Below are 46,654 nucleotides of genomic sequence, written 5' to 3'. Positions count from 1 at the left end.
CGACAAAGCCGGTATCGACCAGCCCGTCGAAGATGGAACCGCCCCGGCGCAGGTCGCCCCACTCCTTCAGTGCCCAGTAGATGACCGGGATCGCGAAGCGCCCGGCAGCGAACCACGCCGCTACGTCCAGCGGCGCGAGGCTGGCCCCCAGCAGGGCATGCCCAACGGCGATCAGCATCACGTAATACGCTGGCTCATCGGGCTTGGACGGCTGGACGATCTCGCACCAGATGGAACGAAGCGCGGCCCTCACTGGACCGCCCCGAGGAACTGCGCCAGCGCGGCCTCGATCGCACCCACGTCCGATGCACCCTCGATCGCGACCACCGCCCCCAGCCGGAGGGTTTCGAGCTGGGCGGCGGTAAGGCGGAGCATGGCGGCCATGTTGACGTAGACCTGCGCCACCTGATCCGCGTCATCGGCGGTGATGCCGATCTCGGCAGCGACCAGCGGATAATCGGCGATTTCCGGGGCCTCTGCCGCCAGCCAGTCCACTGCCTCGCGCTCTTTCAGCAGGTAAAGCATTTCCTGCCCCGGAATGACGGTGATGAAGCGCGCCCGGATCGCACCCGAGACGGCATTCACCTGCTGGATTGCCTCGGACCGCAGCGCCTCCAATTCCGCCGCCAGATCAGCAGGCGTGCGGGGGTCGATCCATTCCTCTGACGTGTAATCGAAAATGGCCCAGTCGCCGGGTTTCGCTGGGTATTCGACAAAGGAGCCATCCCGCCAGTAAACGCCCTGCGTGATTTGCTCGTCTGACACCGGGAAGGAGATGGTATTTCCAACGCCCTGCATATGCGCAACGTCAGATGGGCACTTTCCGCTTTGCAGGATTTCCCCGCGTTGGTCCACCACGACATATCGCGTGTTTTCAGCCATTTGCGCTCACCTCTTGAATTGCGTGACAGAGATGAACCGTTCGGAGAACGTGCTGCTAAACTCTGGCGTGCCACCACCACCGCCAGAATAGAAAGCTTGGAACTGTATCTGATAATTGGTCAGCCCAGAACCTGCGTCGTCGTCAACTGCAATTCTGACTGCATGGCCGCCTCCTGAACCCCATTGTTTTATCAGGGTGCTGTTTCTGTATAGATACATGATCATGGTTGCGTTGGGGGCCGCGGTAGTGAATGCCGAAATGAGTATCTGGGACGAGTGGCCAACCGAACGATTGATGGTGGCACTCACACCAAATAGCCGCCCGCTTCCGCTGCTGAACGTAACCCTGTCGGGAATTTCGCCGTAGGCGCTCACCGTGACCGCGTTCCCACGTATTTGCAGCGTATCAACGGAAAGATCTGCAATCGCGCCATTCGCGGCAGTGATCGAATTGGCTGCCATCGCATCGGCGGTTACCTGCTTGGCCTTGATGTGCCGCGCCTCGATCGCGTCCGTGTCGATCTTCACCGCCGTCACCGCGTTGGCGAGCAGCTTGTCGGTCGTCACCGCCCCCGCCGCGATCTTCGATGCGATGACCGCCGTTGCAGCAAGGGCATCGGTGGTGACGGCCCCGGCGCTGATCTTGTCCGCCGTGACCGCGCCGTTTTCAATCAGAACTGCGCCGTTCACGCGGCGGGCGGACATTTGGTTCATGAAGACGCCGCCAGACTGGCCGGAAGTGGAGCGGCGCACGTATCCGAATGACACATAGGCCGCGCCTTCGGGGACAGTGAACGTGTGGTCGAGCGGTTGCGGCGAGACGCTGCCGTAAACCTTGTCCGGCGACGATGAAGCCGTTGGACCGCCCACACTTGGCGTGGAATACCAATAGGCAATCAGTGCCATCGTGGCATATGGCGTCGTGCCAGTCGCCCTGACGACCGCAGACACATACCATTGTTCGCCAGGATTGACCGGGATAGGCGTGCTCGGCTGAACGCGGACGCCAGTTCCGGCAGTGATCGTATCTGCAATCACCACCGCCGTGGGGCGTTGCATGTTCGAAGGTGTGGGTTGCCTGCTGATGCCCGAGGTGGTTCCGAGGAGGTTCCAATATCCAGAGTTTTCGGCGCTATAGTCCGGGTCGAGGATAAGGTTGGTGAAATCCATCACCAGCAACTGCTTCGCCGTAATCGCATTGGCCGCGATCTGATCCGCGCCCACGGCCCCGGCTTGGATTTTGCCGACCGTGACCGAGTTAGCCGCCAGCTTCTCCGTCGTGACTGCGAGCGCGTCCAGCTTGGCCGTCGTCACCGCGCCCGACGCGATCTTGTCGGCTTCAACCGCACCGGCGGCCAGCTTCGCCGTCTCCACGGACCCGGCTTGGATCTTGACCGCCGTGACAGCGTTCGACGCGATCTTGTCTGCAATGACCGATCCTGCGGCCAACTTTTCCGTCTCGATTGCGCCCGCCGCGACCTTCGCCGTCGTCACCGCGCCATCGGTGATCTGCGTGCCCGTGATCTGCCCCGTCAGCTTTGCCGCCGCCACCGCCGCAATCTGGTCGTTCGTCAGCTGCCCCGTAACCTTCGACGCCGCCAGTCCCTCAATCTGCGCGCTGGTGATCGTGCCGGTAATGTCCGCTGACGGCACCGCAGCGGTCCAGCCCGTGCCGGTGTTGCGATACAGCTTGTTGTCGGTCGTCAGGAAGACCAGCCGCCCCTTGGTGTGCGGTGCGCCCGGCAGCGCGTCCAGCACTTCCGCCGGGCGGATGCCCTGCGCGAACTTTGCGATGGTGATGGCCCCATCGGGGATGCCCGCATAGATCGTCGTGACCCACTGCCCCGCCGCCGCGTCCCAGCGATACAGCACGCCCTCCGGCAGCTTCATCACGATCTGGTTCGGACGGCCCGTCGCGGGCAGCGTCGTGACAGCTTCGATCCCGGCCTGCGCGGCAATGTCGCGCATTTCGTCGAAAACCTCTTGGGCAATGTCGCGCTCGCCGAGACCGACATTCGGCGCAACGACCGCCAGCCAGACACTCCAGATATTGTCGAACGCCTTGCCCACCATCCGCGCGCGGACCTGATAGGCCTCGTTCGGCAGAATCCCCTCAGCGATGACCAGCCGCCCCGCCATCACATCGGTGATGCTGCCGCGCAGGAGAGGATCGGTCGCGCCCGAAAGCCGGACCTCCCATTCCAGACCATCCACGTCCTGTAGATCGTCGGTGTCCCATGTCAGCAGCAGCGCCGGGCGCCGCGCGACGCCGTCGGCATCGGTGATGATCAACGGGGAAACCGCGAAATCCCCCACCTCGACCACCACCGGCCCGGTCCAGATCGGCGGCTTCGGCGCATAGGGCAGCTGGAACCCCGGCTCCCAGTCGTAATCCGCCGGATCGCGCTCGCGCAGGCTGGCCGTCACAAGCTGGGTGACAGGATCAGTCGTGGTCTGCACGACCTCGAAGATTTTGTCCTCGTAGCCGTTCCGCTCGCTCGACCATGCCAGCGCGTCCAGCGGCTCCAGAACGCCATAATCCGGCGGCAGGGTCACGACATGGCGGCGGAAGCGGCGCTCTTCCTCCACATAGGCCCGCGCGAGGCGCTGGTTCTGCGCCTGATACGGGGCAGCGGGCAGCGACAGGTTGGCGATCAGCTCGCGCCCCTGATCCTGCGCCGCATAGTCCGCGCGCACATGGATCGGGGCCTCCACGGCCTGCCAGCCGCTCGCCGGATCGGGAAAGCTGATGCTCGCGCCGTTATAGGTCTTGTCGAGGCCGGGGAACTGCTCGTGCGTCTGCTCCTGGCTGATGATGATGTCGTCATCGGTCAGCCACGCCACCGGCACGCCGGGCGCGCCGACGCGGATCTTCCACGTCCCGCCCATCTCGGTCAGCTGGATCGACGCGGCGCTGCATAGTTCCTCGATCACCGAGGCCGGTTCATCCGCGACGGAAATCTCGTAGCTGGTGCGCCACGCCTTCTCCGACCCGCCCCCTGCCAGCGCAACCGACGCGTCACAGGCGTTCATGCCCGCGAACCACGACGATGTCGGCAGTTGCTCCGCCCGCGCGCGCCCGCCATAGACCCGCCCGCCGGGCAGAGAGATGCCTCTCAGAAGGTTGTAGATTTGAACGGCGGTGTTCTCGGTCCGCTCATAGGTCGCGGGCTGGCCCCACCGATGCGCGCCACTGCCGCCCGCCGTGCTGTCCTTGCGCGGGTCGTAGAGCGGGATGCCGTCCACGATGAACTGCACCTGCGGAAAGCCCGAGAACAGCGGCTGCTCCAGCTGGAACGTCACGATGGCATAGCTGATGCCCGCACCGATCATGCTGGACGTCCACGGGCGCTCCGGGTGGTTCCGGTATCGGTTCACCAGCCGCCCATCCGCCACCGTCTGCGTGCCGTCGACGAACCGCACCCAGCAGGCAATCGTATCGCTGCCGTCGATCCGAACCTCGCGCCCGTATTCGCGCCGCTTGCCCGCCGCGTCGTTCGCGCCGCCGAAGTTGGTGGAGCCGTCCCACGGGATTTCCGTGCCGAGGATTTCCGTCGTGCGCCCGTCGATCAGCAGCCCTGCGAGCCCCTGCCCCGGCGCGCCGCCAAGGTGGATGACGTATTGCAGATACGGGTTCGGTGTTTTGTGGCCGGACCGGGAATGGGTATAGGGCGGCGCGACAGCCGCCCCCGCCGTCGCATATCGCCCGAGGATGAAGCCGTCAGGGTTGATGTCGCCGCGCGCGGTGCTGCTGGACCGAATGCCGGGGTTCTTCTGCCCTTGCGGCTTCACCAGCGCCTGGGACAGAGCCGACAGAGCCACGGACGTCAGCAGCCGCCCGGTGATGCCGGTCGTCAGAAACGATCCGAGGCCCGCGAGGGAAACGCCGCCCGTGAAGGCTGCGAAGCCGATGGCTGCCGCGCCGACGAGAACCTTTGCCACCTTCGACATCAGCGCACCTCGAACACGCGCAGCGCCTGCGCCATATCGACCACGCCGAAGCCGCGCTCGGTCAGCACCTGCACGTGATCGCCAGCGCAGATGCCCAGCGCCAGCCCATCCTCGCCCTCGACCACGGCGATATCACCCGGCATGGCATCCGCGATGCTTGCCCGCTCCGGCAGATGCGCAGCGATCAGGGCGACATGGTCGTCATAACCCAGCTTGCGGACCTGCCGCAGCCCGCCCGCATAGGTGCGATAGCGTCCGGCCAGCCCTTCGCTGATGTCGCGCCCCGTCGCGGCCAGCACCCAACCCGTCGCGAAGGTCGCGCAGTCATGCTGCCCGAGCTTGAACGGCATGCGCGCGGTGGAGCGGATGTAATCGTGCAGTCTCATTTCGCTCCCCACGGATCGCCCTTCGACCCGCTGATCTTCGCGTATTGCAAGAAGGCGTCATTCGGCGCGCGGGCGCGCAGGCTCTCGTCCGACCGCTTGATCGCCAGCGGGCGCGTCAGAAGCGCGGCGTTGGACAGCACGCGCATGCCCACCGTCGCCTCGCCTCCGATCTGCGGGGTGGTTATGGTCACGGCATCGACTTCACCGTCCACGACCATCTCCGGCGCGGCCAGCAGCGCCCCTGTCTCGGTCGAAAACTCGGCCCGATGGATCTCGCACGGGGCCAGACGGACCTCATAGCCTCGGATCGCCAACTCAACCTCCGGCGCGATGCCGGAAAGGCTGATCTGATGCTGCCGAACTTCCATGCCGACGCCCTGCACGATCTGATCCAGCGCCAGCAGCCCGCCCGCGCCGTAATAGAGTCGGGACGCCCCGCCAACCGTGAACTCGCGGTGATCGTCGCCGGTCCAGAAGCCGATGGGAGACGCGGCCCCCGTCTCCCGGTCTTTTGCGCGCACCCAGACGAGGTGATGCGAGATGATGCCCGCGCGCTCTGCACGAGCGGCGGCGATTGCTGCGGGAATGGCGCGCATGGTTACCGGAGGGTCTGCTGGATATCGAAGGAGATGCCGGTGATCAGGTCGCCGGGCTGCGCGGTCCCGGCGTTCACGCTGCCGGGCACGATCAGCGCCTTGAACCACGGCTGCACCACGCGCACCGCCGCGCCCACAGCGGCACCGGGGCGGATGTTCGGCGTAACCTCCAGCAGTCCGCCGTTGTTCGCGACGACGCGGTGGAAGGCGTATCGGATCGGGTTCGTGCCATAGGTGAAGGACAGCCCGTCGCCCGGCTCCAGCGTGCCGCCGCTCAGACGCATCTCGCGGCTGTTGGTGCTGATCGCCGCAATGGTCAGGCCGGTCGTGGCACCCGCAGCCGGCCGGTCCACCGGATACGGCGTGACCAGCAGCGTCCGCCCCGGCTCGCGCAGAACGTTCAGCCGCGCCCGAACCGCCTCTGCCTGCCGCGCGGTCATGGGCGTCAGGTTCACCGACCCCTGCCACAGCCGCGCGCCAAGGCCCGCCGTCAGGACCGATCCGCCCGCCGTGCGCCCGCTGACCTGCATTGCCTCGCCCAGATCGAGCGAGCACGACGACACGGGCAGACCAGCGAAGAAGTCGGCGGCGAGGGGAAACACCAGCGCCATCAGCGGAACCTCGGGTTTTGGTTGATCTGCTGGAGGCGCTGCGGCATCGCCTGATCGTAGGACGATACCACCGCCGAGGCCGTGGCCGCCGAACGGCGATCTACGAATGCGGTGAGGTTGCCGGACTGCGGGTCAATGCCGACCGTCACATGCACGTTCTCACCGCCGCTGGCATTGTCGGCCATGCGCTTGCTGATGTCGTGGGGGATGATCTGGGTTCCGCTCGGCAGGTTCATCAACTCGCCGCCGCGCTCGTTCACCCACGACCAGCCGCCGCGCCAGTTGTTCGTGCCGTTGGCGTTGCTGCCGATGCCAAACAGGCCACCGATGAACCCGCCAAGGCCGCCCCCCTTGCCTCTCGACCAGAGGGCATCGAACGCTGAACTGGCGGCCATCTCAGCGAGGCTGGACAAGACGCTGCTCAGCACGTCGCGGAACTCCCCGCCCCGCGCGGTCAGGTCGGCGAATGCGCGTCCGAGGGTGTCCTTCATCTGATCGCCAGCGACGTTGATTTCTTCAACCGTCTGCCTCAAAGGCTCCATAGCTGTTGCGGCGCGTCCTCCACCGGACGCAGCAGAGTTGCCCACGCCAGCCAACGCAGCGTTCAGACTGTCAGCCGCCGCAGCGGCCCCTCCGGTCGAAACAGCGGCCTCATCCACTGCCCCTTTCAGCGCGTCCACTGCGGCTTTGGTCCGTGTCATTCCGTCATAGACAGTAGCGGCCGCCCCGAATGATTCCGCAGCCCATTGCTGAACGCTCGCCGAGGCACCCCGCAGCGATTGAGAAATGGGGTTCGCCGCATTCAGCTGAAAATCCGCGCCGATACCGCTCAGCATCGAGTTGAACGGCCCCAGCATCGAGTTGATGAGGTTATCCCACTGGTCGAAAATCCACCGGAAGGCGTCGATAAATGATCCGGCGATTGCCCACGCCGCGCCCTTCAATATGTGAACCAGCGCCTGCCCGCCCTGCCCGATCTCAGCCCAGACGGAGTTCACGACGTCGCCGAGAAGGTTCATCGCATTGCCGAAGCCGCCCGCGCGCTGCGTGAGCAACATGAACTGGTGGACCATTTCTCCCGCGCCGACGACCAGAACGCCGATCCCAGTCCTGGCGATTGCCGTTCGCAACAGCGTCAGTGCGGCAGTGAAACCCCCGGTTGCGGCAGTAGCCGCGATGGTTGCCGCCCGATATGTGACCCAGCCGGCAGCCGCAGTCGCCGCATAGGTTGCCACCCGGCGCAGGTTGTCGGCCAGCAACAAGATCGCCTGCGCCACCCGGCCCGATGCGCCCGCCCCTTGATCCATCTGCCCGATAAACACCACGAAGCTATCGCGCAGCCGCCCGAGGGCTTGGCTGATCGTTGGCATCGTGCGACCGAAGGTTTCCTCCAGTTCGTCTGTCTGCGACAGGATCGCGTCGAAGAACTGTTTGGAGGTCAGGTTTCCGGCCAGCATGATCTGGCGCAGCTTCGCGACTGATCCGCCCGCCTCGTCGATGCCTTTGGCCGCCGCAAGGGCGATCGGATAAGCGCCCTCGACGATCGAGTTGAACTCCTCGGCCCGGACGATCCCGCCGCCCATGGCCTGCGAAAGCTGGAACAGCGCGCCAGCGGCTTCCTGCGACGATCCGCCGGCCTGAGCCAGCGCAAGGCCGATGTTCTCGGTGAAGCGGAACACGTCGCGCTGGTTGACGCCCAGCTCGTTCGCCGAGATTGCCATGCGCTGATACAGCTTGACCGTGGCATCCAGCGGCGCGCGGGTGCGGCCCGCGATGGCGTTCAATTCCTCCATTGTTCGGTTGACCGCCGCCTGATCGCCTTCCAGTGCCCGCAATGCGTTCTGCATCTGCGTGAACTGGTCAGCCGCAGCCGCCAAAGCGCCGACGCTGAACGCGCCGGCCATCGATGCGGCAAGCCCCCGGATCGTGGCCGCAAAGCCGTCCGCCTGCTTGGAGGCGTTCCTCAGACCGCCTTGGAAGGCCGCACTGTCAAGGCCCAAGGCAACCCGAAGGTTGCCGATCACGCTGCTTGCCATGTTTTACCTTGAGTTGAAGCCTCACATTGCGAATATCCCGCTGATTCCTATTTCGGATCAGTGGATGCGAGGAGATTTGCAATGAAGTGGTTGATGATTGCCGGGGCCTTTTTAGTCCCGTCTATGGCGTTCGCCCAAGAGGCTTGCTCAAACGGGAAGGACGATATTCTGCTGGTGACCGACTACTCGTCTGCTCTGGCAGACGGTTCGTTCATGAAGGAACTGCGGTTGGGTGTTTCTGTCGCCAACGTGTCGGATAGGTCTATCCGAATGGTGGATGGCAGCATCGTTTTTCAAGACGTTCTAGGCAGGGATATCCTTCGGATCGCCTTCAATCCTGACATGAAGATCGATGCCGGGGGCACTGTCGAACAAACAGGTATATACAGCAATCTGCGTCTAGCGGACGTTGCGAAAGAAGATGTCGTCATCTCTACATGTATCCGGGGGCTGGTATATGACGATGGCGAAGTGGAGAAGTTCAGGTGACTTCCGTAACCATCCTTCGAGCGGCGGGGCAGGCCTTGCTTCTTTCTGCCTCCTGCGCTTTCGCTCAATCCTCTGAGGCGGTTAGCCCAGAGTTTGAGACTGCCGGAATGCAGTTGGCCATCTCTGCGATGTGCCGCGCTCAATTTGGCGATAACGAACTATTTGATATCGCATTCCGCAACTTCGAAGAAGAAGCGAGGCGATTGGACGACCCCCCGAGCGATGAGCAAATCAAGCAGGCTCGCCACGAAATGGAAACCGCCGAGGCGACTGAGCCAAATCCTTTCGCAAAAGGCATATGCGCAAAACTGCGGGAGCACCTTATCCCGTTGGAGACGGCCCCCTGAGGGACCGTCCTATCTTTAAGCCGCCAGCGCCTGTGCTTCATTCCAAAGCGCGGGTGCCTGACTGTGATCCGGCAGTCCATGCTCTCCTCGGCACGTATTAGCGATGACCTTGCGGACAAAGTCGGCAGCGTTTTGCGCGGGCATCTCGATGATGTCGTCCGCGATTCGCCACATGCGGTCGTGCTGCGGCGTCCATTCGAAATCGTCCATGCCGCGCGCCTCATCGGAATTGATGAAAGCGTATAGGGCTGACCATTCACGAAACATCGCGGCGATCGGCGTTTCGGCTTGTTCCGCCGCGATGGCGGGTGTTGCGCCGACTAGCAAGGCGGCGAAGCCAGCGGCAGGTGCCGAGCGAAGAAGGTTGCGGCGGTTCATTTTGGCGCTCCCTCTTTCGAAAAGACGGCCGCCAGACGCGCAAGGCCTTTAGCCGTGACCATCATCTGCGGCTTCGTCACGTTCTCGCCTACTCGTTCGTCGAAGTAAGTGCGCGGCTTGTGGGTCAGGTAGCCCGCGTTTCGCTTATCAACGTAGGCTTGCAATTGGCCGACACCGTTCTGCCGAAACGCCCAGCCACGGGTTTCGAGCCAGCGAATGAACTTGCGCTCCGGCACCTCCAGAACCTTCGCCGCCTCGCGCACCGTCATCGACCCTTCCGAAGCGTCGAGGACGTCGAACGCATCAGCTTTCGGAGCCATCACTTCGACCTTCGCCTCAGCGATCTGGGTTCGCTGGGTGTAGCTCGCCAGAAGGGGCATCAGTTGAGCCGGGTCGTTCAGATCAATCGCGACCGGCTGCGATTGCGCCTTAAGGATTGCCTCCATCTTGTTGAAGGCTTCGAGGAAGCGGATCTTCCACTCCATCGCCTTCTCTCCGGTGAACCCCATAACGAGCATCGAATATCCGTCGCGGGTCATCTCGTAGTGGGAAGTGCTCTCGCCAGTTAAGTCATTGTTTTTGAACGACGCAAAATTGCGCTGACCCCAGACCGGTTCTTTTTCCACCATATCTCGGATGGCGCGCAGAACGTCTGCATGACGTTTTCCGAACCGCTCAGCGATGATTTTCGAGGTCGTCCGCAACGCTGGCGTCACGAGGTCATTGAAATGTTGAGGGTTGAGTGGCATATTCACAGCCAGATACCTTTCTTAGACGGTTGGGTTTCATTAAAGGCCATTGGGGTTGCAGCCCCGGTGGCCTTTCTCGTTTCAGGCCTTGACGTGGTCATCTTCCATCGCCTTCGCCAGAATGCGGTTGATGACATAGTTCTGCGACCTGTCTTCCCGCTTCGCTTTCATCTTGATCCAGTCCTGAAGGTCTTCGGTCATCCGAAGCCCGAACGGAACGCGCTGCAAGCTCACTTCACTTCTCCTTCCACATAGTATCACCGTAACTCCACATTACCGTGATGCGATTGCACGTCAAGCAGAAACATTACAGTAATGCGGTCAGCGAAGGGGATTCTCATGGCAACTGTTGGACGCGGCGCAGATCAATACACCGTCCGTTTCCCAGATGGCCTCAGGGATAAGATCAAGAACGCCGCAGACACCAACAACCGCAGCATGAATGCCGAAATAGTCGCGCGTCTTGAGGCTTCCTTTGACGCGGGGATCGCCGACCCGGCTGACGTCGTTCGCATCATGAAGATGATCGCAGATCATACGGAGGCGGTTAAGGCAGTCTCAGAAAAGATCGATCAACTCAGACGCGACCGCTAACGCTCCTCCCGCTTGCCATAAATCGTCCCTCTGGCCTGCCATTCGGCAAGCGTGACCCTGGGCAGCGTCTCGCGGACAAGGCCGAGGGCGATGCCCACGTCCATTTTCTCGCCCGGCTGCCGGAGAAGGTCTTTCAGCTTCGGAAGCTTCTTGATGCGCGTCAGCCCCGCCGTGAGATAGGCGGTGGTCGTGGCCTGCTGCTGGTCGCGCCTGATGCGGGCCTGTGCGCCTCGCATGTGGATCTGGAAAAGCCGGAGCGTCAGCGACCAGAACGAGGCAGGATCGAACCCAGCCTCGATATAGGCCTCCAGCATGGCCGGGATGGTCAGGCCGCCCGCTTGGCCCCGGCCGTGCCCTTTCCCCCGGCATCCTTCTCCGGCTCCGGCGCAGCGGCTGCCATCAGACGGCCCACGACGGTGGGATCCTCCGACAAGATGTCGCCCGCGACCGCCACGCTGGCGTCGGGGTGGTGCCGCTTCATTGCCGCGTGGATGATGGCCCGCATGACCTTCAGGCTGGCGACGCCGCCCTCGGCGTTCTCGAACGCCTTCATCGGGTCGATGCCCGTGGCGTCCTCGAACTCGATCATCGCGTTCATGTCCATGCGCAGAGTGTAGGTTTCCCCATCCGCCTGCGCCGTGACTTCGCCCATGAAACGGTTCGCCATCAGACCTCCACAGCCTCCGACAGACGAAAGGTGGCCGTCGCCGTCATCTTGTCGCTGACCGGGGCTGTGCGCCCGTAGCCGCTCAGATAGCCAGAGAACACCTCCGGCGTCGGCGTCTCTTCGATGGGCGCGGGCAGCGTGATCTCGATCAGCACCTGCTCGCCGGTGGCCTTGATCGCCAGCAGCAGCGCATCGGTGGTCGATCCGGGGATGTGGTTCAGCGGGATCGAAACCTCGCCGCCGTCGATCAGCCCAGCGATGAACTGCTTGCGCCGACCGGGCGACTTCATGTGCGTCACCTCGATCTCATCGACCTGCTCATCCGGCATTTCGATGTCGCCCACCAAGGCCAGTTCGGTCCAGGTGGGGGTTGCACCACGACCGATCCGGACCGTGGAGCCGTAGCCGATCATACCGTCAGCCATGATGCTTACCTCTCGTAGTTGATCATGAAATCCAGCGAGGCGCGATGCAGGGGCGTCGTGTCGCTGGTGTCGTAGCTGTCCCTGACGCTGTCGAGGAACACGCCTTGGAAGCGCCCGCCGCGGTAGCCGTTCAGCCCCGTGCGGATGGCGTTGGAAATCTCTTTTGCGCGGGCATAGGTGTCCGCATAGGTGTCGATCTGGACCCGCGCCACCGACAGCCCGTCCGGGCCGCGCATGTGGGGCGCTTCGACATCGCTGATGGTGTTCAGCACGACGCCGATCAGGGCCTTGGCGGGCTGCTTACCCCAGTTCACCGGGACATCGACCAGAGCCAGAACCAGCACGCGGAGGTCAGTTTCCATTCTTCGCCGCCCTCTTGGCCGCGCGGGCCACTGCCTTGTCGATCTCGGCCCGCAGCATCGGCGCGATCCGATCGACGGTGGCCTTCGCTTCGGTTTCCCATGCAGGGCGCATGAAGGGGTCCGGCGCGTGGTTGCGCGTGCCGAACTCCTGAAACACCCCGTAGAACGACCCGCTGCCGACAGTCGGCCCCATGAAAAGCTGCACCGGCGGATTGACCCCGCTGGCCCGCGCTTCCCGGCGCGCATCCCGCATCGCCGCGACCGACGCGCCCTTATCGCCGCCCGTCGCGCGCATGGTCCGCGAATAAGCCGCTGCCCCAACCTCACCCACGGTCCGCGTGCTGATCTTGATGCCTTCCGAAAGATCGCCCGTCCGGATAGGTGCCAGCGCCTCGGCCTTCGCCCGCATGGGTTCCGCCGCCTTCGTCAACGCCCGCCGCATCACCGCCGTCTGCGTTGATCGCTTGGCGATCTGATCGAGAGACGCTTGAAGCTCCTTCAGCCCCTCGACCTTCATCTTCATTGGTCGCTCCGGGCGCTGGCCGTGATCTCTAGCCAATCTCGCCGGCCGATTTCCTTGATGCCGACTATGTGGAACGTCTCACCTTCGCTGATCAGTCTGTCCCTCGTTGTCACACCGCGTGTCAGGCTATCGCTGCGCACGGTGAACCGTGTGCGAAGCTCGGATATGTTGGCCTGTGCGTGGTATTTCTCGCTATCGCTGACGTCCTGCCGTTTGGCCCAGCGAGGAGAACCAACATCGGACCATGTTTCGACCTCGGCGTATCCGTCGTCGTTTGTGGTCACCACCTGAAACTGCACGCGACGGTCAAGTTCTCCAGCTGATAGAGGGGTGTGAAAACTAGGCAAGGGTCAGCATCCTCAACGGATAGAGCAGAGACTTCACCGGCGCGGGCAGTCCAGTTTCGAATGCGCCCTCTACGTCGTTATCGGGGCCGCGCAGCAGGTGGCCGACAAGCATGACAGTCGCAATCCTGACCTGATACGGCACATCGTCGTCCGCCGCTTCAGTCGGCAGCTTGATATACTCTGCAATAGCCTCGCTAGCAGCGATGACCAGCTGATCGAGGATCAGGTTCTGGTCATCGCTGTCGATGCGCAGCATTTGCTTGACCTGATAGATGTCGGTGAACTGCCGCATTTCAGGCCCCCTTGGGCTTGAGGTCACGACCATCGCGGCCTTTCTTGACTGCCATCCGCCACCCCTTGCCAGTGTCGGGCCGCCCTTCAGGGCCGTCTTCCTGCGCAATCCAGAGCGATCCGCCGTAGCTGACGGCATCGCCCTTCAGGTATTCTCCGTCGGCACGATGAACGCCCATGTCGGTGATACCCGGCAGCCGCACCGTTTTGACCAGGTCCCCGCGCACGAACTTTGCGACTACACGGCCATGGGCGTCAGTGTCGAATTCCATATCTTCGAAGCCAAGTCCGTCCCGGCCATTTGCACCGTCGGCACCCTTCGCTCCGTCAGAGCCATCGCGACCATTCATTCCGTCCTTGCCGACGACAACGCCAAGCGCTTTGGTGTCGCCGTTCGACATGGTAAGGACAAGGCCACCCTCGCGATCGATCATCGCGCCTGCGAGGCCGATGCCGTCCGACCCTTTCTCGCCGTCCTTACCATCAGCCCCGTCGCGCCCATCAGCGCCCGGCGCCCCATCCTGACCATCGCGTCCATCGGCACCCTTCTCGCCCGCGTCGCCGCGTGCGCCATCAGCGCCGTCTTTGCCGTCAATCCCATCGCGGCCATGGGCACCCTCTTTCCCCGGAGAGCCATCTGCGCCGTCCCTCCCGTCGGTGCCGTCCTTGCCATCCTTTGGCACAGGCATGTCGGCCAGCGCCTTCTCCAGCGCGTCAATGCGGGCCAGCAAAGGTGTGGTAGCTGCCTTGACGATGCCCGCCAATTCCTGCCCGAACGTCTCCGCGTTGATCATGCTGCCTCCAGCGCCTTCCGAAGGGAAAGCAGGGTTTCGGCGAAGAACGCACGCTCAGCGGTCGCTTCTTGCTCGGGATTGGGTTCAGGGGCCTCCGCAATCGGCGGCGCGGGGGGGGCGACAGACTGCGCGATCAGAAGCTTGTCGCGCGCGGCGATCGCCTCGATGCTGTGGTCCTGCTGCTGGAGGTAGATGGTATTGCCGCCTTCGACCGGCGCGGCGTCCAACTTCCGCCGCCGCTCATCCAGCGTCAGGACAGATTTAGATTTTTCCAACACGTCCATCTGCGTCAGGCTGTCCATGCGCAATAGGCCGTCGATGTCGAAGTCCACGCCGATGGTTGTGCCGTCGAAACCGAGAGCGGCATCGAGGCAGCTTTCCGCGTCCTCGATCAGTCCCTGCAAGGCTTGGCTGTAATACTCGACATTTAGCGACTGGAGGTTGTTAGCGGTCGGCATCGCGCCCAGCCCGACCTTGTAGAGCGGAACACCGTATGTCGTTGCAACCGTCTCCGCTGTCCACTTCAGCTGCTCAACAAGCTGGCTATCGACGGCGGTCACTGCAATCGGCTGGAACGTCAGCCCATCGCCGAGGACGGCGACCTTACCAGCGTTCTGGCCACTATACCCCTTCTGGAATTCTTCCTTGAGGCGGGTAGCTGTATCCTTCGTGATCTCCCCCGGTGCAGTAAGGACACCGCCGGGTCGAGACTGGTTCGAGAAGAACACCGAAGCATTCTCGCTGATCCTCTGCGACTGCGTCCCGCTCAGGGCGTTGGCCCACAGGGGCGAAATCCCCACCAGAGGGTGGAAAAGGCAGTTCCATCGGTCGTGAATGATCTCAGACGCAGGTACGACCACATCGGCTGAAATGCTGGACAGGTTGTCCACCGACAGGTTGTAGAAGACCTCACCCGCGTCGCTCACCAGAACCTGCACCAGCGTCGGGTCCAGCACATAGAGGCCTGTCACCACGCCGCGACCATCCCTCTGCTTCAGAACGTAGGTGTTGCCGCGGGCCAGCTTCGACAGGAACCATGCTTCGAAGAACTGATTGCGGGTCTGGAAGCCGTTCGGTTTGCGCAGGACGACGCTTCGCGGGTCAGCGCTTTCGACCTCGGACCAAACGTGCGCCGCCTTTCGCATCAGCCGAACGCGCAGTTTGGATATGTCGCGGGAGATCATCGACTGGCAGCGGAAAATATAGGGGTTGGCGTAGAGCGCATCGCGATCCAGCACGACATTCCGCTGCCATGCACCCGCAAAACTCTCGTATATTGCGCCCCATCCTCCTCGCCCGGAGGGGACGGACGATACGCCCTTCGTGCGAGGCGCGAGCGCGCGGCCGATACCGGCGATCAAGGAGTTAGCCATTGGTTACCCCTCGGCTGAGAATGGCCGCAAAGAACATCAGGAATGCCGCGCCGCAAATCAGCGCCCAGCCGAGACCGAACAGCAGATAGACACCGCCAGAGGCAGCGCCGGCGCTCGCAAGGGCAAGGGCGATAACAATGGCGGCGATGGCGGGCATCAGTCTTCTTTCGCCTCAGCGATCTTCGATTTCAGCGTCTCGACATCCCAGCCGTGGAACGGCTTCTTGCCCACGACGTCGGCATATTCCGCGCGCACCAGTTCCAGCTCATCGGCCGCCTGAGCCTCGTCCAGAACGCGGGCCTTGCCGATACCGACCAGAACGCGAACGTCGGTCGGACGCGCTGCGAACTCCGTGCCCGTGGCCATCGAGCGATTGTTGTAGCGCAGCGGCTTGGTGGTCATCATCTTCATGGGAACCTCCTTCGGATTGGCGGGGCACCAGAAGCGCCCCGCCCGATTTGATCAGCCCTGAGAAGCCGCCGGAGCGCCCCATGCGACGCCGGTCAAGTAGGCGACAGCATCGGCGCGACGACGCGCCCAGCCAACTTCGCGCTCGGCACGGAACGCCACGCTGTTGGTTTGGAACATCGACACGACCGAGGTGCCCGTGGGCGTGGTCGAGTTCATCGTCGGCGCGTTGTCCATCTGGAGCGACGCCTCGCGCGACATATCGACCGTAATGCCGCCCTCGTCCGCCAGATAGATATCGCTGGCGTTGACCAGCGCGACGATGCCAGCCGGAACGTGCTGCGACACGATCACCGGCAGGCCTTGGAGGGTGCCGCCGGTCATCGAGACACCGGGGAATTCGAACTGGCCCAGCGGGTTCACCATCATGCCCAGGGCGAGCGCGGTGGTGGCCTGCATGATCCACACGCCCGAGGTCGGAGCGTTGTTGGCGGCAATGAAGGCACCGAAGAGGGCTGCGATGTCTGCACGAACATCGTCAGCGGTGCTGCCGGACGACGCGATGCCGGTGACGCCATTCAGGATCGACGCCGGCGACACACCGGCCACCGCAGCCTTAGCCGGGTTGATAAAGTCGATGTCCAGGCGTTCGCGCAGCGCGGCGGCGAGTTGGTCGCGGACGATCAGTTCGGCCGACGGGCTGGAGTTGCGCAGCGTTTCCTCGGTCACAACCGCGATATTGGCGACCTTCGTCGGTTCGATCACGGTGCGCGAGAAGTCGAACTTTGTCAGGGGCTTGGCCTGACCTTCACCCACCCAGTAGCCGTCGCCGCCCGACGTCTGCCCGATCAGGGCGGTGCGGAACGGAACCCGGCGCAGCGAAGGAACCGGCGCGGTGCCAAAGCGGCCCATGATCGTCTGCGGGCGCAGGAACTCCACGAAATCCGCGAAGATGCTGGTTTCATCGCCCACAAGCGGGCCAGCCCATGTCGCACCCGTGGTCGTGCCGGCGGGAACCGCAGCTTTGGCGACGACGCCGTAGACTTCAGAGTCCTCGCCGTAGAGGTGCTTGGCCACCTCTCGGACGCTTTCACCATCCAGCTTCGCGAGTGCCTTCACCTTCGCCAGACGGGCAAAGCCAACGCCCTTTTCCAGCTTCGGCTTTACGCGCGCGGCCACGGTGGTGGTCGAACGGCTTTCGGCAGCGGACTTGGTGCTGGTCGCATCCACCGGCTTAGCTGTGGCCGCGTCCATAGCGTGCATCGCCTTCAGGCGGGTCAGGTGCTTTTCGACGGCGGCGTTTTCCTGCTCCAGCTCATCGAACTGGTCCTGCGCGTCGGCGTCGAGAGTTTCGCCCTTTTCCGAAGCGGTATCCATCAGGGATTTCATGGTCGCGACGTTCGAAGCGCGTTTGGCCTCGAAAGCAGCGATCTGCTCAAGGTAGGTAGCCATCTTGTGGCCTTTCTATGTGAAATGACCCCGCCCACGGGTCGGATCAGGGCGCCCGTTCAGATGTTGATCTTGCGGATCACGAACGGCTTTGCCCGGACGCGGGCGGAACCATCCAGCTTGACCACAGGAAGCGTATTGCCGGACGCGGCGGCTTTCTGGGCGGGCTGGCGGATTGCGGCGGCCTGTTCAGGCTTCGCCGCAAATTCTTTTACCGTGGCGATGTTCGCCTCGGCATTGGCGGGAATGGTGACGGCCGACAATTCGAGCCATTCCCACTCCTGAAACTCTACACCCCAAGATCCCTCGATCTGGGCTACTTTAAGTCCGCGAAAGCCAATCGAAAGACCACGGACCAATCCAGCGGCCATCAGCTTCCAATAGCGGTCGATTTCCTCGGTGACACCGAGCGAAACCTTGGCGACGACCTCGATGCCTTTGTCCGTCACCTTCGCTTCGGTGACATGACCGATCGGGTCGGAATGGTTGTGCTGCCACAGCAGAGGGATAGGCAGCTGATATTTTGCCCCGGTCGGCACGACGACGTCGTCCATACGGTCAGGCGTCGGCGTGGAAGCGATGCCGGTGATCGTTCCGGTAGCTTCGTCCAGCGCCTTGATCTCAAGCGTCGAAAACGCGCGCTCTTTGCGTTCCATCATGGCCTCCTAGACGAACATGATCTGATATTCGGGCTGGCGGGCAGCCTCCGGGTTACGGCACATCACCGCCACCGCGTCGAAGAGCGCCATTGCGGGGTCAATCTTCGCGTCACCCGCCGTCGCCTTGGTGGCGCGAATGGCGGTCGCTGTCGGCTCGATCTTGATGTTACTGATGCACCAATCCATCATTGCGGAGCCGTCGTGCAGCAGCGTTCCGTTCGCCAACTTCCGCTCCGCGGTCTTGATGGCGTTCATCATCTGGTAGCCCTGCGAGACGCCGACGACCTTGTTGGCCTCCTGCGTCACGCCGATCTCCGCCAGAGCATCCACGAACTCTCCAAGCCCCGCAGGGTCAACCGCCACGCTGGCAAGGATGCCGCGCCGGTCAACGTCACCGATCAACTCCACGATCTGCGAGATGTCTTCCAGCTCATCCCCGACAATCGTCAGGTGGCCTGACCGCTCGAAATCTCGTAGCCGCGCCGCAATGCTCTTGCGCCGGTCCAGAACGCCCCTGTGGCACCACGCATGATGCCAGGCCAACCAGTCCTTGGTCTTTCGGTCACGACCCAGAACACAAAGCCCGAAAAGGTCGTCCAGCCCCCCGCCGTCGATCCCGACAACTACGACCTCGCTACGATCCAAAACGCTCTCAAGCGTCAACTCGTCGCTCCTCGGCCGCCAGAAGTCCGCCCCCGGCCATCTGTTCGCCCGGAGGTTCATCCCGATCTCAACGTTCAAATGCTTGGCTAGGAACGTGGCGCGAGTGCCGGCGTCCTTCGCCAGCTCCTTACCCATTTCCCGCTCCAGCCACTCCTTCGACACGGACCTCCCCATGTTCGGGTTGGTGATGTAGAAGTTGGCGGGGTCCATGAACCCCTCTGACTGAACGATCGCGTCCGGGAATTCGTAGAGCACCGGCAGGAAGCGCCTGTCCTCAATCTTTCCATCCCGCACGTCGCGGGCGTAGTCCAGCTTCTCCTTGAACACACCGGCAGGCGGCGCGTCCGATTGCGTCGTCAGGTAGATAACGAAACCTTCGGGCCGCGATACTAGACCGCCGGTAGCCTCCCGAAACATGGCGTCGGCTTTCGGCTTCGACCCGAACAGCCAAAGCTCGTCGATCAGGATGCGACCTGCTTTCTTACCCGATACCGTGTCATTGTCCGCCGCAACCACCTTCAGGGACGATCAAGTGACGCGGTGCCGGATCGTCCTCTGGTGATCGATCACATGCAGAAGATCGTTAAGCTCTTCGTCGGCGCGCACCATGGCCGCCGCTGGGTTGAAGCTGTTCCCCGCGACCTCGATCGTAGGCGCTAGGATGAGTAGTTCGTCCTCTTGGCGCCATCCCGTTATGAGCGCCGTAAGCATGATGCCCGCAGCAATCGTGGACTTCGCATTCTTCTTGCTGATGAGCAGCATGAACTCGCTGATCAGCTGATTGCCGCTTTCTGGGTCGTTCGCGCCAAAGATCGCCGCAACGAAATCGAAGATCCACGGCTCGCAGCACTCGCCGAACGTCGGCTTTCCGGGAAGGTCTGCAACCCGAAGTGCCTTGAACACCTCCAGCGCATATTCTGCCTCGTTCGGGAACAGCGGTCCGAATGGGATCAGGCCACGCCCCGCGACGATCCGTTCCTGCCAGTCCGGGCAGGCCGTGGACCAGTCAGCCATTGTTTACCGCCAGCTTCGGACCGCCGCGGGGCGTGAACTTGCCCGCCACCTTCTCGGCCGCCGCCTGGCGCTGCGCCTTCTTGCCTTCCGGTGCCTGTGCCTCGTTCCACGTCTTGAACGCGGTCGCCAATGCCTTCACGACGTTTGCGCGCCCCGGCAACTCGATTGCCTTCATCATCGCCGCCCGGCGGCGCGGATCTTCCTCATGCGCTTCGATCATGTCGGCCAGATCGGTATGGTGCGTGGTGACGGCGTCCAGCTCAGCCAGCAGTCGGAAGATCAGGTTGTGGCCGCGTCCCACGATCTGCGTGGGGTCGGTGGCATCGACGCCCGCCATCATCACAGGGTCAGCGACAGGATCAGGAACCCTGCGAACGGGTTGCGAACCCTTTGCGTCGGGCTTGCGAACCCATTTTGCCTGCTTCGCCCTCTTCCGAATTGCCGTCTCGGAGATCTGATACCAGCGTGCAATCTCGCGAACCGACCAATCACTGTTGGCATAATCTTTCTCGATGCCCGCCCAATCGACCGGCTTTTTTTCGTCTGCCATGTCAGGTTCGCGCCTCGGTTCGCAGGGGTCAAAGGCCCCAGCAGGGAAAAAATATTTGCGTGTTACCCACGCGGGTCTAGAGGCGACGCCCGATCAGGGTTCTTGGGCACCCCCCCCGGCGTTACCCCGTGGCCTGAGCGATTTTTCGCGCTCACGAGTTTCATCTGGATCGCGGCTGATTTTTATACTCGCCCATAACTTTCGCATACTTCCGCGAACGGGCTTGGCTTCGAAATCGCCGCGCAGGACAGAGGGTAAGCCCTCATAACTTTTCTACAGTTTCCGCCGCTCCATGCGCTGCTTGGCTCCATCGTGGCAGCCCTTGCAGACGCACCAGATGTTGTCTGCGTCCCAGAACATCGCCTCGTTGCCTCTGTGCGGCGTCTTATGGTCGGCCACCAGCTGCGAAGTTTGCCCCTCTAGCCTTCCGCACATGCCGCAGGTGAAGCCGTCACGCACGAGGATGGACCAGCGCAGCTTCTGCCAGCGGCTGGTCTTATACCACTTGCGCCAATGGAGGGCTTCGTCCCTCTCGCGGTGACGCGCCGCCTCACCTGCTGGCATACGTCCGATGCGTGGGGCTATGATTTTGATGACTGGCTTGATGGTGGAGATTTTTACCATATTGCGATGTAGCCCTATTAACACCGCCGCGCTCTATGCGACGTGGAGGACAGGGGCGGAGGCTATGATGCTTGAGCAGTGATCACTGCTTCCGGACCGATCGAAACACACGAGGCAAATTGAGATGAAAGAGTTCCTGACATACGCTTCCATCGGCGCGATTATCGTAATCATGGACTTTGCCGGGCTGTCGAGAGACGTAATCATCGGATGCGTAGTCGCCGGCTGTCTGGGTCTCTGTGCTTTCTATGGATGGCTCTATTGGATTTCGCACAAGGAAAACATGGAACGACTGAACTCCCTCTCGCCGCAAGAGCGCCGCCTGTTAGAATTCCACGTGTTTCGGAAAACCCATGCGGTCCAACTACAATCCGCTTTGGCGCATGTCTTAGCGGCGACCTATGAGGGCAGGTCTTCGACGCGCTTCACCGTCCCTCTGAGCAGCGTAGCCATACTGCAAGAATGGGGAAGCTTCGCAGGAGTTAAAGTAGTGGCGCTGAATGAAGGTCGGTACATTAAAGACCTAGATGAGCGCGAAGTATGGCTATCGGTTTCAGGTATCAAAGATTTGCCCGATGACACGACGAAGTGGTTGTAGATGTCGCCGGAACCCTAGCAATGACTGTTCGACGCATGTGCTGGCCGTGATCATGTTGCATACATTCGACCTTTTGCATACAGCGCAAGCCGTCAACTATATGCAAGGATTACGTTATGTCCAAACTTCTCAATGAAGCTCCGGCTGGTTTGAAACTTTTAGTGGCCACTATGGTGCTGGCTCTGACGTTCTTCGGGGTCGCTTTTTCGATACCATTCCCCGCAGGGACCGTGAAAGAGAAAGCAGCAGCTCTATTCGGTATTGGGAGTTTCGGGCTTTCAGCCGCCTTGGTTCTGCTTGAAGTCGCGGATTACAAGAAGATTGACAACAGCTGGACAAGGGTGGTGGGGTTTGTCCTTTTTCTTCTAGCAATCGGACTTTTCGGCTACGGCGCGTTCCGCACTTAGCCCACGCTTTAGCGCCGCCCGCCGGACATTCCCGTCTTCGAACACCCATGGCGCCCCGGCAACGAGTTGAGGCTTGCGCCCATGTCAGCTTATCGGTTGTGCGGATGACCGTTTGAGTTGCCGGGGTGAAGATAGGGACCCACCGGGATTGCGCTTGCGTCAGATGCGTGGCGGGTCGTGGGGTGAGCGTGGCGGTGGTGATCAACTCCACCGGGCCAGTATCGCAGCGGCTCTTCTCTGGTCTGCGAGCTATTCCGCGCTCAGGTGGCAACGATCCGCCGGGGTAGTTCCAGCGCTTGCGGTCGGCCGGGAGAAGCCCAACCCGAAATCGTCACCGCCAGAATTCGGCATGCAAAAAGCGCCCGAGGTTTCCCTTAGGCGCTTGTGGTGGCTCAGCATGATAAGCACGTTAGACAGATTTTGTGCGGTGTCAACGCTTTTCCGCAATATCTGCGAGACGTCGCAAAGCGTTGAGTACCTCGCGCCCGTGAGACGTCGGTCCAGCATCCCACAGCGTCGGGCCGACCTCACGGCGCGCAGCTTGTAGCAGCGACTGTTCATGGCTGGACAAGAAGCCGAGGCTGCCGCGCCAGCGCATCCAATTGTTGACAGCGTCCCGATCCCGCTCGTCGGGGCTGCGGGTGTCAATGGTATGACCCTCGTCGGTCTGCATGGGTTCCGGCAGCATGGCGATGGCACTGGACGCCGGGGTTTCAGCCTGCCCGAGATACCGCAGCCGATATGCCCGCTCAGCGGCGCCCCAGCCTTGCCACGTATCCCACAGCCTGGACACCTCGCGATCGCCGCAGCACGCCTCCATCACAAAGCCAATGTCGCAAGCCATGTGCGGGCCGCTGACCTTGTGGCGGTTGCTGCGGTTGGGGGTTAGGCCGAAGCGGATGCAGCGGACGTTCAGGGCGGCGTTGCGGGGATCTTCCTGCGTCTTCACGAAACGCCCTCCTTCTCGGGTCTGCTCTTGGCGGCGCGGCACGGGGGCAAGGTCAAAGCCCGCCATAGACTTGATCGCGCGGGCGTGCTGCTTCTTCCGGCGTTTTTCGGCGTGGCTCGCCATTATGCTTTCTCCTGCTCGGGGGTGGGTGCGATCACGGCGGGGAAGTTGCACGGATCTGCGCCGAACTGGTCGACCATCATCTCCAACAGATCGACGGCCGCCTGCCGCGCTTGGTGCATACCCTTTCCGCCGGAATAGACGCGGACGCTCGCCAAAGTCGGCAGGTGCGTGGCGGTGATCCAGCACGGGTTCGGGCCGCAGTGCCACATGCCACTGATGGGCTTATCGTGGGCGACTTCGATACGGATCACTTCGGCGTCCATCATTGCGGCCTCCTGGGTTTGCGGAACGGTGGGTGCCCGACGTGCCATGTGTTTCCTCCGCAGTGAGGGCAGCGATACGGGCTGAACTGCTTGCCCTTGCGGCGGGCTAGCGCGTGGGCCTGTGCGCCGGTCAGCCGGTCCTTGCCGTAGCACTGGACGAGGGCGGCAAGCTCTGCCGGGGCGAGTGGGCGGGTCTTGCCGGTGCATTGGGCTATGGGGAGGGTGGAGGTCATGCAGCCTCCGCATTGGCGAGTTCCAGCAGGACGTCCGCGTGGCAGGGCTTGCCGATCGGGCACCAGCACACCAAGTCTTTGCCCCGCAGGCGCTCCTGGATCATTCGTGACGTCGGTGGATAGCGACGCCCCTGATGCCCGGTTCCAGTGATCCATACGCGGAACCACTCGACTGCAATTGCAGCAGGGTCGCGCTGATCTCCGCTTTCCTCCACGAACTCTCGCGCCTCGGCGATCGACCAAGGATTGCCGAACAGCCCGGGGCGCCCAACGTAGATTGCCCCGTCCGGCATCCTCCATCCCTTGGCGCGGCTGCGCTGGATACGTTTCGGCATTCACACGCCCTCCGTGTCGGGGATCAGCGCGGCGGGCGGGGCGGGAAGTGGCATCCAGTGGGTAGGGTGACAGGCTCGGTCCGTGTAGTGTTCAACACCCTGAAATGACCGCCGGGGATACTTCTGCGTCCTGACCACATCTATCACCGGATCTCCGGTCTGTGCCGCTTGCGGGCGATAAGCTAAGATCAATGTTCCGTCCCTTGGCGCGGTGCCGATGTCGCGCCACGCCTGCGCCGGTGCGGGGGCGGGCATGGACAGGGCTGCGAGCACCTCCACAGCTTCAGCAAAATCATGGTTGCAAGCTGGGTCATGCAGCCCACGATGGATGAAGGCGTCATGGCAGCGGCATGTCACGAGGTCGCGAAGCTCTGCGACGGCCTGCTGCGGGGTCAGCGTGACGGTGCGGATGGTGTCGCCGCCGAACGCAGCTTGGGGGTATCCTGCTTTGTCGGTCATGTGCGGGCCTCCTGCGTCTGCTTGCGCGCCATGGCCTCGACAGCCTCCACGCCGCCAAACTTCATCATCTGAGACACGATCACCGCCGGGACGCCGTATGCCGCCGCACAGTCGCTGTAGGATCGAAACCTGACCCCCAGAACCTCGATGGCCTTGGCTGTCTTGGCCTGACCAGAGGGTCGACCTACGATCCCGTCTTTCTCGATGGCCTGATAGATGCGGCCGACGGTAACTCCGTGGACCGCTGCGGCCTGCTTGGCGTCGCGATAGGTAACGCCGTTGATGGTGACACGCATCGTCATGCCTTTCCCTCCTCGGCCAGCGCCCGCTTGTGATTGGAAATGCTGGATGGGCTTAAGCCCAAGACCTCGGCCATCTTCCGGCAGGACATCCCTGTCGCAGCCAGTTCGAGAACCTGCTCGCGGGTGATCGCCACATGCTCGGCGCGGGTGATGAACCTGCCGATCTCAGCCATGCGGGCGACGTAATATCTGCTGACGCCCAGAGCGCGGGCGGCATCCGAGTGGCTCGGATAGGTCACGTCCTCGATGGTGACCTCATGCCGATTGTTGCCAGCACCTCGACCGAGGCCCACGAAATCGAGGCGCCCGTTCGTCCGCGCGACGTAGATCGTCTGCCGTGAGACACTGAGCGCCTTGGCTGCTTCGATGGGGGATGGGTATTCCACGCCTCGGATGGTCACAGGGGTGCCGGGCTGGTGGGCAATCTGCTTGGGCTTGAACACCGGGCGGGGTGCCGGCGACGCGCTCGGACGGATGCGGGGCAACACCGGCGCGGGCCGCGGCGGGGCATAGGCAGACCGGGGCGCGGCCTTCACGGCGATCTTGACGGGCTGGACCTCGACCGGGGCGCTGTGGCGCTTGGCAATTGCGGCGCGGTCGCGGCGGGCCATCGCGATCATGCGCTCACGGATGACGTCCTCGGGGTGGATGGGGGTCATGGCGTTCATGCTCTACCCTCGCCGCGCGCGTTGCGGATCGTCTCGTTCACGAGGCTGGAGCTCACGCCGACCATCGCGGCGATCTCGGAACGGCGGTTGCCTTCGGCATGAGCCTTGAGAATGGCCGCACGAACTACCGCCGCGCGCTCGGAGCGCCACGACTGGTCTGGGGACCGGCTGAGGTTGCGGTTGTCGGGAAGACGGCGGCGATGACCCTCGGCACGGGCCATAGTTGCCCATGCTTCGGCGGTTTGCTCTTCGGTCATCATATTCATGCCTCACCCCCTGCCCGGCGGGCTATTGTTGCGTAATCTTCGGCGCGTTCCAGCCGCTTGCGGCACGGGGCAATCCAGTCAAAGCGGGTGGCGATTCCTGCGGCTTCCTTGCGCCAGACCAGCCAGCAATAGGCGGTGGCGGTGCTGCCGGTGGCCGAGAGCTTTCCCTTGTGCATCACGACGCGTTCAGTGAATTGCAGGATGTCGGTTGGCGGCGTCTGGCTGAACAGGCGCTGAAACCGATTCACCCCCTCCAGAAACGCACTGCGGACAATGACTGCGCAGCCGACGGTGCTGGTCGCGATCATGCGCTCGATGAACTGCTCAGCCAGACGGAACGGCGGGTTCGTGATGGTCCAACCGACCGATTCCGGCGCAGGGCCAAACATGTAATCAGCCTGCGGAAAGCCAGCGCCGTAATCGAAGATGTCCGATGCTTCGACCGCACTGAAATACTCGCGCAGGGGCTGGACCATATGGCCGCGATTCGCCGCTGGCTCACGGCACGGCCCAACGAGCGCGCCCTGTTCCATGATCCAGTCGCAAAGGGCTCGCGTCGCCCATGGCGGGGTTGGGAAATCGTCGAGGCTGTCGTGTGCCTCGGTGCGCTGCTGCATCACGGCGCTGGAGCGGTTCTGCTGGATGATGGCGTTCATTCCGCTGCTCCCCCCATGCAGTTACCGCGCAGGGCTTCGTCTACGGCCCGCTTGCGCATTTCCGGGGATCGCATCGGAAACATCTCATCAACCAGTTCCTGAATGCGGGCGCGCTCGGCTTCGGTTGCGGCTCGACGGACAGGTTCGGGGGTGGCAGGTCCGCGCTCCATTGCGTGCAGCATGTGGCGGCGCGGTCCGGTCATCGCATCGCAGCGCTTCTCCAGTTCCTCCCATGTCGGCCAAAACCGGTAGGACTGGCGCAGAAGAACATCCCGCACCACGTCGGCAGGGTATCGACCAAGGCGTGACGCATAGGCAGCAATTCGCAACTCCTCGCCGAACTCGTCGTCGGCGCGCCGGGCCACGATGACCGACAACTCCGCAAGCCATGCTTCGATGTCGCGCGCGGGCGCCGGGGTCAGGAATTTGCGCAGATCTTCGATGGCGGATTCGAGCGCATTCGTGGTTCCATCGACCTCGCATCCCACTGCAACCGAATAGGACGGCAGACGCTCGCCATTCGGACCGCTGGGAAAGCGTAGCTCATACCTGACCTTCAGCTCGACGCCGTGCGACGATGCTCGCGATACTGCTGCTGCGTCCATGTCCGCCGGGCGCTGGCGACCGAGCCATGCTGCGACTTGGGCGGTATCTGCTGGCGATGCGACGGCAGTTCGTCGCCCAGCACTGTTCCCATCCGCGCTGTGACTTTGACGCATCGCGGTCACGACGGTCGCTCCAATATGCGTGAAATCCTGCTGCTTCATCTCGAATGACCTCGTCGGGAATTTGCTGAGAACGGGCGTAGGCCCAACCTTCGTCGCTGAGTGCCCAGTCCTCGGGCAGTCGCGCTTTGTCGGGGAGCTTCACCGCCGGGGGACCCACAGGGGGTTCTTCTGACGGTTCAATGGTGGTTCTTGACGGTTTGGGTGCATCTGCTGCGGGGGTTTCCGCACGAGATGCGGGGGTAGAGGTGCATCTCCTGCGGGGGTGCATTTCCTGCGGGGGTGCATCTGATGCGGGGGTCGCGCGGACGAAATACAGGTTCGCCAGCCCCTGCCCCGCGTTCGGGACGACGGTGATGAATCCCGCCGCGACCAGCGCGCGGATGTTGCCTTGAACTGCCCGCTCGCCCAGCCCCGTGCGCTGGCACAGGCGGGCAATTGACGGGTAGCACCGCCCTGCGTCATCGGCGTGATCGGCCAGAGCAAGCATGATTAGGCGCTGCGTCGGGCCCAGCGTCTCGCTCTCAAAGATGGCCGACATGATCTTGATGCTCATGCTTCGGCACTCGTGATCTCGGCCAGCACCGCCCCGCCCTTTCGGACCGGGCCGCGCGCCAGGGTGAAGGAATAGGTGCTGTCATCGACGCCGGTGGCATCGGCGATGCCGTCGATTGCCGCCTTCATGGAGGCGAGCAGGTTGTCCATGTCGCGGCGGCCTCTGGTCGGGGCGCAGAACGTCAGGGACAGGTGCAGGGCGGGCGCGTCGATGTTGCGGACGCCCGCGGCGCGGCAAGCGATGTTTGCGTCCCGGCGGGCCCTTGCCTTGGCCGCTGCCGCGATCCGCCAGTGGCCCCGCGCGTTGGGCGAGAGGGCCGAGGACGGCCAAGGAAGCTCGACGCGGTGGATCACTTGCCGCCCTCCGCGAGAATGGCGTGGGTGACGGCGTAGAGGCGCGCGGTCAACTTGCCGACCTGCTGGCACTGCATCAGATGCGCGGCCCAGTCGCGGGCGGCGATCAGGTCTTTCCGCTCCTGCGCCAGCTTGGCGAGACGGAAGGCGCGGCTGTCGTTCTGGATCATAGCCGATCCTCCACATACCGCTTGGCACCCTCGACGGACGTGAAGCCGAGGGACACCAGCACGCGGTCCATGCCGGTGCCGCGCCATAGCTGGACGCCCGCAAGCTTGTGGCGGGTGATAATCAGGTCATCGCTGGTGAAGGTGTCGGATCCGACGGCATCCTTACCGAGCTTCCACTCGCGCGGGGCTGTCATGACGCACCTGCGTTATTTTTGCGGGCAACACCTTGTGCGACAAGGTTAAGCTGCCAATCTTCGTGCATATGACGCATCATCACACCGCCCGCCGCTGCACCGCTGCCGTGCCTGCCCGGCCCTTTTTGACCCAGCCTATTGCTTTCACCGCGCCGCGCGTCGCGCGCTCGATATCGGCAGCAAGTTGAAGGCTGGGCGTCATTTCATTGCGCGCCAACCGAGACACGATGCTGGGATCGACCCCGATCTCGGAGGCGAATGCGCGCTGCTTAATGCCGTTCTTGGCGAGATAATCGGAGAGGTTTGACATAGCCATATGATGCACGATATGCATCTGACCGTCAATGGTAGAATTGCACGTGGTGCATTTGCCAGAACCATGCATCACGTGCATGATTTGGCTATGAACTTACGCCGGATCAGAGAGGCCAAAGGCCTAAACCAGCGTGACCTCGCCGAGATGGTCGGCGTGGATCAATCCACTATTCAGCGCGCCGAAAAGATGGCCTCAACGGCCAAGCTTGCCACCTATCAGAGGTGCGCGGACGTGCTGGGCGTCACCCTTTCCGACCTGTTCGCCGAAGACCGCTCGCCCGTCGAGGCCGCGCTTCTCGCAGCGTTTCGTCAGGTTCCCGAGTCGAAGCAGGGGAAGGTGTTCGACCTTCTTGAACTTGCTCGCGAAGAAAATCCGAAAACAGCGTCAGGAAAAGATCAAGCTGATGGTCGTTGAGGGAGGCAACTTCCGTCCTGAACTGTTCTTCCGCGGCAGTCACGTGGCACTCCTTTGTTCTCGTTCTGTTCACGTTAGCGGCGAAAAGCGATTCCGGTCAACCGTGGGTATGTCGCAGTTTAAACTTAGCTGGGGATTACCAGATGATTTCAACTTGTCGAAAATATGCCGTAAAACACCTTCTAGTAGTCACCAGCGGCCTCTTTTTGATGTCCGGCTGCGCCTCTCAACTCATGCAAGGGTATGTCGGAAAGGACGTAACTGAGGTCGTCCTGGACTACGGGCCACCTATGAACGCCCTCGACCTCCCTGACGGCCGTCGTGCGTTCCAATGGTCGCAAAATAGCTCTTATGTAACGCCAGTTACGACAAATGTTTCCAGCTACGGGAGCTATGCAACCGCAACAACAACGGGCGGCCAAGTTATTGAGAGCGATTGCGTTTATACTCTCTTTGGACGACCCAACGCCCAGAAAAGCTATACTATCACCGGCTTCCGCAAGCCTGCGTTCATGTGCGAATGATTACCGATGCGGAGCCCGCCCTTCCCGGCGGGCTTTTTTATGCCTCGCGCATCCCGCTCGCGATCAGCGCCGCCCGGACGGCATCGCGCGCCGCGCCCTTGCTCCCACCGTTCGCCTCGACCACCATCGCCCGGTAGGCGGCGGCGCGCTCCGCTTTCGGCATCGTCTTCCAGCGATCCTGGATCTCGCGTCCAGCGCCTTGCAGGTCATCGATCCTCACGATCCTGCCCGCGTCGTCGATCATGTCGAGTGGCACCTTCCACATCATTGATCCTCCTGCTCGCACCTAACTAACGTGCGGGCAGGACGTTCATTCCCATCGCAACCATTATAGGCTGGGCCGCGAGCATCGCGAAGATGGCCCCGGCGGCGAGGCCGAACAGCTTCGCCGCCAGAACGCGCCGCCACGCAGCCCCGCACAGGAGCTGCGAAAGCCCCGCGATGAACGATGTCCACAGGGCGATGACGATTATGAAGATCAGCATGTCGCTCCTCCTGAGCGGTTAGAGCGGCAGGGGGCTTGCGACGGAGGTAGCGCGGACGAGGGGAGAAGAAAGCGATGCTTTCACCCCACCGCGCACGGGGCTTTTTGTTGCCGCCAGCACGGCACTGGCAGGGGGAGGATAGCACGGGCGATTCTCGCACATCAACGATGTTGCACATTGTGCATCATGGGGGCTTGACGTGTTGATGCATGACGTGCATCTTAGGTTCATCGAAGGCGCGGCACATGAACCGCTTTCACATGAACCAACGGAGCCACCGAATGACCATTCCCGCTTTCCTTGCCACCCCTGACGGCGCGCCGATCCCCGGCGTGATCCTCGCGAACCACGCGCTGATCCAGTATCGCTTTCCGTCGCTGGCTCGCGTGACGCTGGCCGAGATGCCCGCCATGCCGATCGAGTGCGTCCGTGATGCTGATGGCGTCTTCTGCCCCGTGCTCTCGACGGAGGCTCACCAGTGATCCGCGCCGCCATTATCTCCCTGCCGCTTCTGGCCGCCGCCTGCGCACAGCGCCCCGACAGCATTGCCGCAACGCCCATGCCCGCTGGGATGTTCAGCGCAATGTCCTGCCATCAGGCCCGGGCCGAGCACCACGCCTCCACGCAGCGACTGGCAACCTTGTCCAAGCAGCAGAACAGCGCAGCGACCGGGGATGCCATCGGCGTTTTCCTTCTGGCCGTTCCCATGTCCTCGCTGACCGGGGGCGACAAGTCGGGACTGATCGCTGCCGAGAAGGGCAAGGTCCAAGCCCTCGACGCCCGCCTGATGGAGTGCTGACTTATGGGCCAGCACAACCTCCCAGCCTTCTACGACGCTTGGCGCCTGACCTCGCCCGAGGATGTGCGCCCCGCCCGCCCCCGTTTTACCACCGAGGTCACCGTCGCCATCGAGCCGAACGTCTCGTGGGCTGCTGACATGGAGTTGGACGCCACCTTCGCAGCCGAAAGCGGCCAGATGCTGAGCGTCCAGATGGGCGGTCACAAATGCGCGCCGCACGTCTTCGAGGAAATGGTCGGCGGCAAGGAGTTCGACCGCCTGCACGAAGCCGCCCAGCCCGCCATCGAGGAAGCCGTCCGCCAAGCAGAGCGCGACGCCCTCGACGACTGGGCCGATCACCAGAATGACCTGCGGAGGGACCACTGATGATGACCCCCACCCAACACGCCCGCGCCTTCCTCGACATGATCAAGGCTCACCACCCCGACGCCGATAGCTCGACGTCCGATGCAGAGCTGCTGGATCACGTCATGGCCGACGTCTTGCTGCTGGCCGATGGGCTGGCCGTGGACGCCGGGCATCTGATCCGTCGGGCCGAGGCCGAGGTGCGCCGCGACAGCGACCTGAACGGCCCGGTGATCTGGGGCAGCTTCGTTGAGCCGCCCGCCATCGCCGCCGAATAACCCGAACCCGCCGCTGCCTCGTGCCTGTCCCGGCACTGCGGCGCAACTCCCGGTCGGCTTCACCGTCCCCTGCCGACCGGGCCTTTCATTCAACCGATGGAGCCTGACATGGCCTATCTGCCCGAAGTAACCCGACACGGCCTTTTCTCGATGCAAGTCTGCGTCCCCGCCGACTTCACCGACGATCAAGTCAGCAGCTTTGCCGAGCGCGAATGCCCCTGCGGCACCGAGCATGGTTGGTCCATCCGGCGAGAGGGCGATGAGGCGCTGCAAGGCTATCCGGAACGCATGCCCTGCAACGAACGCGATGGCTGCGTTCATATCATGCTGGACGCTTGACCATGAACGCTCTCTGCCCGCCCACCGATATTGCCCTCACCCGCCGCGCCCGGTCGATCATCGCCAGCGCCTCGCCCGTCCTCCGCTTCGGCGGCATGGATGCCGAGATCGTGCTTCCTAACGGCCAGACCTGCACCCACGCCGAGTTCCTGCGCCACGTCGATCTGGCCGAGTTCTTCGACGGTTCCAGCGACCATGACCTGCAAGGCTGGTGCGACGACATCCTGACTCTCGCCGGTCAGGCACCGACCTATGCCGAACGCTACACCGCCCGTCTGGCAGCCGCAGCGCCGAAGCGGATCACCCGCGCCGCGCCCATGCCCAACGAGCGCCGTTTCCCGATCTGGCAGGTGCTGACTTTCTTCGCCGGGTTCGCGTCGGTCATGGCCGCTGCCGCCATCGTGGCAGTCGTCGTGAACCACCTGACCGCGCGGAACACGGCCACGCTGGAGCAGGCCCGCAACCCCGCATTCGTAGAGTGGTCGGAATGAGCACCCGTGATTTCGCCATCAGTCTCGCCGTCCAGCAGATCGGCTACTGGCGCGACGCCAAGCGCCAAGGCCTGCCCAAATCCGCCGCCTATGCCCGCGCCGCAGCGCTGCGGCTGCTGGCACAGGCCAAGAGGTTCCCGAAATGAAGGGTCTGCCCCGCGTCCAGGATGCCAGCCGACCGCGCGACGTGTTTGCCGTGATGGTGCTGGGCGGTGTCGAGCGCCTGACCGAAGCCCTGCGCCGGGGCGATGCCTTCGACGAGCAATCCCTGAGTGAAATGCGCCTGCTGCGCCAGCGTCTGTCCGCCTTTGATGCGGCGCTCGCCGCGCGTGAAACCCTGATCGAGCAACCGACATGACCGCAAAGAACATTCACCAGCGTCTCGCCGCCGCCATGGGCGAAGTCACTTACATCCAGAAAGAGCGCAAGCAGGGTATGAACTACACCATCGTGTCCCATGACGCGGTGACGGCCAAGGTGCGCCCAGTCCTGCTCAAGCACGGCATCGTCTACTATCCCGTGCGCTGCGAACACCAACACAACGGCAACCGGGCCGAGTGCGCGATGACTGTCCGCTTCGTCAACATCGACGAGCCTGCCGACTTCTTCGACGTTCCGACATTCGGCTATGGCATCGACCCCCAAGACAAGGGGCCGGGTAAGGCCATGAGCTATGCCGTGAAATATGCGCTGCTCAAGGCTCTCGGGCTGGAGACAGGCGACGACGCCGATCACGACAGCATCGACCATACAGACCGCGACCCGGCACAGCCGGACCCGGCCATCATCGCACGCCAGAGCATCGGCAACGCAGACACGCTGGACGCGCTTGCCGCGATCTGGCGCGACTTGCCGCCCAGCGTGAAATCCAGCCCCGCAGTCATCCGCGCCAAGGATGACCGTAAGGCGCAACTCGCCGAACAGAAGGAAGCCGCCTGATGAAATCGATCAGCATCGCAGGAAACATCGGCAAAGATGCCGTGACCCGCTCCACCCAGAACGGTGACAAGGTGACCGGCTGGTCTGTCGCTGTCGAGGAACGCGTCGGGCAGGAAAAGCGCACCCTCTGGTTCGACGTCAGCCTCTGGGGGAACCGCGGCGAAAAGCTGGCACAGTATCTGACCAAGGGCACGCGTGTCGCCGTCTCGGGCGAGTTCAGCACCCGTGAGCATGAGGGCAAGACTTATCTGACGATCCGCGCGAACGAGGTCACGCTTCTGGGCGGCGGCGAACAGCGCGGCGAGCGTCAGGATCGCGATGGGGGAGGCTCGCGCGGCGGCGACGGCTATGGCGCGGGCGGGCGGCCTTCAAGCGGCGGGCGGAGCACGGACTTCGACGACGGGGAGATCCCGTTTTGAGCAACTATCGCCACGGCTTCAAGACATCGAAAAACACGGCCTCCGAATACATCATTTGGAATGGTATGCGCGCGAGGTGCTTGAACAAGCAGAACCCTAATTATCACCGCTACGGCGGGCGGGGCATCAGCATCTGCGATCGCTGGGCTGTCGATTTTGTAGCGTTCGTCGATGATATGGGGATGCGCCCATCCCGCAAGCATACGCTGGACCGTATCGACAATGATGGAGACTACACGCCCGAAAACTGCCGTTGGGCGACCATCAAAGAGCAGTGCCGAAATCGGCGCTCTTCGAAATTCCTGACCATCTCCGGACAGACAAAAACCGCCGCCGAATGGTCTGACGAAACCGGCATCAGCCAGTCCCTCATTCACGCGCGCATGAAGATGGGTTGGACAGCCGAGGCTGCTGTCACTCGCCCTCGTCGCGGCCAAGCCAGCAAGGACGGAAAAACCATGCATAAGGCAGACATCTACAGCGCCCTTCCCTTTGGCCCGGAGGTCCGCTGATGCAGGACCTTGATCACAAAGCAGCCCTCGCGTGGGCAATGTCGCGCAGCACCGGCCTTTCTGCATCTGCCATCGTCTGCAGGGCATTCGGCCTTCCCTGTGATGGCAGCTATCCGCACGACGGCGGCGACTTCGGTCGCTGCGAGCGGGCCATGGACATGATCCCCGGACTGCGCGAGCGGCTGCCGCAGATGGCAGAGGTCAACAGCTACTGGGCTGCGCTCGTGCCAGAGTGGGACACGATCAAGGCGGCCGAGGACAAGTTTCGCGTCATCCAGTCGATCATCCGACCGAAGGAAGACAAAGACCCGGCTGTGGTTCGCATGGGGGCCGCCTCGCTCCGCTTCGGGAGGCCGAAATGATGGCCGCGCTCCCCCGCAACGACGGTGACGTTTGGCGCCTCATCCAGCCCATCATCGCAGAAGGATGGGACAGCAAGGGCCTCGTCGCTGATCGCGTCGTGATGGAGCTGGGCATTGAGGACGACACCCAAGCCGAGGAAATGCGGGCGCGCGTCGAGCGCGTCCTGATCGAGCGCACCCTCAACATGACCGGAGGCTGAGATGGCTGGACGCCACGCGATCACCCTCAAGACCAGCCGCGACCGCGCCAAGCTGGGCGTCTGGACCTCCCGCGTCCCGGATGGGTGGCGCGTGGAGTTCAAGGAACCGAAGCGCAGCGACGAGCAGAACGACCGCATGTGGGAGATGCTGAGCCGCATCGCCAAGCGCATGACGATCAACGGCAAGGCCTACCCCGCCGAGTCGTGGAAATGCATCTTCATGCGCGCCATGGGCAAGGAGGCCAGCTTCCTGCCGACGCTGGACGGCGAAAGCTTCTTCCCCACTGGCTTCCGGTCTTCGGATCTGACCGTCCGCGAAATGAGCGACATGCAGACCTTCATTGAATCCTGGTGCGCCGAGCAGGGCGTGGACCTGTGGTCAGAGGAGCGCAAGCAATGAGCGTGCACCCCGGCAACCTCGCAGGCCGCCCGCCGCTGGGCCTCAAGGCACCGAAGCCCGAGCGCGGCACGGCGGCCGCCAAGCGCCACATCGCAGCGATTAAGGCCCTGCCTTGTGTGATCTGCGCCGCCCCCGGCCCGTCCGATGCCCACCACTGCATCAGCGGGCGCTACGGCAGCCGCAAGGTCAGCGACTTCCAGACTATCCCACTCTGTAAGCTTTGCCATCAGGACGGCCCCGAGGCCATCCACCGCGACAAGGCGGCATGGGAAGCTCGCAACGGGCTGGACACCGACTTTCTGCCCGTCGTCGCCGACATGCTGGCTGGCGAATGGGTGAACCCAAGGAGCCGCGCGTGACCCTCATAGGCCACCCCGCCGCTCAGGCCGAGCTGAGCGCCGCCATGAACGCGATGCTCGGCGCCCTGATCCGCGAGAACATCGCCCGCGAGATTGCCGCGAAGGAGGTGGCGAAATGACCGCATGGAAAATCCTTATTGGCTGCGAAACGTCGGGCGCCATGCGCCGCGCTTTCGCCGCCCGCGGCCACGATGTTTGGTCCTGCGACCTCCTGCCGGCTGACGATGGAAGCAATCGGCACATCGTAGGTGACGTGCGGGGACTGCTAAATGATGGCTGGGACATGCTTGTGGTGGCGCATCCGCCATGCACGCGCCTCTGCAACAGCGGCGTTCGCTGGCTTAGCGCCCCACCGCGCGGACGGACTCTGGCCGAGATGTGGGATGAGCTTGCCGAAGGTGCCGAACTGTTCTCTGCCTGCTGGAACGCGCCGGTGCCCCGCATAGCCGTGGAGAACCCGGTCATGCACAAACACGCGAAGGCGCTGATGCCGGCCAGCCTGCCGAAGCCGCAAATCGTCCAGCCGTGGTGGTTCGGAGAGCCCTTTTTCAAAGCGACAGGCTTCTACCTCCGCGGCCTTGCTCCGCTGATCGCTACCGATCGTCTTTCCCCGCCGCGAAAGACCGATGATCCGCAGCGTCACGCCGCCTGGTCGAAGGTTCACCGCGCAAGCCCGGGCCCCGATCGGTGGAAGCTTCGGAGTGCAACATTCCCCGGCGTCGCCGCGGCCTGTGCCGCCCGCTGGTCCCCCCTTGTCGAGGAAATCGCAGCATGACCGACCTCACCGCCACCCCGCTTGCCGCCACTCTGGCAGAGGCACGCCGCCGCACCGATGCGAAGGCCGTGGACGCCGCTATCGCCGATGGCCGGGTCATCCCCGCCGACGACAGCATCACCGGGCAGCTCGTCCCGCGCCCCGAGTATGCGCTGGGCAATCCGGCTCTGTTCCGCAGCAGCTTCACGCCCCGCCGCGATTGGTTCGACCGCTTCTGGGACTTCATCACGGGGGAAGGCAAATGACCGACACGACGAAACCGGACCTGTCGCGGGAAGCGGTGGAGCGGCTGGCAGAGCGCATTCAGTCCAGCAGCTATGGCTGGTGCGCCATCAAGGATACCAATTCCGACACCCTCCGCGCCCTTCTGGACGCCAAAGAGGCGGCGGAGCGGGAAGCCAAGGAACGTGCCGACGCGGCGGAAGGCTACCGGAAAACCATTCGTGGCCTGATGGACCAACTCAACGCAGCCAAAGAGGCCGCACATGGATGACCTGAAAGCAAAGATCGAGGCGCTGCCCGGCATGTATTGCGACTATCAAGGCGGGACGATGGTCCCGATTGATGAGGGCCACGATCCGGCGGTCCACGGCGATTGGATCAGTCGCGGCGATGTCCTCGCCCTCATCGCCACCCATGCCGCCGAACCCGCGCCTGTGGCGGTGGAGGGTGTGAAGGGGGAGTTGCTGCCATGCCCGTTCTGCGGAAGTTCTGGTATTGACCCGACCCTCACAAGACTTCGGCCCTACCCATACTGCACAAATTGTGGGGCAAACGGACCTAACCGCAAAGCTGAGTGGAACACCCGCGCCGCCCTCGCGCCCACGGGCAACACGGCGCTGGTGGAGGCAGCGATTGCTCGGATGCCATTGAAGCAAATTGCGGAGATCAAGCGCAAACACGCAGGATCGGATGGAACCGCCCTTTCCCAACCTGCCACCCCGCAGCCCACCCCCGAGGTGGAGGCGTTGGTTTATGAGCGAGACCGAAATCAAGCATCTCGTCAATGGCATATGAAGAAACGTAAAGAAGCCGAAGCTGACCGGGATAGATACAAAGAGATGTATGAAGCTGCCCTCGCCCGTGGATCGGTGGCCGAGAAGGGGGAGCGGTGATGAGCAATCAAAACACAATCAAGGATTTGGCGTCGGTTAAGGCACTGTTTCAGCAAAGAACAATCGTCAACATACTTACCCAGAAGCCGATCGGATCAAAACCCGATCAAGAACAGGATCCGAAGCCATGACCCCGCCCAAAGACCAAGCGCCGTGGCTGGTGGCGCGGGTAAAACGCGCTCTCGACCGGAAGCCCGATGCGACCCGATGCGATCTGACACGCGAAACAGTTGAGGGCCTTATACATGCATACGAACAGCTTGAGGCCGAGAACGCCGAACTGCGCGGGAAGCTGGAGAAGGTAGAGGCTCGTGAAATAGTCCGGGGTGTCTGGGGGCGCTGCGAAGCCATGGAGAATGAAGCCTACGCCAAGCTTGAGAAGCGCGATGGCATGGATGAACACGAGGTCGGGTTTTGGCGCGGTCAGAAGCTGGCCGCGAAGTCTATCCGCCGTTCCACCGAAATGCCCCCCCTCACCGAACAAGCCAACATCCGCAGCCCCGTGCAGAGCCGGATCCGCGAGCCGTATGAAGGGGAGGATGGCGCATGACCCGATGCTGTATCAAATGCTGGCTGGTCGGCGCTGCCACGGGGATCGTGCTGATGCTGGCTGCGGTGGACGCCCGCGCGGACGGGACGCCGACCCCATACGAGCAGGTGCAGGGCCTCATGTGCCCGCCGCCGGTGATGACACTGGCGGAACGCGCACCGCAGTTCTGGCGGGGCGAGCGGCCCACCTATGGCGCATATACGCCTGACCCGCGCCGGGGGCTGGTAAGCGTGCCGGAGCGGCCAATCGGTGGGGGCGCAGATGAGGCGCCGCCGTCGCAGGTGCCGCTGCCCGCTGCGGGGTGGCTGCTCGGCGCTTCCATTGTCGGGCTGGCTGTTGGTAGATTCACCGCTAAGCGGTTTCGGAGGAAAGAGTGATGGGTAAGGCTGCTTTCACGAAGGCCGCCGTCGTGCGCGCGATCGAGGCTGTCCGCGAGGCAGGCTTTGACCCCGACACCGTGGAGATCACGGCTGACGGGACGATCCGCGCGATGAAGCTGCCGCCCGCGCCCGTCACCAAAGGCACGGATCGCAGCGCGCTGAAGAAGTGGGCGGGCTGATCGGCGTGAAGCACAAGTTCGACGGCTGGTTCACGGAACGCCTGCCCTCCGGAAACCTGCGGCACCGCGTCCGCAAGGAGGGCGCGCCGCGCGTCAAGACGACAATCCCGGTGGGTCCGGATCACCCCGACTTCCTCGAACACTACTGGGCGGCGCGCGCCGGCAACCGATGGGCGCGCGATGCGGCCGTGCATGTGCCAGAGATGTCGCTTCGGTGGCTGGTCAACGAATACCTCGCCCACCTGTCGGCTGAGGTCGATGCGGGGCTGAAATCGTCCAGCACCCTCAAGCAGCGCCGCAGCCAGCTCACCCGCATGTGCGCCATTCCCGACCGGGACGGCACGCCCTACGGCGATCTGGATATCGACATGCCGCAGGCCGCGTTCGTGAAGGTCCGCGATCACATGGTCCGCACCCCGGCCGAAGCCGACAATACCATGAAGGCGGTGCGTGCGATGTATGATTTCGCCATCGAGCGCGGCGACATGGAGACAAACCCGGCAAAGGGCGTTCGCAAGATACACATCAGCAAGGGCGGCGCGAAGCCGTGGACGTCCGAAGACCTCAAGGCTTTCCGCGCGGTGCATCCGCCGGGAACGACGGCGCATCTCTGGCTGACGCTGCTGATGATGACCGGATGCCGGATCGGCGATGCCATGCTGCTTGGACGAAAGCACGAGGTCCAGCGCGACGGCATTACATGGCTGGAATGGCAGCCCGGCAAGAAAGGATCGGCCCCGGTATCCGTGCCCCTGCCCCCGCCCCTGTTTAATGCCTCACGGGCGATGACCGTGCAGGGCGATGCCTACCTGCTCAGCGAGAAGGGCCAGCCGTTCGGGAGCGTGGAGAGCCTGCGCCAGCGCGTGCGCCGTTGGTGCGATGCGGCTGGGCTGACCGAACGGTCATCGCATGGCATCCGCAAGGCCCTCGCCGGGCTGCTCGCCGAGATGGGATGCTCCGATCACCAGATCATGTCGGTTTTGGCGCACACCAAGGCGACGACCACAGCTATCTATACCAAAGGGGCGAAGCGGCGCGTTCTGGCGCAGGATGCCATGCAAACCCTAAGCGGGCTGGACTGGTAAAAAAGCGTGGGGCACCCGCATTCTAACCCGTTGATTCTATTGAAGCAGGAAATCTAGTAGCGTGGGGCACATGGTCATTGTAAAACCCCGCGATATTCGGTGCTCGGGCAGTCCGGCCGCGGGCACCAAAGGCCGACGCTTCTGTCCGGCAGGAGGTGCGGATGATCATCCTTGACGATGGGCCGGAAGGTCGGGCTGCCGAGTTTCGCAGCCCGCGAGAGGTCGTGGTCGCCGATCGGCTTCCCGATGTCCTCCCGGCGCTTCGGCGGCTGGAGGAGGCGCGGCGCGGCGGTGGATGGGTCGCGGGCTGGATGGCCTATGAAGCGGGATTCGCCTTCGAGGCGCGGCTTTCCTCGCTGGATGTGCCGGGTCAGCCGCTTCTGGCCTTCGGCATCTTCGACGTGCCGACGCAGCCGCAGAGCCATCACGCGGCGCCCGTTCGGCTTGCACCGCCCGAACCTGTCATCACGCGCGAAGCCTATGGCGAGGCGTTTCGGCAGACGCAGGCGTTGATCGCGGCGGGCGACGTCTATCAGATCAATCTGACCTTTCCGATGCAGACGCGGCTTTTGCACGGGACGGCGGCGGACCTTGCCGCCGCGCTGACACATCTGCAACCCGTGGCGCATGGCGGGTTCGCCGATCTTGGGGTCGGCCCGACCGTCATCTCCCGCTCGCCCGAATTGTTCTTCCGCACCGACGCCAGCGGTCGGATCGAGGCGCGGCCCATGAAGGGCACCGCTCCGCGCCACCCTGATCCGGCGCAGGATGCCGCACTGGCCGCTGCGCTTGGTGCCTCGGTCAAGAACCGGGCCGAGAACCTGATGATCGTGGACCTGCTGCGGAACGATCTGTCGCGCCTGTCGCGCGTCGGATCGGTGCGTGTGCCGGACCTGTTCGATGTGGAGACCTTTGCGACGGTGCATCAGATGACCTCGCGCGTGACGGCCCAGCTTGCCGCACCGCCGGACCTGTGCACGCTGATGCAGGCGCTGTTTCCCTGCGGGTCGATCACCGGCGCGCCGAAGATCCGCGCCATGCAGATCATCCACGCGCTGGAGCCGCATCCGCGCGGTATCTATTGCGGCACGCTGGGATGGATGGGGCCGGACGGGTCGTCATCCTTCTCGGTCGCGATCCGCACATTGGCGCTGCGGGGGGATGAAATCACGCTGAATGTCGGGGGTGGGATCGTCGCGGATTCGACGGAAAGTTCCGAATGGGAGGAGGCGCTGTGGAAAGCCCGCTACATGATGCCGCTGGTGCAAGGCTGATCGAGACGGTCCTGTGGGACGGCGCGGCCTGTCCGCTGCTGGCATGGCACCGGGCGCGGCTGGCGGAAGGGGCGCGGCAAATGGGATGGGCGGCGCCCCGGCTGGATTTGATCGGCCCACCGGGCAGGCCCGCCCGGCTTCGCGTCCTGTGCGGTCCCGATGGCCTTGCCGCGCCCGAGGTTTCCGACCTGCCGCCGCCCATCGCGCTGTGGCGCGTCGGGGTGGCGGCCCAACGCCTTCGCTCGGACGATCCGTGGCTGCGCATCAAATCCACCCGCCGCGCCAGCTATGACGCTGCGCGACGGGATCTGCGCGGTGACCTCGACGAAGTGCTGCTGCTGAACGAACGCGGCGAGGTTTGCGACGGGTCGATCACCACATTGTTCTTCGACCGGGGCCACGGGATGCGGACGCCGCCCGCCGCCTCCGGCCTGCTGCCGGGCGTCCTGCGGGCCAAGATGATGGCCGAGGGTTTGCGCGAGGAAGTGCTGCTGCCCGCCGACCTGCCCCATCTGCGCCTGTGGCTGGGGAACGCGCTGCGCGGCCTGTCGCCCGCTGTCTTCCGCCCCTAGTGGAACTTGCGCCGCACCCGGCGCACCACCAGCCAGACCGACGCCAGCACCGGAAGCACCAGTGCCGCGATCAATTGTTCCTTGCTGAAGCCCACGCCGCTGGCCATCGGATAAAGGGCGTAGGACACGAGGCTGAGCGTATAGTAGCTGATCGCGACGACCGACAGCCCCTCGACCGTGTGCTGAAGACGCAAGGCAAGGTCGGCACGGCGGTCCATGCTTTCCAGCAGCCGCTGGTTCTGGGCCGATCGTTCGACATCCACCCGCGTCCGCAGCAATTCCGCCGCGCGCTGCGCCCGTTCGGACAGGGCGGCCAGGCGGCGTTCGGCGGATTTCACCGTCCGCATCGCCGGATCGTAACGTCGCATCATGAACTCGCCGAAGGTCTGGCGCCCCGCGATCCGTTGCTCGCGCAGGACCTCGATCCGCTGGGTCAGGATCGCCTCATAGGCCGCGGTCGCGCCGAAACGGAAGGACACCTCCACCGCCTGCCGCTCCAACTCGGACGAGATCGAGAGCAGGTCCTGAAGCGCCTCCTCGGGCTCGGGGCGCGCCTGGCCGGTGACCAGCGCGGCAAGGCGCTGATCCAGTCCGTTCAGATGCGCCGAAAGATTGCGCGCGCGCATCAGGCCCAGCATCGACATGGCGCGATAATTCTCGATCTCGCACAGGCGCTGGACGATGCGGCCCACGCGGCGCGGCCCGGTGCCGGGGCGCACGAAGACCGCGAAACGCATATGCCCCGCCGGGTCGATGCGGAAATCCCCCGCAACGACCGCGCTGTCATCCACGACCGACGAGATGGCAAGGCTTTCGGGCACGAACCATTCCGACGCGCGCGCCAGAAGCGCGGCGCGATCCTCGCCCATCGGCTCGACCCGGATCAGCAGGGATGTCAGGCGGCGGCCGGGCGCGGCTTCGATCCAGTCCTGCGGGAATATCTCCGCCTCGGCCGGATCGAAGGGGCGGTCGCCGATCCCGGGAATGAACGCGGAATAGGTCACGAACTCGGTATGGCTTTCCCATTTCAACGCGGCGCGGCCCATCGGGCTGGAATGATGCGTGACATCGGGCTGGGGATGTGGCGCGGCATGACGGTCCACCAGATCGACCAGATGCGCGTGATCCAGCGCGCGGTCCCGGTTCGCGGCATCCATCGGCTGTTTGAACGCCATGACCACCGCCGTGCAGGGAACGCCCAGCGACGGAAAGGGCCGCCCATGCAGTTCGTTCACCGTGTCGTAACGCAGGGGATGGTCGGAGTTCGGAGGCATGTCGGTCTTCGCTTTGCTGCTTGGACCGGAATATCCCCTTGGCGGGGCGGCGGCAGCGTCGATGGCGGCATGCCAAGGCATACCCCATCAAGCGTTGCAGTTCTGCCACGATGTCAGGCGGCGCGGTCCAGCAGCCATTCGGCGCTGTCGTTCCAGACATCGGTCTCGACGATCAAACCGTTCCGAACCACGAAGCGGTCCACATAGCGGTTGTGATCGAAGGGCGTCCCATCCGGCCATTCGCCATAAAGGTGGCCGGTGCTGTAGACGATGGTTTCGCCATCGCCCGGCATTAAGTCATACCGGGCGATCCGCTTCTTGACCCAGGCATAGCGGGCGGCGTTGAAGCTGGTCGGCCCGTCGGGGCTGTGGAACCGCCGATTGCCGGTAAATCGGCAGATGAACCCCGGCGCGACGAATTGCGCCGCACGTTCCGGATCGGGCTGCATCGACGCGGCAAGGTAGTCCTTTACCGCCTGAAGATCGCGTTCGGTATTCGTCATGCCCCGACCCTCCCCGAAACCAAACGTCCCTTGTGGAACGTCGCGCGGCGCGGCGAACAGCGCGCGACCGCCTCGGCCGAACAGCTTGCCTCGGCCAGTACGAATCCCGCCGCATCGCCCACTTTCGGCCATGCACGATTGCCGTCGTCATCCAACGGCAGCACATCTCCCGTCGCGATCCACAGCGACCGCGAAAGGCTCGCCTCGTCGCTGCCCGCGTAAAGCTGGGCATAGAGGTTCGCCTTGTCCACCATGTCGCCGCTGCCAAAGGGCGACCAGTGGTCGATCACGCTGTCGGTCCCGGCCATGATCGTCACGCCCTTGTCGCGCATCGCCTGAAGCGGCATCACACCCCGCCCGATCGGCACGCTGGAGGCGACGCTGATCCCCTGATCGGCCATGCGTGTGGCCAGTTCGGCCAGCTCGCCCTCGTCCATACGCGCCAGTGCGAAGGCATGACTGAAGGTCACGCGGTCCCGCAGCGGGGCGTTTGCTTCGACCGCTGCGACCATATAACGAAGCGCCGCGATGCCCGCGGGCGAGGATTCGTGGTTGTGGATGTCCACGCCCTTGTCATGATCCAGTGCGATCTGGAACATCGCATCCAGTGACGCCTCCATCGCGCCATCCACATTGGTCGGGTCCAACCCGCCGACATGGGTAACGCCAAGATCCATCGACTCGCGCATCAGACCGTCAACCTTGGAATGCAGCAAACCATGCTGCGGGAAGGCCACGATCTCGCAGTCGAAATCATCGCGCCGCGCCGCAAGCGCAAGGTTCAGATGTTCCAAGCTTTGCAGCCCACTGACCGGGTCGATGTTGCAATGGCTGCGCGCCATCGTCGTGCCATGCGCCAGCAAAAGGGCGATCAACGCCTCGGCCCGGTCCTGCGAGGTGGGCAGAAGCTGCGGCAAAAGCACCTCCTCGCGCGCGATCATGTCCATGATCGTCTTGCCCTTGCGCGGCAGCGGCGCCTGCCACGGACCGCCGTAAAATGTCTTGTCCAGATGGATGTGCATATCGCGCATCGGCGGCAGCGCCAGCATCCCCTGCGCGCTGTATCGCGGAAGCGTCCCGCTTGGCGCATCGAGGATGGCAACGATGCGCCCGTCTTCGATCTCCAGCGTGTGCAGCGTGGTTTCGGTCCCCGCCACCACGCCATCTTCATGGATAAAGCCACTTTCCAGACGAACGTCGGTCAGCAGATAATGGCGATGCGGGATGGTATCGACATCATCGGCAACGGGCGTCTGGGCATTGGCCGCACCCGCACCGAGGACGGAACCCGCCGCCACGATGCCGCCGGTATGGCACAGAAATTCTCTGCGGCTGGTCATCTTCTACTCCTGTTTTCGGATAAGGGTAAGATAGGCGCGCCGCTCCCTATTCAGAAATTAAATGTCTTGATAGAGTTCATGCATGAATCAAATGCTCGATCCCAGGCTGCTTCGCGCCTTCCTTGCGGTGGCGGATGATGCCAGCTTCACCCGCGCTGCGGCGCGTCTGAACATGACGCAATCGACCATCAGCCAGCAGCTTTCACGCCTTGAGGATCAGCTTGGCCAACCTTTGATCGACCGGGACGCGCGCCCGCTGCGCATGACCGCAGGTGGCGAGCGCCTTTCCGGCTATGCAAGGCGCATCCTCGCGCTTCAAGAGGAGGCAACCCGCGCATTGCGAGAGCCGTCGGGAACCGTTCCGATCCGCATCGGACTTGCAGAAGACATACTTACCAAGGAAATGGCGCGTCTGTTCGCCGGGTTCGCCGCCGATCATCGCCAAGTGCGTCTGGACGTGACCGCCGGGCTGAGCAAGGCGCTGACGGCGCAGTATCGCGATGGCGGCTTCGACATCGTCGTCGTGAAGGAGGCAGCGCCAGACCGGGACTGCCGCGCAAGCTTCCCCGAACCGATCGGCTGGTTCGAGGCAGAGACCGCAGGCGACTGGCCGGACCCCCTGCCCCTCGTCACCTTCCCTCCGGGCGGGCTCTACCGCGACCAGATGTTCCGCCGGGCAGAAGCGGAAGGCCGCAGATGGTTCGTGGCCTTTGCCGGCACGAGCCTGCCCAATGTGATCACTGCCGTCGAAGCAGGCTTCGGGATATCGCTGCTCCCATGCCGCGCCGTTGCAGGAATACCCGTCCGGCGCAGCCCTGTCTTCGGGTCTGAGCCAGACATGACGACGTCGTTATATGCATGGGAAGACACAGGGCCAACGACACCTCTGGTCGCGGCGATGCGGGGTGTATTGGCGGCGCGTTAGCGTGTCCGCGATCAGCAATCTTGCTACGGGACAGCCAGTAGCTGTTGACCTGCCACTGGTATTTCGTCCAGTTGCGACCGAAGTTCGATGGTTATTGTGCTGCTCCCAACCTTGGACCGTCGAGTACTGGAATTTTCCGGCCTCGTCATGGTGACAGGCTGGCTGCGTCGCAGGGGTAATGCAGGGCAATCGTAACGTTATATCCGATCGCGCTGTGGCGTCGGTCTTCGTTGTAGCGTCGACGCCAAGCCTCCAGCTTTTCCCGTGTATCCGCAAGGCTCATGAACCAGTGCGCGTTCAGGCATTCGGACCGAAGCTTGCTGTTGAAGGCCTCGATGAAGCCGTGGTCCGCGGGCTTGCCGGGGAGTGAGAAGTCCAGCGTGACATCGTTGGCATGAGCCCACAGGTCGAGGTCGCGCGAGAAGAACTCGCTGTGAACCGCTCCGGGCTTGCCGGAGGCTCCAACTGGAGCATCATGAGCAAGACAACGAACAAGTTTCCCCCGAAGTGCGCGAGCGTGCGGTGCGGATGGTTCTCGACGGCGAGGGGCCGCATGGGTCGCGCTGGCAGGCCATTGTGTCAATTGCGGCGAAGATCGGCTGTTCGGCCAATACGCTGAACGATTGGGTCAAGAAGGCCGAGGTCGACAGCGGCCGGCGCGCGGGCGTCTCGACCGATATGGCCGCGAAGCTGAAGGCACTGGAGCGCGAGAACCGCGAACTACGGCAAGCCAATGAGATCTTGCGCAAGGCGAGCGCGTATTTTGGGCTGGCGGAGCTCGACCGCCGGTCGAAGTGATGGTGTCGTCCATCGATGGCATCGAGGGATGCATGGGGTCGAGCCGATCTGTAGCGTGTTGCCGATCGCCCCTTCCACCTACTCCAGCCATCTGGCGAAGCGTGCCGATCCGGCGCGGCAGTCCGACCGGGCCCGCCGTGACGATGCGCTGCGTCCCGAGATCCTACGGGTTTTTGAAGAGAACTATCGGGTCTATGGCGTGCGCAAGGTCTGGCGGCAACTGCGTCGCGAAGGCTTCGACATCGCGCGTTGCTCGGTCGGGAGGTTGATGAAGGGG

Annotated in this window: 78 protein-coding genes, 3 pseudogenes and 1 other annotated feature; of the genes and pseudogenes, 34 read left to right on the top strand and 47 right to left on the bottom strand. The window is 63.4% G+C overall.

Annotated elements, in window-relative coordinates:
- The 7 genes from E2K76_RS17355 to E2K76_RS17325 all read right to left on the bottom strand — a co-directional run.
- Positions 1-253: hypothetical protein (locus E2K76_RS17355; RefSeq protein WP_136685711.1), on the bottom strand; the 253-nt coding region annotated here is incomplete at its 3' end.
- On the bottom strand, positions 250-882 hold the full coding sequence (locus E2K76_RS17350) for a hypothetical protein (RefSeq protein ID WP_136685710.1): 633 nt from the start codon (positions 880-882) through the stop codon (positions 250-252). The genes E2K76_RS17355 and E2K76_RS17350, both read right to left, overlap by 4 nt.
- Positions 883-888: 6 nt before the next feature.
- Positions 889-4,833: a phage tail protein gene (locus tag E2K76_RS17345; RefSeq protein WP_136685709.1), complete on the bottom strand. Its 3,945-nt coding sequence runs from the start codon at positions 4,831-4,833 to the stop codon at positions 889-891.
- Positions 4,833-5,219 carry a DUF6950 family protein gene (locus tag E2K76_RS17340; RefSeq protein ID WP_136685708.1) on the bottom strand — a complete coding sequence of 129 codons (387 nt, stop codon included), beginning with the start codon at positions 5,217-5,219 and terminating at the stop codon, positions 4,833-4,835. The genes E2K76_RS17345 and E2K76_RS17340 overlap by 1 nt, the downstream gene beginning before the upstream one ends.
- Complete coding sequence (locus tag E2K76_RS17335) at positions 5,216-5,815, bottom strand: hypothetical protein (protein WP_136685707.1); 600 nt, start codon at positions 5,813-5,815, stop codon at positions 5,216-5,218. Before E2K76_RS17335 ends, E2K76_RS17340 begins: the two co-directional genes overlap by 4 nt.
- Positions 5,816-5,817: 2 nt before the next feature.
- Positions 5,818-6,426 carry a hypothetical protein gene (locus E2K76_RS17330; RefSeq protein ID WP_136685706.1) on the bottom strand — a complete coding sequence of 203 codons (609 nt, stop codon included), beginning with the start codon at positions 6,424-6,426 and terminating at the stop codon, positions 5,818-5,820.
- Positions 6,426-8,462, bottom strand: coding sequence for a tape measure protein (locus tag E2K76_RS17325; RefSeq protein WP_136685705.1), 2,037 nt, complete (start codon positions 8,460-8,462; stop codon positions 6,426-6,428). The genes E2K76_RS17330 and E2K76_RS17325 overlap by 1 nt, the downstream gene beginning before the upstream one ends.
- An 81-nt stretch (positions 8,463-8,543) precedes the next feature.
- Between E2K76_RS17325 and E2K76_RS17320 the strand changes: the two genes are divergently transcribed.
- A complete protein-coding gene (locus E2K76_RS17320; RefSeq protein WP_136685704.1) occupies positions 8,544-8,951 on the top strand; it encodes a hypothetical protein in 408 nt (135 codons plus the stop codon).
- Positions 8,948-9,298, top strand: coding sequence for a hypothetical protein (locus E2K76_RS17315; protein ID WP_136685703.1), 351 nt, complete (start codon positions 8,948-8,950; stop codon positions 9,296-9,298). Before E2K76_RS17320 ends, E2K76_RS17315 begins: the two co-directional genes overlap by 4 nt.
- A gap of 15 nt (positions 9,299-9,313) precedes the next feature.
- On the opposite strand, the gene E2K76_RS17310 is transcribed toward E2K76_RS17315, so the two are convergent.
- From E2K76_RS17310 to E2K76_RS20450, 3 genes are all read right to left on the bottom strand, one after another.
- Entirely contained in the window at positions 9,314-9,676 is a 363-nt protein-coding gene (locus tag E2K76_RS17310) for a hypothetical protein (RefSeq protein ID WP_136685702.1), read from the bottom strand.
- The gene (locus E2K76_RS17305; protein ID WP_246033004.1) at positions 9,673-10,425 is read right to left on the bottom strand and encodes a Rha family transcriptional regulator; all 753 of its coding nucleotides are present in this window, start codon (positions 10,423-10,425) and stop codon (positions 9,673-9,675) included. Before E2K76_RS17305 ends, E2K76_RS17310 begins: the two co-directional genes overlap by 4 nt.
- Before the next feature lie 81 nt (positions 10,426-10,506).
- Positions 10,507-10,659 carry a hypothetical protein gene (locus E2K76_RS20450; protein ID WP_169053371.1) on the bottom strand — a complete coding sequence of 51 codons (153 nt, stop codon included), beginning with the start codon at positions 10,657-10,659 and terminating at the stop codon, positions 10,507-10,509.
- Positions 10,660-10,764: 105 nt separating this feature from the next.
- Between E2K76_RS20450 and E2K76_RS17300 the strand changes: the two genes are divergently transcribed.
- The gene (locus E2K76_RS17300) at positions 10,765-11,019 is read left to right on the top strand and encodes an Arc family DNA-binding protein (protein WP_136685700.1); all 255 of its coding nucleotides are present in this window, start codon (positions 10,765-10,767) and stop codon (positions 11,017-11,019) included.
- Here the strand turns inward: E2K76_RS17300 and E2K76_RS17295 are convergent.
- From E2K76_RS17295 to E2K76_RS17225, 17 genes are all read right to left on the bottom strand, one after another.
- Complete coding sequence (locus E2K76_RS17295; RefSeq protein WP_136685699.1) at positions 11,016-11,333, bottom strand: hypothetical protein; 318 nt, start codon at positions 11,331-11,333, stop codon at positions 11,016-11,018. The two genes, E2K76_RS17300 and E2K76_RS17295, sit on opposite strands and share 4 nt — an antisense overlap.
- Positions 11,334-11,344: 11 nt before the next feature.
- On the bottom strand, positions 11,345-11,686 hold the full coding sequence (locus E2K76_RS17290; protein ID WP_136685698.1) for a GTA-gp10 family protein: 342 nt from the start codon (positions 11,684-11,686) through the stop codon (positions 11,345-11,347).
- A complete protein-coding gene (locus tag E2K76_RS17285; RefSeq protein WP_136685697.1) occupies positions 11,686-12,111 on the bottom strand; it encodes a phage tail tube protein in 426 nt (141 codons plus the stop codon). Before E2K76_RS17285 ends, E2K76_RS17290 begins: the two co-directional genes overlap by 1 nt.
- Before the next feature lie 5 nt (positions 12,112-12,116).
- Positions 12,117-12,473 carry a tail completion protein gp17 gene (gene gp17, locus E2K76_RS17280; RefSeq protein WP_136685696.1) on the bottom strand — a complete coding sequence of 119 codons (357 nt, stop codon included), beginning with the start codon at positions 12,471-12,473 and terminating at the stop codon, positions 12,117-12,119.
- On the bottom strand, positions 12,463-12,996 hold the full coding sequence (locus tag E2K76_RS17275) for an HK97-gp10 family putative phage morphogenesis protein (protein WP_136685695.1): 534 nt from the start codon (positions 12,994-12,996) through the stop codon (positions 12,463-12,465). The genes gp17 and E2K76_RS17275 overlap by 11 nt, the downstream gene beginning before the upstream one ends.
- A complete protein-coding gene (locus tag E2K76_RS17270; protein WP_136685694.1) occupies positions 12,993-13,343 on the bottom strand; it encodes a phage head closure protein in 351 nt (116 codons plus the stop codon). The genes E2K76_RS17275 and E2K76_RS17270 overlap by 4 nt, the downstream gene beginning before the upstream one ends.
- Positions 13,336-13,635 carry a head-tail connector protein gene (locus E2K76_RS17265; protein WP_169053370.1) on the bottom strand — a complete coding sequence of 100 codons (300 nt, stop codon included), beginning with the start codon at positions 13,633-13,635 and terminating at the stop codon, positions 13,336-13,338. Before E2K76_RS17265 ends, E2K76_RS17270 begins: the two co-directional genes overlap by 8 nt.
- A gap of 1 nt (position 13,636) precedes the next feature.
- A complete protein-coding gene (locus tag E2K76_RS17260) occupies positions 13,637-14,428 on the bottom strand; it encodes a hypothetical protein (protein WP_136685692.1) in 792 nt (263 codons plus the stop codon).
- Entirely contained in the window at positions 14,425-15,801 is a 1,377-nt protein-coding gene (locus E2K76_RS17255) for a phage portal protein (protein ID WP_136685691.1), read from the bottom strand. The genes E2K76_RS17260 and E2K76_RS17255 overlap by 4 nt, the downstream gene beginning before the upstream one ends.
- Positions 15,794-15,958, bottom strand: a complete 165-nt coding sequence (locus E2K76_RS20445) for a hypothetical protein (protein WP_169053369.1) — start codon at positions 15,956-15,958, stop codon at positions 15,794-15,796. The genes E2K76_RS17255 and E2K76_RS20445 overlap by 8 nt, the downstream gene beginning before the upstream one ends.
- Positions 15,958-16,212 (bottom strand): hypothetical protein, encoded by a 255-nt coding sequence (locus E2K76_RS17250; RefSeq protein WP_136685690.1) that lies wholly within the window; start codon positions 16,210-16,212, stop codon positions 15,958-15,960. The genes E2K76_RS20445 and E2K76_RS17250 overlap by 1 nt, the downstream gene beginning before the upstream one ends.
- Before the next feature lie 51 nt (positions 16,213-16,263).
- Complete coding sequence (locus tag E2K76_RS17245) at positions 16,264-17,598, bottom strand: phage major capsid protein (RefSeq protein ID WP_220432284.1); 1,335 nt, start codon at positions 17,596-17,598, stop codon at positions 16,264-16,266.
- Between the two features lie 119 nt (positions 17,599-17,717).
- Positions 17,718-18,314 carry an HK97 family phage prohead protease gene (locus E2K76_RS17240; RefSeq protein WP_136685688.1) on the bottom strand — a complete coding sequence of 199 codons (597 nt, stop codon included), beginning with the start codon at positions 18,312-18,314 and terminating at the stop codon, positions 17,718-17,720.
- Positions 18,315-18,323: 9 nt separating this feature from the next.
- On the bottom strand, positions 18,324-19,496 hold the full coding sequence (locus E2K76_RS17235) for a terminase TerL endonuclease subunit (protein WP_220432283.1): 1,173 nt from the start codon (positions 19,494-19,496) through the stop codon (positions 18,324-18,326).
- A 12-nt stretch (positions 19,497-19,508) separates the two neighbouring features.
- On the bottom strand, positions 19,509-19,994 hold the full coding sequence (locus E2K76_RS20660) for a hypothetical protein (RefSeq protein WP_220432282.1): 486 nt from the start codon (positions 19,992-19,994) through the stop codon (positions 19,509-19,511).
- The gene (locus E2K76_RS20655) at positions 19,987-20,544 is read right to left on the bottom strand and encodes a hypothetical protein (RefSeq protein WP_220432281.1); all 558 of its coding nucleotides are present in this window, start codon (positions 20,542-20,544) and stop codon (positions 19,987-19,989) included. The genes E2K76_RS20660 and E2K76_RS20655 overlap by 8 nt, the downstream gene beginning before the upstream one ends.
- Before the next feature lie 273 nt (positions 20,545-20,817).
- A complete protein-coding gene (locus E2K76_RS17225; protein WP_136685687.1) occupies positions 20,818-21,168 on the bottom strand; it encodes an HNH endonuclease in 351 nt (116 codons plus the stop codon).
- A gap of 124 nt (positions 21,169-21,292) precedes the next feature.
- Here E2K76_RS17225 and E2K76_RS17220 point away from each other — a divergent pair, with 124 nt between their 5' ends.
- Together E2K76_RS17220 and E2K76_RS17215 are read left to right on the top strand one after the other, a co-directional pair.
- Positions 21,293-21,766: a hypothetical protein gene (locus E2K76_RS17220; protein WP_136685686.1), complete on the top strand. Its 474-nt coding sequence runs from the start codon at positions 21,293-21,295 to the stop codon at positions 21,764-21,766.
- Positions 21,767-21,882: 116 nt separating this feature from the next.
- Positions 21,883-22,173, top strand: coding sequence for a hypothetical protein (locus E2K76_RS17215; RefSeq protein ID WP_136685685.1), 291 nt, complete (start codon positions 21,883-21,885; stop codon positions 22,171-22,173).
- Between the two features lie 430 nt (positions 22,174-22,603).
- Here the strand turns inward: E2K76_RS17215 and E2K76_RS17210 are convergent, their stop codons facing one another.
- The 14 genes and pseudogenes from E2K76_RS17210 to E2K76_RS17150 all read right to left on the bottom strand — a co-directional run bounded on the left by E2K76_RS17210 (position 22,604) and on the right by E2K76_RS17150 (position 28,759).
- Positions 22,604-23,245 (bottom strand): hypothetical protein, encoded by a 642-nt coding sequence (locus tag E2K76_RS17210; RefSeq protein WP_136685684.1) that lies wholly within the window; start codon positions 23,243-23,245, stop codon positions 22,604-22,606.
- Complete coding sequence (locus tag E2K76_RS17205; RefSeq protein ID WP_136685683.1) at positions 23,245-23,511, bottom strand: hypothetical protein; 267 nt, start codon at positions 23,509-23,511, stop codon at positions 23,245-23,247. The genes E2K76_RS17210 and E2K76_RS17205 overlap by 1 nt, the downstream gene beginning before the upstream one ends.
- Before the next feature lie 226 nt (positions 23,512-23,737).
- Entirely contained in the window at positions 23,738-24,076 is a 339-nt protein-coding gene (locus E2K76_RS17200; protein ID WP_136685682.1) for a DUF4326 domain-containing protein, read from the bottom strand.
- Entirely contained in the window at positions 24,077-24,535 is a 459-nt protein-coding gene (locus E2K76_RS17195) for a DUF551 domain-containing protein (protein WP_136685681.1), read from the bottom strand. It lies immediately after the preceding gene.
- On the bottom strand, positions 24,532-24,837 hold the full coding sequence (locus E2K76_RS17190) for a hypothetical protein (protein WP_136685680.1): 306 nt from the start codon (positions 24,835-24,837) through the stop codon (positions 24,532-24,534). The genes E2K76_RS17195 and E2K76_RS17190 overlap by 4 nt, the downstream gene beginning before the upstream one ends.
- On the bottom strand, positions 24,834-25,505 hold the full coding sequence (locus E2K76_RS17185) for an NUMOD1 domain-containing DNA-binding protein (RefSeq protein ID WP_136685679.1): 672 nt from the start codon (positions 25,503-25,505) through the stop codon (positions 24,834-24,836). Before E2K76_RS17185 ends, E2K76_RS17190 begins: the two co-directional genes overlap by 4 nt.
- Entirely contained in the window at positions 25,502-25,771 is a 270-nt protein-coding gene (locus E2K76_RS17180) for a helix-turn-helix domain-containing protein (RefSeq protein ID WP_136685678.1), read from the bottom strand. Before E2K76_RS17180 ends, E2K76_RS17185 begins: the two co-directional genes overlap by 4 nt.
- Entirely contained in the window at positions 25,768-26,427 is a 660-nt protein-coding gene (locus E2K76_RS17175; RefSeq protein WP_136685677.1) for a methyltransferase, read from the bottom strand. The genes E2K76_RS17180 and E2K76_RS17175 overlap by 4 nt, the downstream gene beginning before the upstream one ends.
- Positions 26,424-27,194, bottom strand: coding sequence for a hypothetical protein (locus tag E2K76_RS17170; protein ID WP_246033002.1), 771 nt, complete (start codon positions 27,192-27,194; stop codon positions 26,424-26,426). Before E2K76_RS17170 ends, E2K76_RS17175 begins: the two co-directional genes overlap by 4 nt.
- A pseudogene (locus tag E2K76_RS21140) lies at positions 27,133-27,693 on the bottom strand (helix-turn-helix domain-containing protein); the annotation flags it as partial. The gene E2K76_RS17170 and the pseudogene E2K76_RS21140, both read right to left, overlap by 62 nt.
- Positions 27,694-27,704: 11 nt before the next feature.
- Complete coding sequence (locus E2K76_RS17160) at positions 27,705-28,061, bottom strand: hypothetical protein (protein ID WP_136685675.1); 357 nt, start codon at positions 28,059-28,061, stop codon at positions 27,705-27,707.
- On the bottom strand, positions 28,058-28,231 hold the full coding sequence (locus E2K76_RS20440; protein WP_169053368.1) for a hypothetical protein: 174 nt from the start codon (positions 28,229-28,231) through the stop codon (positions 28,058-28,060). Before E2K76_RS20440 ends, E2K76_RS17160 begins: the two co-directional genes overlap by 4 nt.
- Positions 28,228-28,425 carry a hypothetical protein gene (locus E2K76_RS17155; protein ID WP_136685674.1) on the bottom strand — a complete coding sequence of 66 codons (198 nt, stop codon included), beginning with the start codon at positions 28,423-28,425 and terminating at the stop codon, positions 28,228-28,230. Before E2K76_RS17155 ends, E2K76_RS20440 begins: the two co-directional genes overlap by 4 nt.
- 79 nt (positions 28,426-28,504) lie before the next feature.
- On the bottom strand, positions 28,505-28,759 hold the full coding sequence (locus E2K76_RS17150; RefSeq protein ID WP_169053367.1) for a helix-turn-helix domain-containing protein: 255 nt from the start codon (positions 28,757-28,759) through the stop codon (positions 28,505-28,507).
- Here E2K76_RS17150 and E2K76_RS17145 point away from each other — a divergent pair.
- Entirely contained in the window at positions 28,754-29,155 is a 402-nt protein-coding gene (locus E2K76_RS17145; RefSeq protein ID WP_169053366.1) for a helix-turn-helix domain-containing protein, read from the top strand. The two genes, E2K76_RS17150 and E2K76_RS17145, sit on opposite strands and share 6 nt — an antisense overlap.
- 561 nt (positions 29,156-29,716) lie before the next feature.
- Here E2K76_RS17145 and E2K76_RS17140 read toward each other — a convergent pair.
- Together E2K76_RS17140 and E2K76_RS17135 are read right to left on the bottom strand one after the other, a co-directional pair.
- Positions 29,717-29,947, bottom strand: a complete 231-nt coding sequence (locus tag E2K76_RS17140; RefSeq protein WP_136685671.1) for a hypothetical protein — start codon at positions 29,945-29,947, stop codon at positions 29,717-29,719.
- 22 nt (positions 29,948-29,969) lie between these two features.
- Positions 29,970-30,164 (bottom strand): hypothetical protein, encoded by a 195-nt coding sequence (locus tag E2K76_RS17135; protein WP_136685670.1) that lies wholly within the window; start codon positions 30,162-30,164, stop codon positions 29,970-29,972.
- 281 nt (positions 30,165-30,445) lie between these two features.
- Here E2K76_RS17135 and E2K76_RS17130 point away from each other — a divergent pair, with 281 nt between their 5' ends.
- The 26 genes from E2K76_RS17130 (at position 30,446) to E2K76_RS17015 (ending at position 41,537) form a co-directional block, all read left to right on the top strand.
- Complete coding sequence (locus E2K76_RS17130) at positions 30,446-30,646, top strand: hypothetical protein (protein ID WP_136685669.1); 201 nt, start codon at positions 30,446-30,448, stop codon at positions 30,644-30,646.
- On the top strand, positions 30,643-30,963 hold the full coding sequence (locus E2K76_RS17125) for a hypothetical protein (protein ID WP_136685668.1): 321 nt from the start codon (positions 30,643-30,645) through the stop codon (positions 30,961-30,963). Before E2K76_RS17130 ends, E2K76_RS17125 begins: the two co-directional genes overlap by 4 nt.
- Before the next feature lie 3 nt (positions 30,964-30,966).
- Positions 30,967-31,329 (top strand): hypothetical protein, encoded by a 363-nt coding sequence (locus E2K76_RS17120; protein ID WP_136685667.1) that lies wholly within the window; start codon positions 30,967-30,969, stop codon positions 31,327-31,329.
- Positions 31,329-31,586, top strand: a complete 258-nt coding sequence (locus tag E2K76_RS17115) for a hypothetical protein (RefSeq protein ID WP_136685666.1) — start codon at positions 31,329-31,331, stop codon at positions 31,584-31,586. Before E2K76_RS17120 ends, E2K76_RS17115 begins: the two co-directional genes overlap by 1 nt.
- A gap of 108 nt (positions 31,587-31,694) precedes the next feature.
- A complete protein-coding gene (locus E2K76_RS17110; protein ID WP_136685665.1) occupies positions 31,695-31,925 on the top strand; it encodes a hypothetical protein in 231 nt (76 codons plus the stop codon).
- 2 nt (positions 31,926-31,927) lie between these two features.
- Positions 31,928-32,416 carry a hypothetical protein gene (locus tag E2K76_RS17105; RefSeq protein WP_136685664.1) on the top strand — a complete coding sequence of 163 codons (489 nt, stop codon included), beginning with the start codon at positions 31,928-31,930 and terminating at the stop codon, positions 32,414-32,416.
- Positions 32,413-32,562, top strand: a complete 150-nt coding sequence (locus E2K76_RS20435) for a hypothetical protein (protein WP_169053365.1) — start codon at positions 32,413-32,415, stop codon at positions 32,560-32,562. The genes E2K76_RS17105 and E2K76_RS20435 overlap by 4 nt, the downstream gene beginning before the upstream one ends.
- The gene (locus tag E2K76_RS17100) at positions 32,559-32,774 is read left to right on the top strand and encodes a hypothetical protein (protein ID WP_136685663.1); all 216 of its coding nucleotides are present in this window, start codon (positions 32,559-32,561) and stop codon (positions 32,772-32,774) included. The genes E2K76_RS20435 and E2K76_RS17100 overlap by 4 nt, the downstream gene beginning before the upstream one ends.
- Positions 32,771-33,355: an ERF family protein gene (locus E2K76_RS17095; RefSeq protein ID WP_136685662.1), complete on the top strand. Its 585-nt coding sequence runs from the start codon at positions 32,771-32,773 to the stop codon at positions 33,353-33,355. The genes E2K76_RS17100 and E2K76_RS17095 overlap by 4 nt, the downstream gene beginning before the upstream one ends.
- Complete coding sequence (locus E2K76_RS17090; RefSeq protein ID WP_136685661.1) at positions 33,355-33,774, top strand: single-stranded DNA-binding protein; 420 nt, start codon at positions 33,355-33,357, stop codon at positions 33,772-33,774. Before E2K76_RS17095 ends, E2K76_RS17090 begins: the two co-directional genes overlap by 1 nt.
- Positions 33,771-34,286, top strand: a complete 516-nt coding sequence (locus E2K76_RS17085) for a hypothetical protein (RefSeq protein ID WP_136685660.1) — start codon at positions 33,771-33,773, stop codon at positions 34,284-34,286. The genes E2K76_RS17090 and E2K76_RS17085 overlap by 4 nt, the downstream gene beginning before the upstream one ends.
- Positions 34,286-34,648 carry a hypothetical protein gene (locus tag E2K76_RS17080; RefSeq protein ID WP_136685659.1) on the top strand — a complete coding sequence of 121 codons (363 nt, stop codon included), beginning with the start codon at positions 34,286-34,288 and terminating at the stop codon, positions 34,646-34,648. Before E2K76_RS17085 ends, E2K76_RS17080 begins: the two co-directional genes overlap by 1 nt.
- Positions 34,645-34,848 (top strand): hypothetical protein, encoded by a 204-nt coding sequence (locus tag E2K76_RS17075; protein WP_136685658.1) that lies wholly within the window; start codon positions 34,645-34,647, stop codon positions 34,846-34,848. Before E2K76_RS17080 ends, E2K76_RS17075 begins: the two co-directional genes overlap by 4 nt.
- 1 nt (position 34,849) lies before the next feature.
- Entirely contained in the window at positions 34,850-35,248 is a 399-nt protein-coding gene (locus E2K76_RS17070) for a recombination protein NinB (RefSeq protein WP_136685657.1), read from the top strand.
- A complete protein-coding gene (locus tag E2K76_RS17065; RefSeq protein WP_136685656.1) occupies positions 35,245-35,607 on the top strand; it encodes a Ref family recombination enhancement nuclease in 363 nt (120 codons plus the stop codon). The genes E2K76_RS17070 and E2K76_RS17065 overlap by 4 nt, the downstream gene beginning before the upstream one ends.
- Positions 35,604-35,726, top strand: a complete 123-nt coding sequence (locus E2K76_RS21015) for a hypothetical protein (protein ID WP_281280746.1) — start codon at positions 35,604-35,606, stop codon at positions 35,724-35,726. Before E2K76_RS17065 ends, E2K76_RS21015 begins: the two co-directional genes overlap by 4 nt.
- Entirely contained in the window at positions 35,723-36,382 is a 660-nt protein-coding gene (locus E2K76_RS17060; RefSeq protein WP_136685655.1) for a hypothetical protein, read from the top strand. Before E2K76_RS21015 ends, E2K76_RS17060 begins: the two co-directional genes overlap by 4 nt.
- The gene (locus E2K76_RS17055) at positions 36,379-36,627 is read left to right on the top strand and encodes a hypothetical protein (RefSeq protein ID WP_136685654.1); all 249 of its coding nucleotides are present in this window, start codon (positions 36,379-36,381) and stop codon (positions 36,625-36,627) included. The genes E2K76_RS17060 and E2K76_RS17055 overlap by 4 nt, the downstream gene beginning before the upstream one ends.
- Positions 36,624-36,875, top strand: coding sequence for a hypothetical protein (locus E2K76_RS17050; RefSeq protein WP_136685653.1), 252 nt, complete (start codon positions 36,624-36,626; stop codon positions 36,873-36,875). The genes E2K76_RS17055 and E2K76_RS17050 overlap by 4 nt, the downstream gene beginning before the upstream one ends.
- On the top strand, positions 36,868-37,497 hold the full coding sequence (locus tag E2K76_RS17045) for a Lar family restriction alleviation protein (RefSeq protein ID WP_136685652.1): 630 nt from the start codon (positions 36,868-36,870) through the stop codon (positions 37,495-37,497). Before E2K76_RS17050 ends, E2K76_RS17045 begins: the two co-directional genes overlap by 8 nt.
- A gap of 127 nt (positions 37,498-37,624) precedes the next feature.
- Positions 37,625-38,047, top strand: a complete 423-nt coding sequence (locus E2K76_RS17040) for a hypothetical protein (RefSeq protein WP_136685651.1) — start codon at positions 37,625-37,627, stop codon at positions 38,045-38,047.
- Positions 38,044-38,424 carry a VPLPA-CTERM sorting domain-containing protein gene (locus E2K76_RS17035; protein WP_136685650.1) on the top strand — a complete coding sequence of 127 codons (381 nt, stop codon included), beginning with the start codon at positions 38,044-38,046 and terminating at the stop codon, positions 38,422-38,424. The genes E2K76_RS17040 and E2K76_RS17035 overlap by 4 nt, the downstream gene beginning before the upstream one ends.
- Positions 38,424-38,606 carry a hypothetical protein gene (locus E2K76_RS17030; RefSeq protein WP_136685649.1) on the top strand — a complete coding sequence of 61 codons (183 nt, stop codon included), beginning with the start codon at positions 38,424-38,426 and terminating at the stop codon, positions 38,604-38,606. The genes E2K76_RS17035 and E2K76_RS17030 overlap by 1 nt, the downstream gene beginning before the upstream one ends.
- Positions 38,594-39,691, top strand: a complete 1,098-nt coding sequence (locus E2K76_RS17025; protein ID WP_342773653.1) for a site-specific integrase — start codon at positions 38,594-38,596, stop codon at positions 39,689-39,691. The genes E2K76_RS17030 and E2K76_RS17025 overlap by 13 nt, the downstream gene beginning before the upstream one ends.
- A 161-nt stretch (positions 39,692-39,852) precedes the next feature.
- Positions 39,853-40,965 (top strand): aminodeoxychorismate synthase component I, encoded by a 1,113-nt coding sequence (locus E2K76_RS17020; RefSeq protein ID WP_136685648.1) that lies wholly within the window; start codon positions 39,853-39,855, stop codon positions 40,963-40,965.
- Positions 40,926-41,537, top strand: coding sequence for an aminotransferase class IV (locus E2K76_RS17015; RefSeq protein ID WP_246033001.1), 612 nt, complete (start codon positions 40,926-40,928; stop codon positions 41,535-41,537). The genes E2K76_RS17020 and E2K76_RS17015 overlap by 40 nt, the downstream gene beginning before the upstream one ends.
- Here E2K76_RS17015 and E2K76_RS17010 read toward each other — a convergent pair.
- The 3 genes from E2K76_RS17010 to E2K76_RS17000 all read right to left on the bottom strand — a co-directional run bounded on the left by E2K76_RS17010 (position 41,534) and on the right by E2K76_RS17000 (position 44,654).
- Positions 41,534-42,811 (bottom strand): DUF3422 family protein, encoded by a 1,278-nt coding sequence (locus E2K76_RS17010; RefSeq protein WP_136685646.1) that lies wholly within the window; start codon positions 42,809-42,811, stop codon positions 41,534-41,536. The two genes, E2K76_RS17015 and E2K76_RS17010, sit on opposite strands and share 4 nt — an antisense overlap.
- 113 nt (positions 42,812-42,924) lie before the next feature.
- Positions 42,925-43,314, bottom strand: coding sequence for a nuclear transport factor 2 family protein (locus E2K76_RS17005; protein ID WP_136685645.1), 390 nt, complete (start codon positions 43,312-43,314; stop codon positions 42,925-42,927).
- On the bottom strand, positions 43,311-44,654 hold the full coding sequence (locus E2K76_RS17000) for an amidohydrolase (protein ID WP_136685644.1): 1,344 nt from the start codon (positions 44,652-44,654) through the stop codon (positions 43,311-43,313). Before E2K76_RS17000 ends, E2K76_RS17005 begins: the two co-directional genes overlap by 4 nt.
- Positions 44,655-44,736: 82 nt before the next feature.
- On the opposite strand from E2K76_RS17000, the gene E2K76_RS16995 reads away from it, so the two are divergent.
- The gene (locus tag E2K76_RS16995) at positions 44,737-45,579 is read left to right on the top strand and encodes a LysR family transcriptional regulator (RefSeq protein ID WP_246033000.1); all 843 of its coding nucleotides are present in this window, start codon (positions 44,737-44,739) and stop codon (positions 45,577-45,579) included.
- 145 nt (positions 45,580-45,724) lie between these two features.
- Here the strand turns inward: E2K76_RS16995 and E2K76_RS16990 are convergent.
- Positions 45,725-46,012: pseudogene (locus E2K76_RS16990) on the bottom strand (integrase core domain-containing protein); the annotation flags it as partial.
- A gap of 95 nt (positions 46,013-46,107) precedes the next feature.
- On the opposite strand from E2K76_RS16990, the pseudogene E2K76_RS20430 reads away from it, so the two are divergent.
- A pseudogene (locus tag E2K76_RS20430) lies at positions 46,108-46,654 on the top strand (IS3 family transposase); the annotation flags it as partial.
- Positions 46,335-46,450, top strand: a sequence feature (AL1L pseudoknot). (Overlaps the previous pseudogene by 116 nt.)

It is taken from the genome of Falsirhodobacter xinxiangensis (genome assembly GCF_004959935.1).
GTDB lineage: Bacteria > Pseudomonadota > Alphaproteobacteria > Rhodobacterales > Rhodobacteraceae > Falsirhodobacter > Falsirhodobacter xinxiangensis.
Note: the sequence above shows the minus strand (reverse complement) of the source record. Positions and strands in the feature narration are given on the sequence as shown.

Coding starts and splice junctions, on each gene's coding strand:
- E2K76_RS20445 (WP_169053369.1), bottom strand. CDS start 15,958: ATGCCCGCCATCGCCGCCATTGTTATCGCCCTTGCCCTTGCGAGCGCC.
- E2K76_RS17310 (WP_136685702.1), bottom strand. CDS start 9,676: ATGAACCGCCGCAACCTTCTTCGCTCGGCACCTGCCGCTGGCTTCGCC.
- E2K76_RS17335 (WP_136685707.1), bottom strand. CDS start 5,815: ATGCGCGCCATTCCCGCAGCAATCGCCGCCGCTCGTGCAGAGCGCGCG.
- E2K76_RS17210 (WP_136685684.1), bottom strand. CDS start 23,245: ATGGCGAGCCACGCCGAAAAACGCCGGAAGAAGCAGCACGCCCGCGCG.
- E2K76_RS17100 (WP_136685663.1), top strand. CDS start 32,559: ATGAAGGGTCTGCCCCGCGTCCAGGATGCCAGCCGACCGCGCGACGTG.
- E2K76_RS17255 (WP_136685691.1), bottom strand. CDS start 15,801: ATGGCTAACTCCTTGATCGCCGGTATCGGCCGCGCGCTCGCGCCTCGC.
- E2K76_RS17055 (WP_136685654.1), top strand. CDS start 36,379: ATGACCGACCTCACCGCCACCCCGCTTGCCGCCACTCTGGCAGAGGCA.
- E2K76_RS20660 (WP_220432282.1), bottom strand. CDS start 19,994: ATGGCTGACTGGTCCACGGCCTGCCCGGACTGGCAGGAACGGATCGTC.
- E2K76_RS17005 (WP_136685645.1), bottom strand. CDS start 43,314: ATGACGAATACCGAACGCGATCTTCAGGCGGTAAAGGACTACCTTGCC.
- E2K76_RS17000 (WP_136685644.1), bottom strand. CDS start 44,654: ATGACCAGCCGCAGAGAATTTCTGTGCCATACCGGCGGCATCGTGGCG.
- E2K76_RS17155 (WP_136685674.1), bottom strand. CDS start 28,425: ATGACAGCCCCGCGCGAGTGGAAGCTCGGTAAGGATGCCGTCGGATCC.
- E2K76_RS17245 (WP_220432284.1), bottom strand. CDS start 17,598: ATGAAATCCCTGATGGATACCGCTTCGGAAAAGGGCGAAACTCTCGAC.
- E2K76_RS17225 (WP_136685687.1), bottom strand. CDS start 21,168: ATGGTAAAAATCTCCACCATCAAGCCAGTCATCAAAATCATAGCCCCA.
- E2K76_RS17295 (WP_136685699.1), bottom strand. CDS start 11,333: ATGCTGGAGGCCTATATCGAGGCTGGGTTCGATCCTGCCTCGTTCTGG.
- E2K76_RS17215 (WP_136685685.1), top strand. CDS start 21,883: ATGTCCAAACTTCTCAATGAAGCTCCGGCTGGTTTGAAACTTTTAGTG.
- E2K76_RS17075 (WP_136685658.1), top strand. CDS start 34,645: ATGATGGCCGCGCTCCCCCGCAACGACGGTGACGTTTGGCGCCTCATC.
- gp17 (WP_136685696.1), bottom strand. CDS start 12,473: ATGGAAACTGACCTCCGCGTGCTGGTTCTGGCTCTGGTCGATGTCCCG.
- E2K76_RS17045 (WP_136685652.1), top strand. CDS start 36,868: ATGGATGACCTGAAAGCAAAGATCGAGGCGCTGCCCGGCATGTATTGC.
- E2K76_RS17080 (WP_136685659.1), top strand. CDS start 34,286: ATGCAGGACCTTGATCACAAAGCAGCCCTCGCGTGGGCAATGTCGCGC.
- E2K76_RS17020 (WP_136685648.1), top strand. CDS start 39,853: ATGATCATCCTTGACGATGGGCCGGAAGGTCGGGCTGCCGAGTTTCGC.
- E2K76_RS17320 (WP_136685704.1), top strand. CDS start 8,544: ATGAAGTGGTTGATGATTGCCGGGGCCTTTTTAGTCCCGTCTATGGCG.
- E2K76_RS17135 (WP_136685670.1), bottom strand. CDS start 30,164: ATGCTGATCTTCATAATCGTCATCGCCCTGTGGACATCGTTCATCGCG.
- E2K76_RS17195 (WP_136685681.1), bottom strand. CDS start 24,535: ATGACCGACAAAGCAGGATACCCCCAAGCTGCGTTCGGCGGCGACACC.
- E2K76_RS17325 (WP_136685705.1), bottom strand. CDS start 8,462: ATGGCAAGCAGCGTGATCGGCAACCTTCGGGTTGCCTTGGGCCTTGAC.
- E2K76_RS17175 (WP_136685677.1), bottom strand. CDS start 26,427: ATGAACGCCATCATCCAGCAGAACCGCTCCAGCGCCGTGATGCAGCAG.
- E2K76_RS17240 (WP_136685688.1), bottom strand. CDS start 18,314: ATGGAACGCAAAGAGCGCGCGTTTTCGACGCTTGAGATCAAGGCGCTG.
- E2K76_RS17265 (WP_169053370.1), bottom strand. CDS start 13,635: ATGCGGCAGTTCACCGACATCTATCAGGTCAAGCAAATGCTGCGCATC.
- E2K76_RS17150 (WP_169053367.1), bottom strand. CDS start 28,759: ATGCATATCGTGCATCATATGGCTATGTCAAACCTCTCCGATTATCTC.
- E2K76_RS17180 (WP_136685678.1), bottom strand. CDS start 25,771: ATGAATATGATGACCGAAGAGCAAACCGCCGAAGCATGGGCAACTATG.
- E2K76_RS17285 (WP_136685697.1), bottom strand. CDS start 12,111: ATGGCTGACGGTATGATCGGCTACGGCTCCACGGTCCGGATCGGTCGT.
- E2K76_RS17340 (WP_136685708.1), bottom strand. CDS start 5,219: ATGAGACTGCACGATTACATCCGCTCCACCGCGCGCATGCCGTTCAAG.
- E2K76_RS17140 (WP_136685671.1), bottom strand. CDS start 29,947: ATGATGTGGAAGGTGCCACTCGACATGATCGACGACGCGGGCAGGATC.
- E2K76_RS17305 (WP_246033004.1), bottom strand. CDS start 10,425: ATGCCACTCAACCCTCAACATTTCAATGACCTCGTGACGCCAGCGTTG.
- E2K76_RS17050 (WP_136685653.1), top strand. CDS start 36,624: ATGACCGACACGACGAAACCGGACCTGTCGCGGGAAGCGGTGGAGCGG.
- E2K76_RS17105 (WP_136685664.1), top strand. CDS start 31,928: ATGAACGCTCTCTGCCCGCCCACCGATATTGCCCTCACCCGCCGCGCC.
- E2K76_RS17290 (WP_136685698.1), bottom strand. CDS start 11,686: ATGGCGAACCGTTTCATGGGCGAAGTCACGGCGCAGGCGGATGGGGAA.
- E2K76_RS17260 (WP_136685692.1), bottom strand. CDS start 14,428: ATGATCAACGCGGAGACGTTCGGGCAGGAATTGGCGGGCATCGTCAAG.
- E2K76_RS17090 (WP_136685661.1), top strand. CDS start 33,355: ATGAAATCGATCAGCATCGCAGGAAACATCGGCAAAGATGCCGTGACC.
- E2K76_RS17030 (WP_136685649.1), top strand. CDS start 38,424: ATGGGTAAGGCTGCTTTCACGAAGGCCGCCGTCGTGCGCGCGATCGAG.
- E2K76_RS17130 (WP_136685669.1), top strand. CDS start 30,446: ATGACCATTCCCGCTTTCCTTGCCACCCCTGACGGCGCGCCGATCCCC.
- E2K76_RS17115 (WP_136685666.1), top strand. CDS start 31,329: ATGATGACCCCCACCCAACACGCCCGCGCCTTCCTCGACATGATCAAG.
- E2K76_RS17330 (WP_136685706.1), bottom strand. CDS start 6,426: ATGGCGCTGGTGTTTCCCCTCGCCGCCGACTTCTTCGCTGGTCTGCCC.
- E2K76_RS17095 (WP_136685662.1), top strand. CDS start 32,771: ATGACCGCAAAGAACATTCACCAGCGTCTCGCCGCCGCCATGGGCGAA.
- E2K76_RS17145 (WP_169053366.1), top strand. CDS start 28,754: ATGCATCTGACCGTCAATGGTAGAATTGCACGTGGTGCATTTGCCAGA.
- E2K76_RS17120 (WP_136685667.1), top strand. CDS start 30,967: ATGGGCCAGCACAACCTCCCAGCCTTCTACGACGCTTGGCGCCTGACC.
- E2K76_RS17200 (WP_136685682.1), bottom strand. CDS start 24,076: ATGCCGAAACGTATCCAGCGCAGCCGCGCCAAGGGATGGAGGATGCCG.
- E2K76_RS17035 (WP_136685650.1), top strand. CDS start 38,044: ATGACCCGATGCTGTATCAAATGCTGGCTGGTCGGCGCTGCCACGGGG.
- E2K76_RS17065 (WP_136685656.1), top strand. CDS start 35,245: ATGAGCGTGCACCCCGGCAACCTCGCAGGCCGCCCGCCGCTGGGCCTC.
- E2K76_RS17220 (WP_136685686.1), top strand. CDS start 21,293: ATGAAAGAGTTCCTGACATACGCTTCCATCGGCGCGATTATCGTAATC.
- E2K76_RS17190 (WP_136685680.1), bottom strand. CDS start 24,837: ATGACGATGCGTGTCACCATCAACGGCGTTACCTATCGCGACGCCAAG.
- E2K76_RS17300 (WP_136685700.1), top strand. CDS start 10,765: ATGGCAACTGTTGGACGCGGCGCAGATCAATACACCGTCCGTTTCCCA.
- E2K76_RS17250 (WP_136685690.1), bottom strand. CDS start 16,212: ATGAAGATGATGACCACCAAGCCGCTGCGCTACAACAATCGCTCGATG.
- E2K76_RS17170 (WP_246033002.1), bottom strand. CDS start 27,194: ATGAAGCAGCAGGATTTCACGCATATTGGAGCGACCGTCGTGACCGCG.
- E2K76_RS17010 (WP_136685646.1), bottom strand. CDS start 42,811: ATGCCTCCGAACTCCGACCATCCCCTGCGTTACGACACGGTGAACGAA.
- E2K76_RS20435 (WP_169053365.1), top strand. CDS start 32,413: ATGAGCACCCGTGATTTCGCCATCAGTCTCGCCGTCCAGCAGATCGGC.
- E2K76_RS17040 (WP_136685651.1), top strand. CDS start 37,625: ATGACCCCGCCCAAAGACCAAGCGCCGTGGCTGGTGGCGCGGGTAAAA.
- E2K76_RS17275 (WP_136685695.1), bottom strand. CDS start 12,996: ATGAAGATGAAGGTCGAGGGGCTGAAGGAGCTTCAAGCGTCTCTCGAT.
- E2K76_RS16995 (WP_246033000.1), top strand. CDS start 44,737: ATGAATCAAATGCTCGATCCCAGGCTGCTTCGCGCCTTCCTTGCGGTG.
- E2K76_RS17345 (WP_136685709.1), bottom strand. CDS start 4,833: ATGTCGAAGGTGGCAAAGGTTCTCGTCGGCGCGGCAGCCATCGGCTTC.
- E2K76_RS17205 (WP_136685683.1), bottom strand. CDS start 23,511: ATGATGGACGCCGAAGTGATCCGTATCGAAGTCGCCCACGATAAGCCC.
- E2K76_RS17060 (WP_136685655.1), top strand. CDS start 35,723: ATGACCGCATGGAAAATCCTTATTGGCTGCGAAACGTCGGGCGCCATG.
- E2K76_RS17350 (WP_136685710.1), bottom strand. CDS start 882: ATGGCTGAAAACACGCGATATGTCGTGGTGGACCAACGCGGGGAAATC.
- E2K76_RS17070 (WP_136685657.1), top strand. CDS start 34,850: ATGGCTGGACGCCACGCGATCACCCTCAAGACCAGCCGCGACCGCGCC.
- E2K76_RS20655 (WP_220432281.1), bottom strand. CDS start 20,544: ATGGCAGACGAAAAAAAGCCGGTCGATTGGGCGGGCATCGAGAAAGAT.
- E2K76_RS17110 (WP_136685665.1), top strand. CDS start 31,695: ATGGCCTATCTGCCCGAAGTAACCCGACACGGCCTTTTCTCGATGCAA.
- E2K76_RS20440 (WP_169053368.1), bottom strand. CDS start 28,231: ATGATCCAGAACGACAGCCGCGCCTTCCGTCTCGCCAAGCTGGCGCAG.
- E2K76_RS17185 (WP_136685679.1), bottom strand. CDS start 25,505: ATGAACGCCATGACCCCCATCCACCCCGAGGACGTCATCCGTGAGCGC.